Here is a 54,260-nt window from a genome sequence, read left to right as displayed (position 1 = left end):
GGCGCTTCCAGGCCAGTCAACGCTCTTAGGAATAAAGCCCGTGAAGGTCATCGCCAGTTCCCTACGCAAAGGCAATGTCGTCGAAAAGGACGGCAAGCTCTATGTGATCCTCTTTGCTGAAAACATCCATCCCGGCAAGGGCACGCCGGTGACCCAGCTCGACATGCGCCGCATCTCCGACGGAGTGAAAGTCTCGGAGCGCTACCGCACCACCGAGCAGGTCGAACGCGCCTATGTCGAGGAGCGCGAGCACACCTTTCTCTACCGAGACGGCGAAGGCTTCCATTTCATGAACCCGGAAAGCTACGACCAGGTCGCGGTGTCGGAAAGCGTGGTCGGCGAGATGGCGCCCTATCTCACTGAAGGCATGGCAGTGCAGATCTCGCAGTACAATGGCATCGCCATCTCGCTTGTGCTGCCGCAGCGCGCCACTTTCGAGGTCGTCGAGACCGAGCCGGTGACCAAGGGCCAGACGGCATCGTCCTCTTACAAGCCGGCAACGCTGTCCAACGGGGTGCGCACGCTAGTGCCGCCGCATATCAGCGCTGGCACCCGAGTGGTGGTGATGACGGCCGATGGGGCGTATGTGGAGCGGGCGAAGGATTGAGGCCGGGCAGTCGCTTTTTGTCTCGCTCGTGGCATTCAGCCAAGGATAAGACCCGCTACCAGAACTGTAAGGATAAGCGACAGCGGAACGGCAAGCAGGCAGCACGCCTCCAAAGTGTTGATTTGCCAAGAGTTCATCGAGCGCTTTCCCATGTTGATTTCCTATCTAAACGGGCAAACCGGGACGGCAGTTCCACGGAAAATGTCCGGGCGTCATCCAAGCTATCGTGGCGACCGGCGCGAAGCCGCATTGCGAGTTATCCAGCGTGCACGTGCCAGATGCGTCGCCCAGGCCCGGAATGCGCGTTCTGGCTCCTGTTCCGGGTCGATGTGCAGAACGGTGTGGGCGACCTCACGCCAATCGGCCCCGTCCGCCGACGCATCGAGCAGCCGGATATAAGTAAGCATGTGGTCCTCGTCATAGCCGGTCAGCGCCGAAGACGTCGGCGCGTCGTCTGCGAAATGCGGGTCTAGCTGCGGCTTTAACATTGCGATCTACCAGCAATGGCGCACCGTAACAGGCCATGGGGAAACCTGCGCCCTTCAATTGGAGGACGTGGGCCGATCGAGGCTCGCTGCGCGCCCGAGAATCACGCCGCCTCCCCCGTAATAGCCACGACCGAACCAGACGGATGATGTTGAAGGCGGCAGCCACGACTTGCATCTATAGTCGAAGGAAACGGCAGCTACATTCGCTTCTGGAACTTCAGATGGGCCCATAGCACTGCGGCGGCAAACAAGAGCGCGATGACAAGGGAGACGTTAAAAATCGGATGGGCGCTGGCCACAGCCGCCGTTGCCGCAACAATGCCGACGATCACAACGATTGTCCCCAAAACAACGCCCATGAGACGCATTGCCAGCCCTCGCATCTCTTGGTCAGGTAGGCGGCCTCTGGCGGCATGACAAGTTCATTGTTCCCACCCCGCTCGCGCCCCCTCACCGCGGCCGCCGCATCAGCATCATCCCGTAATGCACAGCCAACAGATCCAGCCCGATCTTGAGCAGTTTAGACACGGCATCGCGCGGCTCGCCGGCCTGTTCGGCCAGGCTCTTCACCGTCTCGCCGTGGCAGCAGACTTTTTGCACCACGCCCGATATCTCCCAATGCGAAAGCGCCCTGGTGGCGTCGGCATAGGCGCGGCCGGCGGACAGGATGCGGTCGGCAACGCCGCCGCCGATGCGTCCGCCGTCGACCCGCTCGGTCAGCGCCGTCGGCTTGACGCCGTCCTGCTGCGAGACGCGAAAATCCTCGCGGTAGCGCATGCCCGCCTCGCGCTGCTGGCGCGACAGCGAGGTGATGCCGCTCAGCGGGTCGACATTGCGCACCCGCACGACGCCGCCGGTCGCGGTGTGGCCGTCATTGGAAACCTCGTAGACGCGCCGAGCCTCCAGCGTGCCCGCCGCCAGCCGTTTGCGGCCGAAGGCGTCGTCCTTCAGCGCGAAATCATGGCCGATCTCCTTGCGAATGCGCACCTGCTCGGCCTCGCCGCTGGCTAGTTTCGGCGGTTTGGATTTGGCCTTCTGGGCGGTCTTCCTGCTCATGCGCAGTCTCCTCGTTTTATTTGCTGCCTTCGCAGAACCCAAGATTGCCGTCCGTTAGGCGATCAGCTCACCCCGCATCCGCCAGAGCCGCACGGCGATGATCGCAGAGGCTCGCCGCGTGATAGGCGCAGTAGCTTTTCAGCGGCCGCGTGCGCAGGCCGCAGCACAGCATGTCCAGTCCCGGCCGGCTGCCGGGCGCGTCGTTTTCGGGGTCTTCCTCCAGCGTCAGATCGAGCGGCGCGCGGCAGCGGTTGAACAGGCAGTCGATGAAGCGCATGGCCGCCACATGCGGCTGGGGCCCGACGGCTGCAACGGGGCGCGGCACCGGCACTTTGAGCGCCTCGCTGTCGGGTCCGTGGATCTCATGCACGAACTGGCGCTGCGGCAGCCAGACCGGCGGCGCCAGCCTGGCCGGCGTGACATGCCTTGCAGGCCCGCTTTGCTTTACCGGCTTCGCTTGCACGGGCAGCTTCGCTTGCCCCGGCAGCTTTGCTTGTCTCGGCAGCTTTGCTTGTTCCGGCGGCTCGGCCGGCCTCGCGGATCTGACGAGCTTCGCTGGGTTTTTTCTGGGCCGGCCGCCGGACCTGCCCTGGGGATTGGCAAAGCCGATGGCGCGCAAGTCGGCGTTGCGGTGGACGACCCCGATGACCGCGTTGCGCGAGGCCGGACCACCGCGCAGTGCGCTCAGCCGGTCGGCGATCCTGGCGGCGGACAATCCGTCCTTTAGCCAGCGGGCGATGCTTTGCAATTCTGTGACGGTATAGGCGGGCATGGTGTCGATCCATCGAAAGGTTGCGTAGATGCCGAAGCTGCGTCCCTCTCCCCGTTCACGGGAAAAGGAGATCACCCACCTCGGCCGAGCTTCGCCGCGGCCGCCTCGCGGGTGGCGCCGGAGACCGCCCTGCCCGTTTGGCGGTCGAAGACGATGATCGTGCCGTCTTCGGTGCGGATGCACGAAAGGCCCGCATGACACGCGCCGAAATTCGTGGCCGGAGCCGTGAGGGGAACGGCTCCGGCCGTTCCGGTCGCCACCGGTGTCGGCAGGACGACCGGATCCGAGGCGTGAGCCTCGGGCTTCGTCCCGGCCGGGGAGGAGGACAGCCGGGACGGATGGGAAAGCGAGATGAGGCGACATGGCTTGTGCATGGGTTGTATATAAGCATAACTCAAAAAATAATGCAAGCCATTCTTCCATGGACGAAACCGATTCTTATGTTTCAGATGGCGCCATGGCGAAAACCGCATTGTCGATCAAGGTCGGGGCAGCGATCCGCAAGGCGCGCAAGCAGCGTGGCCTGGTGATGCGCCACATTGCCGAGCACAACGACACCGATGTCGCCGCCGTCGGCAATTGGGAAACCGGCCGCAACCTGCCCAAGACCGAGAACCTTTTGAAGACCGCCGCCTTCCTGCGCGTCGACCCGGTGGCGCTCGGCAAGGGCGAGGTCGTCTTCCTCGACGACGCCGACAATGTCGCCGACGCCGAGATCGTCACCGACGCCGCTCCCCTGCCCGCCGGCCCGATGGACATCGAGCTTCTGGGTGCTGCGGTCGGCGGCGACGACGGCGACTTCACCTTCAACGGCGAGGTCGCCGGCTATGTCCAGCGCCCGCCCGGCATCGCCCATTTGCGCAAGGTGTTCGCGCTGCATGTGCTCTCCGATTCGATGGTGCCGCGCTACGAGCCCGGCGAGATGCTCTATTGCGGCGGCCGCGACGCCGTGCCCGGCGACCACGTGGTGATCGAGATGTTTCCCGAGGAAAACGAGCGCAACGGCAAGGCGTTCATCAAAAAGCTGGTCAAGCGCACCGCCGCCGAGCTGGTCGTCGAGCAGTACAATCCGCCGAAGACGCTGACCTTCAACCGCTACGCGATCAAGGCCGTCTTCCGCGTCATCCCGCTCAAGGAATTGCTGGGGTATTGAGGGGGCGGCGGATCTCCCCCGTTGCGGGGGAGATATTGCTAGTCCCTCAAGCCCGCCTGGATCCCTCCAGGGGAATCTCGCGCTCATTAAGCATCCGCGCCTCGGCGCGGCGCTGCTGCTGCTCGTCGATGAACGCCGCCTGGATCGCGATCGCCGTGCCCGGCAACCCATCGGCGCGACAGGCCTTGCAAATGAGGCGCCCCGAAAGAGCTGCCAGCGGCGTCTGCGCGCTCACGCCGTAACGCCTGAGCTCAGCTGGCTTCCACCATCTGTTGCGGCCGCAATCCATACACTCGACCGCGATCGAGACAACCTCGGCGATCGTCGCTTCCTTGCCCGGCAATACCATCGCCCCTAGTGCCTCGGTTCCTGTTTTGTTCACATTCTTATGGGTTTTTCCCAAGGAGTCGAGTCGGTTCCGCTCAAACCGATGAAAAAGTTTAACTTGTATCAATTTTTGAGTTATGCTTATATTCAATAGCGGCGGATAATAGCACCGCGGACGAACGGATGGGCCGAGTATCCGTCGCGGCCGCCGCCCAGCCAAGGAAACGAGCATGGACGCCCTCTCCGCTCAATTCTCCCGCGATTGCGGCTATACCGGCGACAGCCCGGCCATGCTGGCGGCCTTGGCGGCCATCCGCCTCGACGGCATAGGCAAAGCGCGGCTAGGCCATGGCCAGCGCAAAGCGATCGTCGACCGGCTGAAGCACGGCGAGGCCCTGTTCCTGGCGGCGATCCGCCCGGCGCAGTCGGCCGAGGAGGCGCTGGAGGACGCCGCCCGCTTCATCGCCTCTTATCGCAACATGCCGCGCTGGCGCCAGGAAAGGCGCGGCGCCGATCTCGCCCGTGCCAGGCAGCAGCGGCTCCTGGCGCGCTTCTTCCGCCGTTTTGGTCACCGCCTCTGGGCACAGCAGGCGGCGTAAGCCGGCGGTCGTCGACGCCATCCGCCGCAGATGGCTGGACCGCACTTGCCGTCGCCGACGCCGCGCCGTAAATCTCCCCTCGATGAGCGAGATTGAATTCCGTCGCGCGCAAGCGCCCGATCTGCCGGCGATTGTCGCGCTGCTTGCCGACGATGCGCTTGGCGCCGGCCGTGAAGACCCGTCAACGCCGCTCGCGCCGTCCTATCTCGAAGCCTTCAGCGCGATCGAAGCCGATCCCAACCAGCTGCTGGCCGTAGCTGTCGAAGCCGGGCAAGTGATCGCAACCCTGCAGCTCAGCTTCATCCCAGGCATTTCGAGGAAAGGCGTCTGGCGCGGCCAGATCGAAGGCGTTCGCGTCGCCCGCCACCGGCGGTCCGGCGGCGTCGGCAAGCAGATGATCGAATGGGCGATTGAAACGTGCCGCTCGCGCAACTGCAGCTTCGTCCAGCTCACCACGGACAAGAGCCGAGGCGAGGCGCACGCCTTCTACGAGCGCCTCGGCTTCACCGCCAGCCATCTCGGCTACAAGATGGCGTTGTAGGTCGCGGCACCTCTCACGGGTTTCAGCGCGAACGCCACGATGACGGAGAAAAGGAGGAGCTAAAATGGCTGACAGCTTTCCCAGCTTCCACGACGGCTATCTGACCGGCATCCAGGTCGCCGAGGGGCAGGCGACGATCAGTCTTAGACAATGGAAGGGCGCCTGCTACGAGCTGCGGCTTGACGGGGTGGAATTGCTCCAGATCGAAGATTTCCGCCAGGGCAATATAATCGACCGTCTGGAGATCATTACCGGACGAGAGCCTGACGGCAGCTGGTACATGGAACGGCTCTCTCCGGTCCCTCATCCATCGGCTGCAGCCCGCTATCACGATGCTCACGCCAAAAACTTGGCCGCCCTGGTCGCAGGAATCGTCTCCGGGGAGACCACGCTCATCGCTATCACGCCATCCTATGGGGCCGACCTCGTCGCTCTCTGCCGTGAGGCAACACTTCAAGCCACACCGACAGCCAGCTAGTGGCCCGCCATCTGTTCATTCGTCGCGTTGAAATGACTGAGCCACGCGCATGATGCGCAGCGGCGTTGATCGGCCGGGCGGAAGCGCCCGCGCTCCTTGACAATCCGCCCCATTTGTTCTCTTTATGTTCCGTAGGAAACCCACCCTCAAGACAGTGCGGCGTTCGAACCGCCGCGGGCGAACGGGCCGGATGGAAGCCAACATCCTCCACGCTGATCTCGACGCCTTCTATGCCTCGGTCGAACAGCTGCTCGACCCGGCCCTGCGCGGCAAGCCGATCGCCGTCGGCGGCGGGGTCGTGCTGGCCGCGTCTTACGAGGCCAAGGCGTTTGGCGTGCGTGGCGGCATGCCGGGGCGGCGCGCGCGCGAACTCTGCCCCGGGCTGATTTTCGTCGGCGGCCATTTCAAGGACTACCAGCGGCTGGGCGACGCGGCCATCAAAGTGCTCGGCGATTTCACGCCCCTGATCGAGCGGATTTCCATCGACGAGGCCTTTGCCGACGTTGCCGGCTGCACCCATCTGTTCGGTCCGCCGGCCGAGATCGCCGACACGATCCGCCGCCGCGTGCGGGCAGAGCTTGGCCTGCCGATCTCGGTCGGCGTGGCGCGCACCAAGCATCTGGCCAAGATCGCCTCGCAAGTGGCCAAGCCCGACGGGCTGGTGGTCGTCGATCCCTGCCACGAGCTGGAATTCCTGCACGATCTGCCGGTCGAGCTGATGTGGGGCGTCGGCCCGGTCACCAGGGAGAGGCTGGCCGGCATCGGCGTCAACACCATCGGCGAGCTGGCGAAGACGCCGGGCTGGTCTCTGGAGCGCCTGCTCGGGCCGGCAGCGGGCGAAAAGCTCAACGCGCTGGCCTGGAACCGCGATCCGCGCAAACTCGAGACGCAGCGCCGGGCGCGATCGGCCGGCGCGCAATCGGCGCTCGGCAGGAAGCCGGCCGAGGAGCAGGTCTTCGTGCCGGCGCTGCTGCATCTGGCCGACAGGGTGGCCACCAGGCTGCGGGCGAAATCGCGACCCGGCCGCACGGTGACGGTCCGTGTCCGCTTTGCCGACCTGCGCTCGGTGACGCGCTCGATCACGCTCGACCAGCCGATTTCGGCAACCGCCATGCTGGCCGAGATCGCCGAGGCGCTGGTGCGCAAGGTGCTTGTCGATCATCCGCACGAAAAGACCATCTCGCTCTTGGCGATCGCCGTCTCGCATCTGGAGAAGCAATCGGCCCTGCAACTGGAACTGCCGCTTGACCTCGACGATGACCGCCGCCGCCCCGGCACCAGAAAGGGTGCCGCGCGCTGGACCGCCGACCGCGCCATCGACAAGATCCGCGACCGTTTCGGCTGGGAGGCAGTCGGTTATGCCTCGGTCGCGCTCGGACTGTCGCGGTCGGTTCCCGACGCGTTTCGCGAACTGGCCGAAAAGGAATTGTGAGGCGGCTTGGCCGGTGCAGGGAAATAGGGAAGCAGGGGAGTAAGGGAGTACGGAAATTGGCCTTACTGCCTCCCCTACTCCCCTACTCAAGCGAAGCCAACGGCGACACCGCAGGTCCGTTCAAAGCCGTGCCGTCGATAGCGAAATGCGAACCATGGCAAGGGCAGTCCCAGCAGCGTTCGAGCGAGTTCCAGTGGACATGGCAGCCGACATGCGTGCATGCGGCCGAGCGCTTGTGGAGCGTGCCGTCGTCATCGCGAAACGCGGCGATTTTGCTGAGCCCTTCGCGAACGATGGCACCTTCTCCCGGTCGCAGTCTGTCGGCGGAATCAATTTCGCCGGGCGCGACATACTCGGCAAAACTCTTGATCGCAGTCGCATTCTCCGCCAGGTAATCGCCGATCGCGCCTGCCGTCTTGCGCGACGGCTCGTAAAGCTCGCGCCAGCGGCTTTCGCCCTTCAGAATCAGGTCGGAGATCAACAGGCCGGCGACGACGCCATGGGTGATGCCCTGGCCGGAATCCCCAGTCGCCACAAAGACGCGGCTGTTGCCAGGATTGCGGCCGATGAACCCCGCATAATCGACGGTCTCCATCACCTGCCCGGACCACCGGTTCGTTTCCACGCCGATATCGGGCACCAGCCTTCTGGTCCAGGCTGCCAGGGCCGCGAAGCGGTCGCCGGCATCGTCGGCCTGCCCTGTTTTGTGGTCTTCTCCTCCGACGATCAGGAAGTCGGTACGGCCTTCGCCAGGCTGAAGCCGAACGTAGTGATAAGGGTCCTCAGTATCCCAATACAACGCATCCGGTAGGGTATCGCGCGCGATCTCGAACGACATCGCGTAGGTCCGATAGGGCGCTTGCTTGGTATGGAGGGCGACCCGGTCGTTGATCGGCGAGTTGGTGGCGACAACGGCCGATTTGGCAGACACGGTAAAGCCCGAAGCCGTGGTTACGCGCACGCCGCCGTCAGTCTCCTCGACCTTTTCAACGATGGTATCGGCATAAAGCGCGCCGCCGCGCGCGCGGATGCCTGCGACCAGCCCGCCGAGATATTTGAGCGGGTGGAAGGTCGCCTGATTGGCGTATCGAAGGGCCTGCGCATCTGAAAAGCCCGTAAACGGCACGCCCCTGATCTTCTCGACGTCGACCCCGATTTTCAGAGCCGCGTCCAGCTCGCGCTCGATATCGGATTCTCGGCCGCCGGAAGCCGGAAAAAGAAAGCCGTAGAGGCGCCGGAAATCGCACGCGATACTCTCCGTCTCCTGGATTGACTGGATACGGTCGATAGCCGCCGATTGGCTTTGATAAAAAATCCGCGCCAGGTCCTCACCGCGCAATTTGATCAGTTCCGAAAAATAGTCGTCGCAGACGGATGACAGGTGCGCAGTGGTGCGGGCCGTCATGCCGCTGCCGATCCGCCCGCGATCGATGACAGCTACCTTTTGTCCGGCGGCAGCCAGTTCGTACGCGACCGACAGTCCGGCAATTCCAGACCCGACGACGACGACATCGACCTGTTCGCTCTGCCCGAGCGGGACCGTATCAGGCGCTACTTCGGTCGGCGCCCAGAGGGATACGGTCCTTTCGTCGCTCACATTCATCGGCGGAACCTCCCATCCCCAACATTCGGGTAAACGAATGCGAGGTTTCAAAGTTCCTCCACGCGTTTGAGAGCCGCATAGGCGGCCGCTGGTCGTCAGACCAAAAGCGTTGCGCTACCCCAGGCGATCAGGGCGATGCCGGCTGCGCGGCCGACCCACTGGCCGGCAGGAAACACTTTTTCAGCCAGCACCAGAATGGCGAGCGCGGCAACCCACACCAGGTTCATTACGCCACCCACGAACAACAACGCCATCAGCATCCAGCAGCATCCGACACAGAACACCCCGTGCAGGGCGCCCAAACGCAGCGCGCCAAACGTGTGGGGGCGCCAGTGTCGGGAAAGGAACGCTGTCGGCGTCCGGCAATGCGACAGGCAGGCATTCTTGAGCGGCGAGAGCTGATACAGGCCCGCGGCGATCAGGACGATGCCTGAAAGCCAGCGGCTCTGCGAACTCATCATCGCTGCTGAAACGAATGCCTCGCGTTCGAGCAGCCAGTGCAGCGCGGCTGCCGCGATGGAGAACCCCAGCCAGACCAGGAGATAGCCTGCCATGAAAACGCCGGTGGGCGCGAGCTTGTCCTGGATCTGACCCTGTGCGAGCGAATGGCGATGCACGCGCGCATAGAGCAGGATCGTCGGCGCCGCACTCGGGGACATCATGGCGACCATCATGACCCACCACATCGCAATCATCAGCGCCCAGATCGCGGCCCCCCAGACCCGCGGTTCCGTAGCCATGGCCATACCGCTCATGTCCATGCCAGACATATCCATGCCGGACATCTCGGAGGTCACTTCGGCGGCTTGCTGGTGGGGGAAGAGCGCGAGCCTCGTCATCTCCCACGCATTCATGCCAAGCCCTGCACCGGCGACGATATAAAGCCAGGCCAGCAGGCACAACGCCACCACGCCCGCAATCGTGATGACGCGGTCGCGTCTAAGCAGGCGTTCCAGTGGCGACGCGCCGTCCATGCGGCGCGTCAGGCTCGTACCACCCCGTGATTGTTGAGATGCAGCCGCGCGAACTGGCCGTAACTGTCCTTCGTATTCACTTGAACCGGGCCGCTGGTTGTGCTCGAGGCACTACCGATCTCGGCGACCGCATATTCGAAGCCGTCCGGCAACACGATCTGAGCGCGCGACTCCGCGCCCGTCACCTTATTGCGGATCGGCTCGCCGACGGTTTCGATGTAGTCCTTGACGAAGATGCGGCCCCTGCGGCCGTCGATATCGAGGTCGAGATCGATCTTCGTGAAAACCGGATCATTCATTTTTGTCACGGTTGAGGCGTAGACGGCGAACATCGTCGCGAACGGGTCGGTGTCCTGGCCGGTCATGATGCGCAGCAGCGCGTCGCGCTGCCGGTCGGTTGCATTCTCGTCGACGAAAGCGATGCATTCGCCATTGCCTTCGTGGACCGCGCCAGGCCATTTGAAGATCGCAGCGATCCGCAGGCCGTCGAGAGCGGTTTCGCCATGATGGCCTTCATCGATCTGGATGCCGGCCACCGCATGGCAATGGCCCTTGTCGGGCAGCGCATTGAATTGACAGCCACAGCCATATTCGCAAGTGCAATTGACGAGTTCGCGTCCCTTGATTTCCCAAGACGTCATGCTGTCCTCCCTCATCTCGAAATATTAGACCACCATCATACACCTGCGCCGGCCGCGCCGCCATCCTGTGGCGCCAAGGCTGATCGCGACAAGAGACGGCAGGCCAACGCGGTTTCTTGCCTGATTTGGGGTGAACATCCGCCATGGAGATGGCGAGGCCGATATCGGAACGGCAGCAATTCGGTCGTAACGGGCCTTTGCGACCGCACCCCGCGAAGGTCCGGAAGTGAGCCAGAAGCGGGCGTCCGTTAGCGGTCCGAGCAGCAACGATTTTGGCAGGAAATCGGCCTGAGATGCTGCAATCATCACCATGTCCCGCCCAGGTTGTGGACACTTCCTTCTCAAAGGCGCACTCTTTGCGTGCGAAACGCGAGCTAGTGTTTCGCCCAATGCTTCACATGCTTGACTTGCGTCGGTGATTGCCTGACCTATCCGGATACTTCCGGGTGGGCAGACCTCACATTTTGTCGCCTATCCGTGATCAGGCTACGGCCTAAGGCACGCTGCAGCCCGTTCCGGATCAACCGGGAGGTAAACAACATGCCTGATTTTCAGCGCAGAGAACTTCTTGTTCAAGGAAGCGCGGCTCTTGCCGCAATTGCTGCTCTCTATACCTTGCGTTCGGCTTACGCTTTTCCAACACGGCCAAGCGAGGAAGTTGTTCCGTGGCTGGATCAGCCGACCGAAAGTCCCGATCCGGTAGGTATCCAGAACCAGCTTGTCTGGGAGGATCTGGATAGCTGGATAACGCCAAACGACAAGTTTTTCAGCATCTCGCATTTCAATCGACCAACGATCGACGAGAAGACATGGTCCATGGAGATCGGCGGCCTGGTCAAGAAGCCTTTGAAATTGTCACTCGCCGACGTCAAGGCGCGGCCGCGGCAGGAGGTCGTTTTCACAGTGGAATGCTCGGGCAATCACGGGTTTCCCTTTTTCACCGGCGGCATCGGCAATGCCCGCTGGGCAGGGACGCCGCTCGCCCCGATCCTCGAGGAAGCCGGCGTTATGGAGAAGGGCATCGAGGTCGTCTTTTTCGGTACTGACACAGGCGAGGTCGCGATACGCGACCTCAAGATGCAGCAGAACTTCGCTCGCAGCATGTCGCTCGCCGACGCGATGAACTCCGACAATCTCCTCTGCTATGAAATGAACGGAGCCGCCTTGCCGCCGGCCAATGGTTTTCCGCTGCGGCTCATTGCTCCAGGCTGGTACGGGATCGCCAACGTCAAGTGGCTGGAGCGCATCGAGGTTCGCGACACCCGCTTCATGAGCCTTCTGATGGCCCGTGACTATGTCACCATCCGGGAGGAAGAGCACAACGGCGAGACCGTGTGGACCGAGAACTCAGTCGGCCGGGCGCTGATAAAGTCCGCGCCTGCGAAGGTCACCCGGAAAGGTTCGGACTACCGCGTCATCGGGGCAGCCTGGGGGGCGCCGATCGACCGGGTCGAAGTGCAAATCGATCAAGGGCCATGGGCACCAGCGACCATCGACCACAGTGAGGAGGCCGAGCACGCCTGGAAGATCTGGTCCCTGGATTGGGCAAGTCCCGCTCCTGGAGAACACACGGTGACCTCGCGCGCGGTCAGCACCACAGGACAAATTCAACCGGCAATGGACGATCCCTTGATTGCGAGGAAACACACATACTGGGAAAGCAATGGCCAGGTGACGCGCCGCGTGCGTGTCGACTAATAACTTGCTGCCATGTGGCAATTGCGTTTGGATCTGCCTGATCCGAAAGCTTGCGGAGAGGGCTGGCGCCCCCTTCGCAAGCTCAATCAAAGGGCTGCGGCGGGCACACCGCCGGCCGACTTTGACCACGGCTTCGCTTCCCTTCTACTTCGACACCAATTACGACGCGCTTCTGCCGCCGAGCTGCAGCGGCGAAAATCGGCGGCCATCCTCTAGTTATAGCCACAACACGGTCGCGCACACTCGCGTCCGAAGCAGGACTAGAATAGGCTGAAGGCAAAGCCGCTTCGACCGACCAGGGAAGGCGCACGGCACGTATGGAGCGACGGCTTACGGCAATACTTGCTGCCGACGTGGTTGGCTACAGCCGCCTCATGGGCGAGGACGAGGTAGGCACGCTCGAGGGACTGAAGAGCTGCCGTCGCGAACTGATCGACCCCGAGATCAAGAAGCACCACGGCCGCATGATCAAGCTCATGGGCGACGGCGCGCTTGTCGAGTTCGCCAGCGTCGTCGATGCCGTCCAGTGTGCTGCTGAGATCCAGCGCCGGATGGCCGACCGCAACAAAGGCACCGCCGAAGCCCGACAAATCCGGTTTCGCATTGGTGTCAATCTCGGTGATATCATCGTTGAGGGTGACGATATCTACGGCGACGGTGTAAACATCGCCGCCCGTCTGCAGGCGATCGCAGAGCCCGGCGGAATTTGCATCTCCGGCACGGCGTTCGATCACGCAGCGCACAAAGTGGATGTAGGCTTTGCCGGTCTGGGAGAGCAGCGCCTCAAGAACATCGCCGATCCGATTCGCGTCTATCGGGTCCTGCTAGATCCCGGACAATCGGGGAAGATCGTGGCCGCGCCACACCGGCCCGGCTCCTGGATCATGATTTTGGCAGGAATCGCGACGGTCCTGTTGATCGCCTTGGTTGTAGGCATCTTTGCCTGGCAGAGGCCCTCCGCGCTTCAACGACCATCCATTGCGGTACTGCCGTTTACGAACCTGAGCGGCGATTCCGGCCAGGACTATTTTGCGGACGGCATCACCGAGGACCTCATCACCGACCTTGCGAAGCTTTCCGGTCTCGATGTGATCGCCCGTAACTCCGTCTTTGCCTACAAAGGAAAACCCCTCGTTTTGGCAGATGTTGGGCGTGACCTTGGCGTGCAATTTGTCGTTGACGGCAGCGTGAGACGGACCGGCGATCAAATCCGTCTCAACGCGCAGCTCATCGATATCGCCACTGGCGACAATCTATGGGCTAATCGGTTCGATCGCGGCATCGCGGACGTGTTTGCAGTCCAGGACGAGATGAGCCGGGAAATCGCCAGGGCGCTCGGCGTCCAAGCTTCGGCAGCCGAGAGCGAGCGAATGGCACGCCCGCCGACTGCAAATCTCGAAGCCTATGATACCTACCTGCGTGCGGAGCGGGAGGCGCGCACCGGTCGAGGCGACGGATTGCGCGAGGCGCTTGCGCTGTATGAGAAGGCACAGAAGCTCGACCCCACCTTCGCCGAGGCCTTCGCCGCCGACGCACGGCTGAGTGTCTATCTTTGGCGCACTGCCTCCGATGATATCATTCAGAGCGCGCTTGCGCGAAAGAGAGCATATGAGAAGGCAAGCCGTGCTTTGGAGCTCGATTCGAAGTTTTCATCGCCCTACGCCGTTCTCGGGATTATGCAGGTCATGGATCGCCGCTATGAAGATGCGGTCACCTCGGCGGAGCGTGCTGTCGCATTAGGCTCCGGAGACGCTGCGACGCAAATTGCCGTTAGTTATATCCAGCTGTTAGCCGGCAATCATAACAAAGCGGCATTAGCCGTCGAGACGGCATTGAAGCTTGATCCCAATCTGGCTCCGATAGACCGGGAGGTTGTCGGGGTTGTCTTGCTTTTGCTCGGGGACACCAGGAAAGCCGTCGAGACTCTCGAGCGCGCTCGCGACGATGCTCCAGAGGCGGGCAGCCTTAGGATTCTGCTCGCAGCGGCCTATGCCCGCGCCGGCCGCTTAGAGGACGCAAAAGCGGCGATTGCGGACGGCCTCCGGCTGGTGGCGAGGACCGAATCCTTGGCTCGACTGCGGTCGTTGGAAGCGTTTCGGAATCACTATGCCCATCTTCGCAACGCTGAAGATTTGGCACCGATCATCGACGCCCTACGCCAGGCAGGACTGCCCAAATGGCCGTTCGGCTTCACCGCGGATGAACAGGACCGGTTGAACGGCGCGGAAATCGCATCTCTTGTTGTTGGCAAGACCTTGAAAGGCAACCTCGAACCCGACGGGTTTCCAGCTATTATGCAGATCGAACAGGACGGCACGGCAGTCTTCCGCACGATGACACGAATGATCACGGTGAGGGTCTACGTCGATCGCGACCTGTTATGTGAGCAGAGCGAAAATATGTTTGGGCGCCCCATCTGTGGTCCCGTCTACAGACGAAGGGACGCTGCCGGCAACGGGTATTCTTATGTCAATGTAGGTATGGTGTTTCACTTCGTGACAGTGAATTGAGCTCGCAAGTCTCAGGGGTTATTGATCAAGTTCCAATCCGGCTCATCAACTGCCAACTTTGCTTCGACGACCGGCCATTTGGCATCGCCCTTCGGAACTAGATCATCGGCATTCTCCGCAAAAGCGGCCGCGTTCCCTTCGTCGTAGACCAGGTAGAGCTTGCCATCGATGATCTTGAACGCCTCCGGATCAACATTGACGGTGACAGATTCGTTGTTGGCGACTTCACCCGCGCAATACCCACCATATTGAGGAGCGTATTTGGCCGGCTCGCTCATGAACATTTCCTTGTGTTCCTTGCTGGCGAAATGCCACGGCGTGCCAAGCCACTCATAGGAAAAATCTTCGGAACCCTTCACGGCCTTGCCATCGGTGAAATAAGCGACCGTGTCGTAGCCCATGATCGCCACGCCGCCGAAGTAGCCGGTATTCACCGATTCGGCGAAGGCAGAGCCTGCACCGGCCATCAAGGTGAGCGCACATGCGACTGCCGACGCCGAATTGCGAACCAGTCTGATCGATATGTTCATCTGCGTTCTCCGTTCAATCGTGGATAGCTTCGCACTTCGCAGCGTTCGCTTCGCCAAGGACTTTCGCCTGGCACGTCGCGCCATGCCGTTTGAATAGTTTTATGATGTTGGTATTGCCCTTCCAGAACGCGCGGGTGGTCGGCCAGTAGCCGTGAGCTTCGGGATGGTTCACATCCGCGCCTTTGCCGATGAGGAACTCTGCCAGTTCAACGTGGTTTTCCTCACCCGCTACTATCAACGGCGTGACGCCAGACTTGTTGGCCGAGTCTTCCAGCACCGCCCCCTTCTCGAGCAACAGCTTGGCGATCGGTAGGCTTCCAGAAAAGGCAGCCGCATGGAGGGGGGTAAACCCACCGGAATTGCGTGCCATGACGTCGGCGCCCTTGCTAAGCAGGAATTCCGCAATGGCAAGCTGATCGTCGAGAGCAGCAGCGATGAGGGGGGTGGCCTGGTCGCGCGCCCGGCTGTCGACGTCGGCACCGCCTGCCAAGGCTTGCTCCACGGCACTCTTGTCGCCGGCAGCGATGGAGTCGAACAACGGCTCACCTGCGACTACTCTTGTAGCCGCCAATACCAGCATAGTAAGTGCCAGCAGTCCGCGCATCGTGTAAAATAGCATATTAGCTTCGAGTCATACAAGCTGCATTGGGCTCATCGGGCAGATGCCGGCGGACAGCGCGGCCGGATATCCGCTTTTGGGATGCAGCTATGGTCTGCTCAACGGCCGATATTGGACGCAAAGCAGCCATGCCGCCGTCGCGTGTGAGACTCTGCTTCGGGTCACAAGCAGAACAGCAGCCCCCTACGGCTCGTCCCTCTCATCGCGCAAATTAGACACAACGCGGCGGTTCTGCGACCTGCAGGCGGTATCGGGGCAGTCGCGGACGAGCCTGTCCTTGCCGTAGCCCTTGGCCCACATGCGGTTGCGGTCTATGCCGCCGGCGGCGAGGTAGTCCATCACCGCATCGGCGCGCTGCTGCGACAGCGCCGTTTCACTTGCGCCGGGATCGTCGGCGAAACCCTGCAGCTTGAGCAGCCAGCGCGGATGCTTTGCTAACCAGGCGATCTGGGTGTCGAGGGTGGCCTTGGCGACAGAATCGAGCGCGGCCGAACCTTGCGTGAAATAGGTGCGGCGGCCGACATTGAGGATAAAGTCCTCCTCGCTGCCCGGCTGCACGTTCTGGAAGCCGGCAATCTCGGCGTTGGTGACGTCGGGCGTGGAAGGGGCCAGCGTGTTGCTGGTCGAGCAGGATGCGACCAGCACCAGCAGGCCGGCGGCGAGCAGCCGGCGCGTGTTTTCAATCATGCAGTTCATGATGCGCCAATCATTCAACAGTGGTGGAAGCGGGCGCCTGGTCGGCGATGTGCGGCAGGACCTCAACCGCGGTGCCGATCGGGCAGCGCTGGTAGAGGTCGATGATGTCTTCCGGGAACATGCGGATGCAGCCGCTGGAAGCGTCGGTGCCGATGCTCCATGGCTCCAGCGTGCCATGCAGGCGGTAGCCGGTGTCGGCGCCGTTGCGGTGCAGATAGAGCGCGCGCGGCCCGAGCGGATTGTTGGACGCGCCGCCTGCGACCATGTGCGGTAGGTCCCGCTTGCGCTTACGCATTTCGGGGGGCGGGACCCATTGCGGCCACAGCGCGCGGCGATCGATCGTCGCGCGTCCGTACCATTTGAAGCCGTCCTTGCCGACGCCGACGCCGTAGCGGATGGCGGTCTTGTTTTCCATGATGACGTAGAGGAAGTGGTGGCGGGTATCGACCACGACGGTGCCGACCGGCTCGCTGCTGAAATACTTGACGATCTGGCGATGCCATCTCTTGTCGATCTTGACGAAGTTGGTCTTGCGATAGACAAAATTGTTGTCGCTGGCGGTACCGGCGAAAAAGGATTTTGTCGCCGCGGCTTGGGCAATATTGCTGGTTGCACCCACCGCGACCAGCGCCAGGCCGCCGAGCACGACACCCCTGCGTGATAAAACCATCGGCAATATTCCCCCCATGCCAAAAGCCTGGCGGACCATAGTTGAGAATTACTTCGCCTCAAAGTGGAAAATGCTGCGTTGCTTCAGTCCGCGGTGTCCGGACACTCGGCACTGGTGGCGAGTGACCGAATTGTGACAATCTTGCCGAGGACGAACGTCTAGCTTAACCCCATCCAAGACCTTAACCAAATTGGCGCGACTGTTTGGGACCGTAGCGTAGTTGCGACATTTGCCCTATCCGGACGTGTGAGCAATGCCGTGGGCAAACCGTGATGCATGCTTTTTTCGTTCGGTTGCTGCGATTATTGTGGTGTCCGGCGTGACAGGTTGCACCAGCATTTCCTACTTGCGGCCCCGTCCTTGGTGAAATAGGGCGGCAAGCACGTCGCCACCGTATTCGGCAAATGCTTTATAGCCCGATCCGAAATTAAGTTAAGTTTGGTATCAGCAGCTCCCCGAGAGCCCACCGGTAGAGATCTCGACTGTTCATCGAGCGGCCGTTGGTTCGAATTCGCTCTTCCGGCGGGATCATGCCGGCGGATAGCCGCCAATCCATTGGATTGCACAGTTGCCTCGAGCCCATCACAACGACTGAGCGAACGGCGGCATTCGGGATCGAGCTGAGCGTCGACAAACGGCCGACATGCGGGCGCAAAGCGGTCATTCGAAGCTCCACCAGGGAAGTCGCCTCCGGGTCACGGCGGAAGGTTCCACCCGCGACCGCAGGCTGTGCCAGATGCCACCTCAACAAATAACGAAGCCGGTGGCGCAACCTTGGCCGCGTCGCTTTCGTGCGCCATCTCCGTACCATTTCCAGCCCTCCCCTCACCGCTCCATCGCGCTGATCTTCGCGTCGGCCAGGCACCAAGACGCGTAGCGGAAGTCGCGGATCCGGACGATCTGCTCATCCCACCATTCGACCAGCATGAAACCGCGCACGGCGCCGTCCGGCTCCCCAGGGTTGCGGATCAGGATCGCCGGCCTACCGTCGACGAAGCCCAGCGACAGCGCCCAGTCGGTCGCGCGGTCGTAATTGCCGAAATAGGTCGACACTTCGGCCTTGCCGCGCAGGCGGAGGCGGTTGACGACTTCGAGCTGGATATCCTCGGCGATCAGCGCCCTGACCGCGTCGAAGTCACGCGCGTTGAACAGGTCGACGTAACGGCGCAGCCGCCGTTCGTCATCGACGTCGAGCCTGGGCGTGGCGACCTGCTCCGGCTCCGCTGCCAGCAGGCGCAGTTGCGCCCGCCCGCGATGCAGCGCCGCCTTGGTCGCGGCCAGTGTCGCGCCGGTCACCTCGCAGGTCTCGTGCAGCGAAAGGCCAAGCACGTCGACCAGGATCACGGCGCCGCGCTGCGCCATCGAAAGCTGCATGAAGCTGCGCAGGCCGGCCGCCGTGGCGACCCGCGCGTCGGCGCTGCCGGAGGGATCCTCGATCGTGGTCATGTCGGTCTCGGCCATGCGCGACCTTTCCCGATGGCGCCGGCGCAGATGGTCCTGCGCAGCATTATGGGCGATGCGAAACAGCCATTGCTCGGGCCGTTCAACCGTCATGCTGCCATCGACCGCCTGCAGCGCCTTCACCAGCGTGTCTTGCACGATGTCCTCGCCGTCGATCACCGAGCCGGCCATGCGGGCGCAGTAGCGGTGCAGCCTCGGGCGAAGCTCGGAGAGCATCGCCTCCAGCGCCGGCCGGTCGAGTTTCCGTGGGATCATGGCGTCCATTCTATCCGGCTTTGCCGTCCTCAAGCACATGATAGTTGCCGATGATCTTGGCAGGCGATCGCTTGACCGGGGTCGAACGCCGCTCCGCATGGTTTTGCGTGAACGTCTCGAAGGCCGCAAGCCCGGTCAGCGCGGATGTGTCATTTTCCTCGCCGACGACATGGATGAATTCGCCGTCGTCGAGTTCGAGCACGAGATAGCGCACGCTCTGCGGCGCCGTCTCATCCAGCGCTTCGAACACCTTTGCCACCAGCGCACGGTTCTCTTCCAGCCCGGTGTCTTTCACGCTGTAGCGAATGAGTTTGTAGCCCACGGTTCGTCTCCTGAATGATTGACCTGAGCAGAAGACGTTTCGCGTTCCCGAAAAGATTCTCGGCACGCCCGAAAAGATTCTCGGCACGCTATGAATCTTTTCGGCCGCCCGGATCGTCTTCCACCTGTGGGCGGCCGCGCGGCAGCCATCAAGGAGAGGAGAACGACCATGCACATCCAGTTTGCCGAGCTGCCGGTGTTCGACCAGGACCGCGCCAAGGCGTTCTACGCCAGGCATTTCGCCTGCCAGGTCGCTGCCGACGAGAAGATGGGCGATAGCGGCTGGCGCTGGATCGAGCTGACATTTCCCGGCGCCATCACCAACCTGCATTTCGTGAAGCGGGCCGACGACACGCCGGGCGCGGAGCCGGTGCTGGTGCTGGTCGACGAGAATGTCGAGGCCACGATCGCCGCTCTGAAGGCGGGCGGCGTCGAGATCATCACCGAACCGCAGGATGCGCCCTGGCAGCCGGGCCGCACGGTGGCGGAATTTCGCGACAGCGAGGGCAACCGCATGGTGATCGCCAGCCAATGAGCGGGGCCAGCCGGAGAGCGACCCTCTGAATTCTGACGCGCCCGTTTGACGGCTGGAGAGGTGGTGAGCAGACGATGGTTGTCATTCTGCAGCAATCTGACCAGAGCGATGTCCTTCGTGATATTCGCGCCACGCCTGTCGCAGGATTTGCACTGAAGACGTAAGGAAGATGCCTGCCATCAGCGCCGCCACCGCCAGATCGGGCCATGCCGTCGATGTGCCCCACACACCCAATGCCGCTGCCATAACCACAACGTTTCCGATCGCATCATTGCGGGAGCAAAGCCAGACCGATCGCACATTCGCGTCGCCGTCCTTGTAGGGTCGGAGCAGGAGCACGGAGCCAACGTTTGCCGCCAGCGCAAGAAAGCCGATTACGCCCATTATTTCAGCGCTCGGAAGTCCAAGGAAAAGGGTCTGATAGACGGTCGAACCAAAGACCCAGAGAGCCATAACGGAAAGCGACAGGCCCTTGAACAGGGCGGCCGTCGCTCGTGTGCGCAGGCTGGCCCCGATCACGGCGAGGCTCAACCCGTAGGTGACGGTATCGGCGAAAAAATCTAATGCATCCGCCTTCAAGGCCTGCGAACCCGCAAGCTGACCGGCCACCATCTCCGTCAGGAACATCGCCCCATTGATGCCGATGACTGTCCAGAGCATGCGCTTGTAGCGCGGGTCCATGCCGTCAAAGATTGGCACGCCCCCAGGGCAGCAAGCCTCTTCGACCTCGTTGCGAGCGGCCGTCGTGCTCACTGGAAAGACCAACGGCGTCGGGGCGCAGGAAGCGTTCGCTTCGTGATTGCAGCAATGGTCAGCCATGCGGTGCCTCCTTTTGCGCAGGCACCGTAGTCCCTATAGTGACTAGAGGTTCAAGAGGCTTTTTCATGGATTTTTCGATTGGCGAACTCGCGCGACGCACCGAAGTGAAGGTGCCGACCATACGCTACTATGAACAGATCGGCCTGTTGCCGCCGCCGCCTCGCACCGAGGGGCAGCAAAGGCGCTATGACAAAAACGCCGCGGCGCGACTTGGCTTCATCAAGCATGCGCGTGAACTTGGCTTCGATATCGAGGCAATCCGCGCGCTTCTTTCGCTGCAGGACAACCCAGATCAATCTTGCGGCGTTGCCGACAGGATCGCAAAAGCACGCCTTGGTGAAGTCGAGGAACGCATTGCCAGCCTCAACGCTCTACGAACGGAATTGCAGCGGATGGTCAAGGAATGCGCCTCTGGCCGGGTGGCTGAATGCCGCGTTATCGAGACCTTGGCCGACAGTAGTCACGGGCATGGCCGCTTAGTTGAGACCTGATAGTGCAGTCCGCAATGGGTCGATTCCGGCCGGTGGATACGGGCCGCTTGTAGCGTCACTTTGGCCCCTGCCCGCAATGCCCCAGCCAGGGCGGCGAGGTGGCGTCAGATCGAACGGATTATGCCACCGTCGACGCGAATGTTCTGGCCGGTGATGTATCCGGCCCCTTCGGAGGCGAGGAAGGCAATCGTCGCGGCGATTTCATCGCTGGTGCCATAACGCTGCATCGGCACGCTGTCGCGGCGCTCCTCGGTGGCGGGAAGGCTGTCGATCCAGCCGGGAAGGACGTTGTTCATGCGAACATTGTCGGCGGCGTATGTGTTGGCGAAGATCTTGGTGTAGGCGGCAAGCCCCGCCCGGAACACGGCCGAGGTCGGGAACATCGGGCTCGGTTCGACAACCCATGCCGTCGAGATGTTGATGATGGCGCCGGCTTTCTGCTTGACCATGTGCGGCGCGACGATGCGCGTCGGCCGGATGACGTTCATCAGGTAGATGTCGAGGCCGGTGTGCCATTGGTCGTCGGTGATTTCGAGGATCGGCGCGCGTGGCCCATGACCTCCGCTATTAACCAGGACATCGATGCGACCCCAGCGATCGAGCGTGAGATCCGCAAGACGTTGCAGATCGTCGTTCGACTGGTTGGAGCCGGTCACGCCAAGCCCGCCAAGCTCCGTGGCCAACGCCTCGCCCTTACCGGATGAGGACAGGATGGCGACCTTGAAGCCATCCCCCGCCAGGCGCTTTGCAGCCGCAGCGCCCATGCCGCTGCCACCGGCAACGACTACAGCTACTTTTTCTACACTCATCATATCTTCCTTCTCGGGTGACAGGAATCTGAACGCGATGTCTTCGAGGCTGAAGTAGTGATATAATCGGTATTCCCGGCTGGTTCGAACCAGAAAGTCTGAAATCAACCTGTAGAAAAACTCCTGGATGCCCGAAGCCTTCTATAGCTTGCCGGCGCTCAATGCGCTTCGCGCCTTCGAAGCGTCCGCGCGCCATCTCAACTTCCGCATCGCAGCCGAAGAACGTGACGCAGGGTGCTGTGGCGCAGCATATCCGCGGGCTGGAGGCCGACCTGGGGATAAAGCTGTTCGAGCGGCTGCCGCGCGGCCTCGCGCTCACGAGTGAGGGTCGCGCCTATGTGCCGAACATTCGCCGTGCCTTCGACCTGATCTCGGAGGCAACCCTGCTGCTGCGTCCCGAGCCGGCCCGGCTGACGATCAGCGTAACCCCGAGCTTTGCCACCAAATGGCTGATCCCGAAACTGCCGGAGTTCGTGGCGCACAACCCGCTTGTCGACCTGCGAATTCTGGCCAGCGAAAGCCTGTCGAGCTTCCAGGCCGACGGCGTCGACATCGCGGTCAGGCAAGGTCGCCCGCCCTTCGGCGCCGGCCTTCTCGTCGATCTCTTGTTTCCGCAACAGATCATCGCCGTGTGCTGCCCCTCCTTGCTGGCTGCTGGCGCGAGCGAAATCGCGCCGGCAGAAATCAAGGATCATGTGCTGCTCCACGATGCGCACAATCTGTGGCCGGAATTCATGGAAAAGGCCGTTGGTCTCAAGATGACGACGGAGCTAAGACGCATTCGCTTCAATCAGACCGCGCTTGCGATAGAGGCGGCCGTCGCGGGCCAGGGCATCGCACTTGCCAGCCGCTTTCTTGTCGCGGCTGACCTCGCCGCCGGCCGGCTGGTCCAGTCTCTTGGCGTGGAGATGCGCGGCACGCAGGACTTCTACGTCGTGGTTCCACGCAAGCAGCGGCACCCCGAGCCGACGCAGGCCGTTCGGCAATGGCTGTTGAACGAGGGGGATAAGGCACCGCTGAACGTCAGGCGGGGCTAACGGAAAGGAGCCGATCGGAGCCACCGTTAGTGCCTGTGTTCTCGGTGGCTATGTTCGTGGGGATGATCCGTATCCGCGCTCGTGTAATGCGCAAGATCAGATGGCATCAGCCGCCTAATCCTGGGAAAAGCTGATAATTGCCGGGAAGAGCCGCCAGAAGCCCGGGAAACAAGGCATTGAGCGGAAACGGGCGAGGACAGAAAGCCCGGTAGCCAGAAGGCGACCGCGCAACTTCACTTGGCACCAAAAGGGCATCGGCCCGGGACGCGCACGCAAGTTCAAATGGCATCAAAGGGGGGCAGTCTAATACCACGAGGCGATAGTCGTCGCCCAAGCGGACTGCTAAGCTGCGGAACCCCGGAATAGATGCGGAGTTGTAGGACATGGAAGAGAGCCAAATGCAGGACATTGCCAACACTCTCATGCACGTCGTCGAGCCGGACATGAGCCCCAAACAACTGATCAAGGCCGTCAAGAGCCGGCACCCTAAGGCGTCCAAAAAGGATATCGCGCGGGCAGCCTTCTTTTCGATCATAGCGAATGCTGAAGAGGATTACGGCAAGACAAGAAACCTCCAGGCATTCGCTATCGCGGAGCGCGTCGACGACACCCAGTAATCTGCCAGTTCCGAAAGTCACCTGTTCCTTCGCTGGAACAGTTGCTTCAGACGATAGTTTGGACTTTGCAGCATTCTCTTAGGCAAATCCTGTCCGATCGGATTGCCGATCAGCCAGCGTCCTTCCTCGCCGGGGGCCGCTGGCTTTTTCGTTCATGGAACCGAAACGACCAAGGCTCTTCGGACGTCCCGTCCCTGCTCGTTGGCGCCAAGCAGGGGTGTTCAGCCCCGGCGGCATCGGGCATCGGCGCTCTAAATTCACGATGATGATGCAACCACCGCCATGTCTTCGCGTTTACCGCCTTCGATCCTGGCGAGCGACAAAAATGACGGCGTTTATTCCTATTACAATCTACCTGAATCACAGGCCGATGGTGGTCGCCTCGATAGCAGCCGCTGCCAAGGCGCTTCAGCAACCATGGCCATCCATGGACAAACCGTCCCGACTTGAAGCAATCCGAATGATCGAGGAATGCCTGGCCGGACATTGCAGTCACCAAGCTGCCTACGCCGCCTTCGAGGCAGCCGCATCTGAACAGGGCCTCCTTGAAAGAAAGCCGCCTAGCGTGGGTCTCAAGAGACTTGACCGGGTAGCTGAAGATCTGATGTGAGGTCATTCCCATTCTCCCATCATCCGAACCAAGGCGAGCGCTCGGCGAGGCGGAGTTGGGAGAGTGCGAATCGCATAGCTTGCTCGGCCTCGGTGGCGTCGGGCAATGGGCTTTGGATTCGCCGGGATGCGCGTTCATAGCGGCACCTCTTGAAAGGAATTTGTGTCGGGCACAAATTTTTCCGCGGCCGCGTAGCGGTCATTCATAGAAACCCAGGCCGGAGTGCCGGCCCAAGAGCCAAGGAGGTCACTATGCTTGCGAAGCCGTTCGAAAAGCCTGTCCGTGTGTGGGTCGGACTTGGTTTTCCTCGGCAACTCAACACAGTCGTTGATGCCTATCAGTTCGCAGTGGAATGGTGCGGAAACAGCCCAGAACAGAAAGCCGCAATTCGCGCCTGTAAGGCCGCGCTGACCGGCGATATCGATGCCGAGACCGCGCGCAGCGAGTTCGTCGCCTTCGCGCGAAAGAAAGACATCCTGTTCGAGGATGGAGACATCCCGCCCGTCGGCATCAAGGCGCACCCGAGTCACGTCTGATTGGGTGTACGGTGAGGAGGCCGTGGTCATTCTGCGGCCTCCCTGAACTCCACCTCGTCCGGAGACCTGCGCTTCGGGGCGGCGTCCGCCATCAAGGCGTCGCCGTAGTCAGCGGCGTTCAACTTCCGCCATTCAGGATCGAAGCCGGGTCAACGGATCGTCTCAATCCAAGCATGGAAATACTCGCCCTTGCGCGATTTGATCGGCTGCCCGTGCGATGGTCGACCGGACCCCAGCCGACGAACTCCCACACGTTTTCGATGATGATGCGCTTCACCCGAAGCTCGGTCAGCCATGTGATGATGTGCCAGGGATCGGAACGCTGCTGATCCGACGTCGGCTTGCCACCGCGCGCAACACTGTGGTGCGTGCACGTCGGCGAGCCATCAGGAGGTCAAGGTCCCTCCGGCACCAGAAGATGCGGGCGAACAGTGGCGATGTCTCGCACAAAGTGCCGGGCTTCGGGGTGATTGAGGGTGTGTGTTTCAATGGCCGTCGGCCACTGATTGACGCAGACGAGTTCCATCTTGAGACCGAGTTCGGCTAGGGCGCGCTGGCACCCGGTCGACGACCCGCCCGCTCCACACAAGAGGTCGGCCACCAACAATTTGCGCTTCATGCCGCCCTCCCCTTGGAAAGCCCGAGTGTGCTAGACTTTCCTGAGGGGTGGAGGGCTCCAAAACGGTCGATTGGTGCAACGAGAGATGCGATCTGGTCGAACTGGCGTCGTTCGGGCTTGCTGCATTGTCCCTTTTTGTTTTGTGGCAAACCCTGCGACACATGCGGATCTCGTCTGAGAAGCAGAGCCGGGCCTATGTTGCTATCAAACGTGGTCGCATTGTCAGATTTACCCCGCCACAAGCGGGATCCGATACTTCGGTCCTGGTTTTCCTGATCGAGCTCGAAAATGTTGGCCAGACACCCGCTCATCGATTGACTGCTGACGCGATGATCTTCGTGGCAGTGGAACCGAATGCCAAAGCTTGGCGGATTATCACAATTGATTTCGCCGAGGAATCTCTCGGCCCGTCGCACATGCGCGAACTCGAAAATGAGGTGACGCCTAGGACTTGGCAGAGACTGCAGGACGAATTGAAGGCAATGCCTGAAGGCAAGCTTTTCTTCTTCGGCCGATGCGAATATCTCGACGTCTTCGGCAAGCGGCACTTCACTGACTTCTGCCTTCAGCCTCCTGAGAGTTGGAAATCCGGCGAGTGTGAGTTGCTGATGTCGAACAGTGGAAATAGTGCCGATTGAACATGGCATGGTTGCCATCATGCTGCCCTCGCCCTCGTCATTTAGAACCGCTGACAGGCCTCGCCTGGGCTGACTTGAGCAGCTGATTTCCGCCGGGAGCGCAGTAGAGGCAGACCAAATCCTTCAGCGTTTTGACCGACTGAGTTAATGCCAAGTGAAGTTGCGCGGAGGTGCCAAGTGATTTTGCGCGCTACAGCTCGCCAATCTTATATTCGCCGCCGCAAGCGCCCCACGATGAGAAGGCTCAAGCGGCAGCGCGCAGCAGCGTGACGATACGCTCGACCGCGGCTGTCAGCAATGTCGTGCCACGCCAGTCTTCGGAACCAGCCAGTTCCACGATGCGCCCAGTTCTGGGACATGAGCCGGGCGGCTGCGCGCCCGAAATCGTGACGCGGCGACATCGCATGGTCCGGAATAGTTCAATCAAACAAGGAGATAGAGACCTATCTTGATTCTATTTGTGCGGATCAGGCGCTTGACACTTGAGCACGATCAGGAACCGGACATGATCTGCCAGACGGCCACGCCCGCAAGCGCCAGCCCAGCAGCGCCTTCGATAGTTCGGGAAATGGTTTCGAGTGGCTTGCCGGCGAAGAAATCCATCAGGCGTTCCCGAAACAGGATCGACAACACCGCGACGCAGGACAGCGTCAGCGCCACACCGACCATCATGGTGATCGCGAAGAGAATACCGGCGCCGGGAATGCCCCTGGACATCGCGAAGGTCATCACGAAGAGCGTCAGCGGGCACGGGACCAGACCTGCCATAACGCCGACCGCCTCGCCCTCATGCTTGTGGTGATGGCCGCGGATCAAAGCGCGCCAGAGCATCCAGACACCGATCAGGCCGAGCAGCCCACGACTGATATCCTCCAAAAGCGGAGCGCGGCCAACGCTGCCCAAGGCTATGGAGACCAGCGGCAGCGAGAGAACCGCAATCAGAACGGCAATCATCACATGCGTGAACGACAGCGTGATCGATACGAGAAGGCCGCGCGGAACCTTTGCATCCGAACCGGCAAGATATGTCGCCAGCACGGCCTTGCTATGACCCGGCGTCAGCGCATGGGCGGCGCCGAAGACGATGCCCATCGGCAGGAAAGTCATGAACGCCAGCCAGTCGCCTCCCACCGAGAGCAGTTTGATCTGCTCGCCGACCGCCAGATAGATCGTTCGTTGGAACTCGACAAGGATTTGGAACATCAGCCAAGGGTAACAGAAACGAGCCGGTCGGAGCGACCGTTAGTGCCTGTGTCCGCTGTGACCATGTTCATGGGGATGATCCGCATCCGCTCTCGCCAATGTTATGTTTGCCGCCGCAAGCGCCGGCATGTGATCGAACAGCTCGGCTTCCAACGCTGCCGTGATCTTTTTCGCTTCGGACACCGGCAGATTTTCCTCGACGGCAATAGCAATGTCGGCGTGCAGCTTGTGGCCGATCCACCGCGCCCTGGCGTCGACGATGCGCGCTTCCGGCACATGCGCGGCAGCATGGTGGATTTCGCCGATGACATCAGGCTCCACGCCGTCGAGCATGCGGGTCAGCACCGAGCGGGCCGACTGCCAGACGATGCCGAAGATCGCAAGTGTGATCAGCAGGCCGACGATTGGGTCGGCCAGCGGAAAACCGAGCCAGACCCCGAGCGCCCCGATGACCACGGCAAGGCTGGTCAGGCCGTCGGTGCGGGCATGATAGCCGTCGGCGATCAGCGCGGCGCTGTTGATTTCCCGGCCGACGCGGATGCGGAACACCGCGACCGCTTCATTGCCGAGAAAGCCGACAATACCTGCTGCAGTCAGCCAACCAAGATGCGTCACCACGCGTGGATTTATCAAACGATCGATGGCCTGGTAGCCGGCGACGATGGCGCTGAACAGGATGATCCCGACGATGATGATCCCGGCCAGGTCCTCGACCCGGCCAAGGCCGTAGGTGAAGGTCGGCGATGGCTTGCGCCGGGCCAGTATGAACGCGATCCACAGCGGAATGGCGGTGGTGGCGTCGCCGATATTGTGGATCGTGTCGGCCAGCAGCGCCACGCTGCCCGACAGCACCACCACGACCATTTGCAATGCCGCGGTGATTGCCAGGATGACGAACGACCATTTTATCGCCCAGATGCCCCGGTCGGTCGTCGCGATGGTCGCATCGATGACCCCGTGGGTGTGACCGTGCGAGCCATGGCCGCCATGGCCATGCGCCGTGTGATCGTGTGAGCCGAACCCGAACCAGTCGAGAATGCGCGCGCCAAGGCTGCTCACAGGTGTTTGACTGCTCACAGGTATTTCGCCAGTTGCTTGAGTTCCGCCAGCGAATTGCCGCCCGCTTCCGCGGTGCCCGTTTCCGCAGTATCGGTCAGGCAATGCTCGATATGATCGTGGATCAATTCGCGTTTTGCGCTGCTGATGGCGCTTTCCACGGCGTGGAGCTGCTGCGCCAGATCAACACAGGGACGATGCGCCTCGAACATGGCCAGCACCGCCGCAAGGTGGCCTTGGGCACGCTTCAGACGCTTCACGATAGCAGGATGCGAATGGTGGATGCCTTCGGACATGTCGTGACCGTATCCTCCCCCGGGGGATACGGTCAACCTTTTTTGAACTCACCTTGCCGGTGAGGTTTCCCACGGCAGCAGCAGGGTACTGGCCCAGGTGGCTGGTTGCGAACATGATCTCACGATGAGAAGGTTCAAGTGTCAGCGCGCAGCTGCTTGACGATACGCTCGACCGCGGCTGTCAGCGATGTCGTGCCACGCCAGTGCTCGGTGCCGGCCTGGCGCGCGAAGCGGCCGTTTGCAATGCCCTCGTACATGCCGAGCAGGGCGGCGGTAACCTCCGTGGAGAGCCCCGCCTCGGCCAGGACCGCTTCGCGCTGTTCCGGCGGCACCAGCACCGGCTCGACTGGACGGCCGAGCACTTTCGCAAAGGCAGCCGCCACATCGCTGGCGCTCCAGTCCTCGGGCCCGGCCAGTTCTACGATGCGCGTTCCAGCCCAGTTCTGGGACATGAGCCGGGCGGCGGCGCGCCCGACATCGGCCGTGCTCACCATGGGAATTTTCCGGTCGGGTTCCAGAAACGATGGGAGCACGCCTTCCGAGACGCAGACCCCAGCGACTTCCGACCAGGTTTCGACAAAATAGCCCGAGCGCAGAAAGGCCGTGGCGGGCGCGGTGCCGGCTAGCATCGCCTCGATCTGATGCAGGGTGGCGATGACCCCGGTGTCCGTCTCATGCTGCGCGCCGATCGACGACAGGATAACGCTCCTGGACAGATCGGCACGACGGACCGCCTGGGCAAGTGCCGCGCCGATCTCCGCTGTCCGCCCAAACGGATCGCCGGCGACCGGCGGAGGGTTGAGGAGAAACGCCGCCGTTGCGCCTTTCAAAGCGGCGGCAACCTGCTCTGCGTTGTCGAGGCTGGCGACGGCGACTTCGGTGCCGAGCGCCGCCCACGCTTTGCCCTGCTCCGGACGGCGCACGACCACGCGCACGGGCTCGCCGCCCGACATCAGCGCACGCGCCGTTTCCCCGCCGGCCCGCCCATTTGCTCCAAAAACCACATGCATGATCTGTTCTCCTTGATGTTCGCAATTGATGAGAGCCCGAAACTACGGAATGGCTAGGTATGCGACAAATGCATGTGCTATATAGTCGGCATGCACCAAGTGAATTTACGTCGTGTCGATCTGAACCTGCTGGTGGTGCTCGAGGCGCTGCTTGACGAAAGAAGCGTTACTCGGGCCGCCGTCCGTCTGAATATGAGCCAGCCGGCGGTGAGCCGTGCGCTGTCGCGGCTACGAAAGCTGTTCGGGGACGCTCTTCTGGCGGAAGGGCGCACAGGTTACATGCTCACTGCCCGCGCCGAAGGGATTCGGCCAGCGTTGCGCAGCACACTGGCCGACATCGCTACGATGCTCGGGGCGAACCCCTTCGACCCGGCAACTGCAACCGGTCATGTGCGGCTGCTGATGATGGATCTTGAGACTGCCGCGTTGGCGCCTCATCTGCTTGCTCGTCTCGCCGTCGAAGCACCGGCGCTCGACCTGGACGTTCTGCCGCCCAGCGCAACGGCGATCGAAGCACTGGAGGAGAATGCCGTGGATGCGCTCGTCGGCGTCTTCGACGATGCGCCCGCGGGCATCCGCCGGCGCGGTCTCTATCAAGACCGATTTGTCACGCTGATGCGCGCCGGGCACCCTGCAGCGGCCCAAGAGCTGACGCTCGACCGATATCTCGAATTGGGTCATATCGTGGTGCGCGTCACCGGCGTCGGACCAGGGCTCGTCGACGTGGCGCTCGCTGGTGTGGGCCGCCGCGGACGGGTGAGCGTGCGCGTGCCGAGCTTCCTTGCGGCAGTGGAAATCGCTGCCCGCTCCGATCTGATCATGACGCTGCCGTCGAGCCTGGCGCAGATGGTGGGGGGCCGTTTTGTCTCGCTGCCCCCGCCGCTCGATCTCGGCAGCTTCACGATGAGCCTTCTCTGGCACGCGCGCCACCAGGACGAGCCTCGGCACGTCTGGTTGCGGCATGCCATCGCCGCCGCCGCAACGGCGCTGAGCGCGCCCGGCGCGTCCACCGTCAAAGGCAGCGTCCGTTCGCAGCCTGCTCCTTGAAGAGGAGGGGCGTGCGCATGTTGCGCGGGCAGCATTTCGAGATGGCCCGCCTGCCTGCCGGTTAGACCCCGCCGTATTATTTCGTGACCGCGTTGCGCTGGAACCTTCCCTCGCACCACGCGTTCGGGGCGCTGTATTCGCCATGCCTCATATTTAGGCAAAAAACGGGCAACGGGCGAATGCCGGTGGGAGGCAAAAAAGTGGGTTGGGGAGGAGCAGTTGTTATGTCGAACCGTGAAATCGGAACGTCCCACACATTGAACCGACGCGTCGCTGACCTCAGGGCCAGGATGCAGAACGCCCGGATTTCCGGGCATGAGATAAAAACCTTTCAGAAGGTCGCTGCCGCCATGGGAGGAGGCGAAGGCGCCCTGCGGCTCGACGCAGACGACCTGATTGCCGCATCTTTCGTTGTCGAGATGCTGGACGATTCCAGGTCGAATTGACGATCGTAGACCTTGGTAATCAGCCGGGCACCATGTCGGAGGCCACAGAGACGGCGCGTCCAAGGCCGGCGACCGCTTTCCTGACGCGCTGCAAATGCGCCTGGCGCTCGGCTACGGAGACTGTGTCCATCCGGTAGAGCGCCAGGAATTTGGTCGAGCACAGCGGATGGCAGACGGAGCGGAAGCCGCGCAGCAAGGTGCGCCGGCCGGGCTGGCCCATGATCCACGACATCAGCGGCGTCGCGCCGCATGTCGTCATCACCAGCACCCGGCGTATGTGCCGCAATTTGGGACGCGGACCGCGCTGCGCCGTCGGCATCTCGAAGGCGAAACCCGGCACCAGCACCCGCTCCAGCCAGCCCTTCAGCATCGCCGGCAGGCCATACCACCAGGTCGGATAGATGAAGATCACCGCCTGCGCCCAGCGCAGTTCCTGCGCCCGGTCGTGCACCGGTTCGAGATTGGCGGCATTGTCGTGATACCCGCGCCATTCGTCGGCACGCATGACCGGATCGAATCCGGTCGCGTAAAGGTCGAGGAGATGAACCTCATGGCCGTGGTCGGCAAGTGTCTCCAGCACTGTGTCGCGTACAGCCCCGTTGAAGCTGTCGGCGCAGGGGTGGCAATAGACGACGAGGACTTTCATGCTGTTCTCTGGGGGCTGTGGTGATCCTCCACGGCGCTTGCCGTGTCGAAATATTCGCGCCACGACAGGATGCGCCTGTCGCCGTCGAGATCGATGAGTATGGCATCCTCGGTCAAGCTGCGGGCGCCGTCGCGCCGCCGCGTCACTTCCCACAGCCATTCCAGCGCCACCCGCCTGCCGTCGGCGGAGGCAAAGGCCGAGGTGACGGTCACGGAGAGATCGCCATAGTCGCGATGGAAGTCGGCGATAGTGCGCGCCAACCTCTCGTAGGGAATCCGGTTGCCTGGCGCCGTCAACACCCCGTCGGGATGCCAGTCGGCGGCAGCGGCCGAAAAGTCGCCGGATTTCCACGCATCCGCCTGGCGTTCGAGCATGCCAAGCGTGGCGGCATCGCAATCGACCTTGGCATCGGGAGCCAATATGGTCACAGCACAGAACCTCCCAGTCCAAAGACGAGTCGGCCGGCCAGTGCCCCGCAAAACACGGCGAAGCAGGCGCCGATCGCCAGGATTTCGCCGACCGACAGCTTTTCACGCGCCGGGTGCAAGCTGGTGCGGTCGGCCGAGCCGTTGAAGGCTTTCGCCTGCAGCGCGATTTCCATGAGTTGCGCCTTGGTCAGCGAGATCATGATCAGCGGCACCAGCATGCGGCCGAGCGCGATCAGCTTGCGCAGCATGCCGATGCTGTCGATGTCGATGCCGCGCAGCCGCTGCGCCTCCTTGATGCCCTCCAGCTCCTGGAACAGCAGCGGCACGAAGCGGAACGTCGTCGAAAACAGGAACGCTATGCGATAGGGAACGCCGACGCGCACCAGCCCGAGCACGATGTCGTTGGGCTCGCTGGTCATGAACACCAACTGAAATGCCAGCATCGGGATCAGCACGCGGCAGCAGACCACCAGTCCGAACAGCAGGCCCTCGACGTAGAAGATGTTGAGCGAGCCGAGCAGCGGCACGCCAGGCGGCACGGTGAAAACCGGCGTCTTGCCGAACGGGCTCCACAGGCCCTGGATCACGGTGATCAGCACCAGTGCCGGCAACACGATCAGAACCAGCTTGCGAATGGTGGCGATGGTCACGCCGGCGGCAAACATCAGCCCGATAATGACGGTAAGGAATGCCGCCTGCAGCACGACACTGTTCCAGACGAAGATCAGCGTGCTTGCCAGGAGAAGCAGTGCGAACTTCACCCGCATATCGGCTCGGGCGATCGTGGTTTCGGCGGACAGATGCTGGACGGCGTAGCTAACCATTATGCGATCTCCACGCAGGCGCCGAGCATCGCCGTTAGATCGTCCGGGCCAAGCGGACGCGCAGCGCGCAGCGCCGGCACGTGCTGGCCGAAGCGCACCGTCTGCGGCGGCACGAGACCAGCGGCTTCCATCGCGTCGCCGTCGTAAAAGACATCGCGCAACGCGCCGTCGCGGACGATTTTGCCACCATCCATCACGACGAGGCGGTCGACGAAGCCTGGCAGCAGATAGAGATGATGGGTGATGAGCACGACCGTCTTGCCCATCCCGTTCAAGGCCTGCAGCATTTCGAGGATGGCCAGCGATCCGCGCCAATCCTGGCCGGTCGTCGGTTCGTCGAAGATCAGTATCTCAGGCTCGAGCGCCAGCACGGCGGCGATGACGACGCGCAGCCGGTCGCCGCGGCTGAGCGACATCGGATGCTGGTCGGCGGCGTGGGCGAGGTCCATCGCCGTCAGCGAGCGGCTGACGGCGACATCGATATCGCTCTTGGGCCGCTTCATCATCGACAGCGCGAAGCCGACTTCCTTGGCCACCGTATCGCAGAAGACCTGGGCATGTGCATTCTGCGAGACATAGCCGATGCGCTGCGCGAGATCGCTGACCTTGAGCGCAGCAATGTCGTCGCCGGCGACGCGCACGGTGCCCGACGACGGCGACAGCAGATGCAGGAAATGCCGCACCAGCGTGGATTTGCCGCTGCCATTGCGGCCGACAATGCCGAGGAATTCGCCATGGGCAACCGTCAGGTCGACGCCGCGCAGCGCCTGCGTGCCATCGGGATAGATATGGGTCAGGCCCTCCACCGCCAGCGCAGTCCCGACCTTGGAGACATCGCGCCGCGTCTCCACCGGAACGGCGGAAAGTGAGATCGTCAACGGATTCGCCTTGATCGCCGCCTTGGCCGCGGCCAGCGTCACCGGCCGCGCCGCGGGTGGGTTACGGCCATGCGCGGGCGCATTGCGGGCAAGCACCTCGAAGCTGCGCACGATGTCCGGCGGGCGCACGCGATGTTCGGCAAGCATCCCGATGGCGGCAAAGACGGTCTCAGGCGGTCCCTCGGCCGCGATCCTGCCCGCGGAAATGAGCAGGATACGATCGGCGATTTCTGCTAGTTCCTCGCTGGCGTGGCTGGTGATGACGACGGTCAGGCCGTTCTCGCGGTTCAATCGCCGCAGTATGGCGAAGACTTCCGCCGCGGCGATCGGATCAAGCTGCGAGGTCGGTTCGTCGAGCACGATGATGTCGGATGACAGTGCCAGCGCCGCGGCAATCGACAGCCGCTGCTTTTGGCCGCCCGACAGGTTCGCTGGATGCCTGGTCTCCTGCCCGGTGAGACCTACTGCTTTCAGCGCCTCGCCGACGCGGCGGGCGATTTCCGGCGTCGGTACTTTGAGGTTCTCCAGCGCGAACGCCACCTCGCCTTCAACTGTCGTTGCGGTGATCTGCGTTTCGGGATCCTCGAACACCATGCCGACCAATTGCGCCAGCCGGCTGGTCGGCGTCTCGATCGCATCGAGGCCGGCGATGTGGACGCTGCCAAAGAATTCGCCGCCGAAGAACTGCGGCACGATCCCGTTCAGCGCCAGGCAGAACGTCGTCTTGCCGGCGCCGGTCGGGCCGATCACGCCGACGATCTCGCCGCGGCCGATCGTCAGGTTGATCTTGTCCAGCGCCGGGCGATTGGCGCCAGGATAGCTGTAGCTGACAGTGTTGAAGCGGATGAGCGGACCATCGGTCCGCTCATCCTCACCTGATGAACCGATCCGTGGCATCAGTAACCTGCCAGCTTCGCCTTTGCGATGGGAGACCGGCGAATGGCGGCGATGAGCGCGAAGGCGACCACCGCTCCAACGGCGGTGAAGACGACGCGTTCCGCGAAGATGATGAAGATCAGCGGCGGCCACACTTCGGCCGGCCACGGATTGGTGGCGAAGGACGGCACCCAGTTGAGCTGGATACCTGCCGTCGAACCGAAGAAGAACACGACGAAATAGGCGCAATAGAGCGACAGGCTCGCCGTGCCGTTGCGGATCTGGTCGATTGCCCAGTTCCTGATCTGCGGAATGGCGATCAGGATCAGCGCCACGTCGACCGTGAAGACGTTGCTCAGCCACAGCCAGAAGCCGATGCCGAAGGACAGCGACTGATAGAGGTAGATCAGGTTTGCGGCGAGCGTGATGATCCAGGGCACATACCAGAGCGAGCGGTTTGGATACATGACCATGCCGACGGCAAAGGCGCTCATGGCGCCCATCAGCGGGCTCCAGGGTCCGAGGTTGGTGTAAGGCGCGATGACATTGCCGACGACGATACCGATGACAGAAGCGATCGGTCCAGCGATCGGGCCGAGCAGCAGGCCGAGCAGCGGATGGATGACGTCGTGCAGCGGCCACCCTCCCCCCATGCCGCCGACCACGATTGAGGCCGGAATGAAGGCAAGCACGGCGACAAGTGCCGCCAGGATGGCCGTATAGGATACGGGCGCGCCTCCGATCGAGACGCCTCCTGTCGTTACCAGACTGCGCGGTTGCGGTGCGTCGGCTGTCATTGTTGTTCCCCTTGTTGAGCAGCGTTTTCGCTGGCTAAGTTCCCAAAGAGAATGTGGCCGAAAAGTCCGGTGCGTCAAAGCATCAAAGAACGCGCACCCCGTTGCCTTTCGGGCAACGGGGTCCCCCGCCGCTCGACGCTGGCCGTCACCGTCAATGACGGGACGCTACCTCTAACCCACAGCACCTTTCACCCTCACGATCCGCTCTGGCTGGCGATCAGGCTGCTCAGCCGTTCGAGCAGGTGGCTGGGCAGCGGCGCCAATCGACCGCGAGCGCGATGCACGACGCTGAGCCGCTGGCTGAAGCGGGCAAGTTCGGCGATCGGGATGAAGGTGACCGCCCGAGAAAGATGGCTGTGCAGCACGTCGATCCGGTTGAGAATGGCGATGCCCTGATCGAGCATGGCGAAATGCTTGAGCAGCTCAAAACTGTTGGATTCCAGCACCGGCTCGAGCGACAGGCCGGCAGAGGCGCAGGCATGGTCGAAGTGATCGCGCAGCGTGACGCCAACCTGCGGCATGATCAGCGGAAACCGCCTGAGGTCGCCAAGGCGCAGCACGGCTTTCGAGGCAAGTTCGTGGTCGGGCAGCACGACGGCGCCGCAATTGCTCCACATCGACTCGGCAACGGTCAGGTTGGGTGTGTCGGGAAGATCGAACGCAAAACCCAGATCGATCTCCCCGGCCGCGACCTGCCGGGCGATGTCGTCGGCCGCCAGAACGCTGACCGAAAACCGTGTGAAGGGCCGTTCGCGGCGATACTCGGCCAACGCATAGGACAGCATGTCGTTGGCGAGCCCGCCCACCGTGGCGATCGACGCGCTGGCGAAACGGCCGTCCTTCAGCGTCTCGATCCGTTCGATCGCCCTTTTGTGATGCTTCAACGTTTCCCTGGCGTGGGTGATCAGCACCTCGCCGGCGGCGGTCGGCCGCATCTGGCCTGGCAGGCGCTCGAAAATCGGCGTCCCCAGCTGTTGTTCCAGCGCGATGATTTGCCGGTTGATAGCCGACGCCGCGACATTGAGCGTCACCGCCGCCTTGCGGATCGAGCCGCAGCGAGCCACTTCGTCGAGATAGCGAAGCAAACGGGAGTGGATCAAGGGATCTCCGGCTGGTGTTACGCTGCTTGGGCCGCAGTGCATCAAGACGGAACACCGTCAGCCGCGTCAAGGCCCGCGCGTTTCGCCCAAGGCTGGTTGCTGATGCTCTACGGCGCCCCCTCTGTCCCGCCCGACCTCTACCTCTCACACAGGAAGACAGAACTCCTTTTTTCTCAAAGAGATACAAGCCAGACGTGAATCTATGCGAGAGGCATTCTCGCCGTATCGACGGCGCATTGGCAAATTCCCCAGCCGGGAAAGCGGTCCGGGCGCAGCCATGGCTGCGCCGGGTTGCCGTCGCCCGAAAGCACCGCGTCCACCAGCCAGCGCGCCGTGGCTGGTGCTGCACGCATGCCGATCGAGCCCATGCCGCCATGCACGAACAGGCCTTCGATATCAGTCTTGCCGGCGACCGGCAGACCGTCGGAGAGCATCGGCCGGTTGCCGGGATAGACGTTGCTCACCCGCGGCGAGCCAAGGCCGGGCAGCATGCGCAGCGTGCGGCTGGCGATCCGGCTCGCCATATCGGTATTGCGAACCAAGTCGCGAAAAGCCGGCTGGACCGATGCGCCGAGCCGCGCATCGCCGCCACGCATCGGATTGAGGCAAATGGCCTCGACGGCCGGCTGGTCGTCCCGCTGCTCGGCGACGTCGGCAAGGCCGGCGAGGCTCATCCGCTTTCCCAGCTCCTCCTGGTCCGGCCATGTCAGCTCCTCGACGATCCACGGCAGCTCGAAGTCGAGCTTGCCCAACTGGATCAGCCAGCCGCGGCCGGCGGTGAACGGCAGGCCGGGCAGCGGCCCGTCGCCGACGGTTCGCCGCAGCAGGTCCGACATCCACAGCCCGTTGGCGATGAAGACGAGATCGGCCGATATGATCCCCTGATCGGTCAGCACGCCCTGGACCTTGCCGCCCTTCGAAAAAATCTGGGCGACGCGAAGCCCTGTCCGGATCACCGCACCGGCCTCGCGGGCGGCGTGGGCGAAGGCATGCGTCGCGCCCATCGGCTCCAACGTCCAGGCGCGGCCGACGTGATAGCCGCCCGCCACCTTGAAGCCGATGCGCGGATGATCCCGCGCGAGTTCCGCGCCGGTGATCTTCTCCATGGCGACGCCGGCGGCCCGGTAGCGATCGGCGACCACTCCGGCCGCCTCGAAGCTTGCCTCGTCCTCCGAGATGAGCAGGTGGCCGATCTTGCCGAACTCGAACGGCACCGCTCCTTGCGAAAGCTCCTCATAGATAGCCGCGCAGGCGTCGAGCATTTCGACCACTTCTGTCTGCGGGCCGCTGAGCAAGGTGCCGGTGTTGCGCCCTGAAGATTCGGCGGCGATCACCGTCTGTTCGAGAACGACCGTTTTGACGCCCCTCGACGCCAGCTCGTAAGCCAGCGTGCAGCCGGCGATTCCACCACCGATGATGACGGCGTCGACCGGTCCGCTGTTGGAGCCCGGTTTCTTGTGTGGATCCGATCCGAGCGACATGGAACTCCCCTGCCGATACGCGGCAATTCTGGATACCGGTATACGAGAATACAGATATCCGCACAAGCCGCTTTCTGTTAGGCAAGCTCCAGGTGATAGGAGAATCGATTGCGCGAATTTGGCGAAGGCTTGATGCAGAAACCGCTGACCGTGGCGGAGCAGGTGGCCAACGTGCTGCGCGAATCGATCGCCGACGGCAGCCTGGCGGCCGGCACGCCGCTGCGCCAGGACGACTTGGCCGAGCGCTTCGGCTTCAGCCGCATGCCGGTCCGCGACGCGCTTCGCCAGCTCGAGGCCGAAGGCATCGTTTCGATCCATCCGACCAAGGGCGCGCACGTCGCCAGGATGGATGTTACCGAGATCAGGGAGATCTTTGCGGTCCGCGCACTGCTCGAAAGCGAGGCGCTGCGGCTCTCGGTGCCGAACCTCGGCATCGAGAAGCTCGACGAGGCAGGCCATGTGCTCAACCAGATCGATGCCGAGCCGAATGTCGGCCGCTGGGGAACGCTGAACCGTGCCTTTCACCTGGCCCTTTACAGCGCCTGCGGCAACGCCCGGCTCCTCGGCCTCATCGAAGCCCACCACAATGCGGCCGACCGCTACGTTCGCGTTCTCCTGTCCAACCTCAACTATCGCAGCCAATCGCAGGAGGAGCACCGCGACCTGTTGACGACCTGCCGGCACCGTGATGCCGCGGCGGCCGTCCGCATCCTGCGAAAGCACCTCAGCGAGGGGATGGAAACGCTGGCCCAGGCTGGAGACGGGCCGGCGGGAAAGCCCTGACCCTTGCCGCAACGACCACGCAAGACGATGACGCCACGACCGAATGCCGGCCGGCACCGCGCCGCGCCTAATGCCGGGGCCAGCACTCCCCGAGCAAATCCCCCCGGAGTCAGCCTTTGCCGCGCGCTGTCGAAACTCGGCCTGTGCTCGCGCAAGCAGGCCGAAGTTCTGGTCGCCGAAGGGCGCGTTCGGGTCGCCGGCAAAATCGTGCGCAACGGCTCGATGCGCGTCGATCCCGGCCGCGACCGCATCGAGGTCGATGGCAGCCGCGTCATTGCCGAGCGCAAGGTCTATCTGATGATCAACAAGCCACGCGGCCTGGTCACCACCCGCGACGACCCGCAGGACCGCGGCACTGTCTATGACTGCCTGGCAGAACTCGACCTGCCTTTCGTGTCGCCGGTCGGCCGCCTCGACAAGGCCAGCGAAGGCCTGCTTTTGATGACCAACGACACGCGTTTCGCGCAGCGCCTGCTCGATCCCGCCTCGCACGTCGCCAAGATTTATCACGTGCAGATCGGCGCCCTGCCCGACGAGGCCATGCTGGCGCGGCTGCGTGCCGGCGCCACGGTCGATGGCGAGGATTTGACGGCGCGGTCGATCGACATCCTGCGCAGCGGAACCAGCACCGCCTGGCTGGAAATCACCCTCGACGAGGGCCGCAACCGCCATATCCGCCGGCTGCTCGGCGCCTATGACGTGGAAGTGCTTCGTCTTGTGCGGGTGGCGGTCGGCCCCTTGCAGCTCGGCGACCTTGCCAAAGGTAAGGCCCGCCACCTCACGGCCGAAGAGCTGGCGTTGTTCGCGGCCTCGGCCTGAGCGAAGGCGCATCGCTCCCTTCTCCCATGTTGCGGGAGAAGGGAAAGGGGCAGCTCCCGCCGCCCGGCCCTGACCGTTACTCGGCCGGAACCGGGCTGAGGCCGGTATCGCCCATCGACTGCGGTCTGGTTTCCTTGCGTGCCGAGGCACGGGCGAGAACGCTCTGCCGGTTGACGGATTTGCGCTCGGCGTCGATGCGGCGGATCAGGATTTCCGCGCGCTCGATCGACCCGAGCAGGGCCAGGATCGTGCCGCGTTCGGCTGCGCCCGCATTCGGTCCGAGCGCCAGCGTGCGGGCACGCAGTTCCTCGACCTCCGGCAGATTGACATGGCCGGCCGGCATCTGTGGGTGGGAGATGCCGTAGGTCGGCAAGATTTCCCGCAGCGAAATATCGAGCTTGCTCAAGGCCACGTCAACGATGGCCTGCGCTGGGCCGCTGAACTTCTCGCGCCTGACACGGCGTGCCACCTGATGCATCGATTCCGTCAGGGCAGCCGTGAAGTCGGCTTCCTCGATCAGGCTGGCGATCAGGTCGAGCTGGTCGTAGGGCAGATCCTCCTTCATCAGTTCGGCGGTGTAGGCGCGGATATCGCGGCTGAGAATGTCGGTTGCAAGATAGTGCTCGCCCGGATCCGACGGCGCCTTCTTGGCCGAGCGTGCGATGTCGAGGAACATGGCGCCGGCCTCGAGATGACGGGCCGTCTCCTGCTGAACGGCGGGAACGGCTTTGGCAAAATCGCCGGCCAGCTTGCGGTCGAGGAATTTCGGCGTCGAGAAATCCTCCGTGTCCTCGGCATCCGTGTGGCCGACACGCGACAGAACCCGCTCGAACACGCCGATGAACGGGAACAGCAACAACGTGTTGAAGATGTTGAAGAAGGTCGAGTAAAGGCCGACCGCGACCGGCACCAGGGGGAAGGTCTCCTTGCCGTCGACGATCACCGGAATGGCGGGATCGCCGCCGAAGAACTGCATGGCCCATCCCAGGACCTGCATGGAGACGAAGAACAGCGGGATGGTGATGCACACGCCGATAATGTTGAACGAGATGTGCGCGTAAGCAGTCCGTTTGGCATTCTTCGAAAGATTGAGCGAAGCCATCCAAGAGGTGATCGTGGTGCCGAGATCCGCGCCAAGCGAGAAGGCGACGGCCGTGGTCCAGTCGAGAATGCCGGCGGCACCAAGGCCCATCACAATGCCGATCGTCGCCGAGGACGAATGGATCATGGCGGTCACGCCGGCGGCGATGAACACGCATTTGAGAAGGTTGATATAGGAATCGGCCGTGAGGCTTTGCAGCAGGGCCATGACTTCGGGCAGGTTGCGAAGCGGACGCAGGCCGCCGGTCATCAGGTTGAGGCCGTAGAAGATGAGCGCGAAGCCCATGCCGGCGAGCGCTATGTTCTTGACCTTTTCACTTTTGGCGAAGCAGTAGATCAGCGAGAACACCCCGGCCAGGATCAATCCGAGCGGACCGAGCGGCAGGGCGATCAGCCCGTTGCCAAGCGTGGTGCCGATATTGGCGCCCATGATCACGCTGATCGCCGGTCGAAGCGCGATGACGCCGGCGTTGACCAGGCCGACGACCATGACGCTCATCGCCGTCGACGACTGGATGACGCCGGTGATCAGTGTTCCTGCCAGCACGCCCTTGATCGGCGTTCCGGCTGCCTTGGCGAGAAAGGCGCGCATCCGGTTGACCGAAAGCGCCTGGATGCCGTTTGCCATGAAGTCCAGGCCGAGCATGAAGATGCCCAACCCGCCGATCACCGGCACGAGGATGTCCTTGAAGATATCTATGTCCATGTGACGCAGTCCCCAACAAGCCGTTACCACGGCGCGATATGACGTTAAGTTCAGATGCTGCGCGAGGCAGCCTGGCTCTTCCGCTCAGTTTCCGACGGGCGCTTGCCTTGCCCAGTATTGTTCGACCTGGTCGACGAGCGCTTTCGGCAGCGGCACATAGCCGAGCGCGGTGGCGTCGCCGGCGCCTTGCGCGAAGGCGAGCCGGAAAAGGTCGTGCACCCGGCGATAGCGATGTTCCGAACGGCCCGAGACCTGAACGACCGCGAACACCGCCGTGCTGATCGGATAGGCGGCGTCTCCGTCCCGATCGGTCAGCGAGGCGAAGAAGTCGGTCGTTTTCGCCCAGTCGACGGACGTCGCCGCAGCCTGAACGCCGTCTGGCTCCGGCTTGACGAATTTGCCGGATTTGTTCTCGATCAATGCGTAGGAAAGGCTGGCGCGCTGGGCCTGGCCGGATTCGGCATAGGCGATCGCGCCCTTCGTATCGTGCACGGCTCGAATGAGGTTTTGAGTGCCTTCCGCATCGGTGCCAAGCGGCCACGAGATCAGCGTATCGGCGCCGTATTTGGCCTTCCACTCCTCGCTGACCGCCGACAGATACTCCGTGAAGACAAAGGTCGAGCCGGAACCATCCTTGCGATGAAGCACGCTGATCCTGAGATCGGGCAGCGTCAGATCCGGATTCGCCGCCTTGATCGCGGGATCGGACCATGACTGGATCTTGCCGAGATAGATGTCGGCCAGAAGCGGCCCCGTCAGGCGAAGGCTTCCCGGGCCAATGCCGTCGAGATTGACGACGACGGCGATGGCGCCCATCACGATCGGGAACTGCTGGCGGCCGGTTTTCCTAAGCTCGGCGGCGTTGATCGGTGCATCCGTCGCCGCAAAGTCCATGTCCGGCTGATCGAGACGCAGGACGCCGGCGAGCGAGCCGACGATTTCATAGTCGACCTTCCAATCGGGCGAAACATAGTCGCCGCCATCGGCGCGGGCGCTCTCGTAGGCGGCTGCCCATTTGCCGATGATCGGGGCGGCCAGCGTCGATCCGGCGCCGCGAATAGGTTCAGCCTGTGCAGCGTCGCCGATCGTCAAAGCAACGGCAAGCGCGATGGCGCCACGTCCGGTTATTTTGGCCCATTTGCGCCGCAGTGACAAAAAGCCTGCTGAAAACATCTCGCGACCCCCAACTATACTGCGCAAACAACTGGCTAATTCTCAGTCCTGGCAGATATCAACAGTCGTCCGTCCAGCGAATGAACGCCGGTCGAGAAACAACATCGCTCATCGTATGAACCTTGGTTAACGATTGGATGACAGAGATCTTGGTGGGCGAAACTTTTTTATTCGCGTTTCCGCGATCGCTTGTCCCGCCGTCCCTCGGACTCCCATGAAGAATTGGGGGTCCGAAGGACTGGACTCCAACGTTGCGCCTAGCGCGCACCCTTCTCCCCCTTGTGGGAGAAGGTGTCGCCGAAGGCGACGGATGAGGGGTGTTCCAGCTTGGCACCGACGGCGCTCCGTCCAACACCCCTCAACCGTCTTGGCGCTGCGCGCCAATCCACCTTCTCCCACAGGGGGAGAAGGGAGAAGGAAGTCTAAGACCTCACTTCGCGTCGTGAAAGATGATGCCGACGGTGTGGCGCGTGCCGGAGCGAAGCCGGCTGACGCCGTGCCTGAGATTGACCCGGTAACTACCCTTGCTGCCTTGCACCGGACGATTGTGGACCGCGAAGGCGACCGCGTCGCCTTGGCGCAGCGGCACCACCTCGGCCCGGCTCTGCATGCGCGGGCGCTGCTCGGTCAGCACGAACTCGCCGCCGGTGAAATCCTTGCCAGGTTCGGACAGCAGGATCGCCACCTGCAGCGGGAAGGCAAGATCGCCGTAGAGATCCTGATGCAGGCAGTTGAAGTCGCCGGGACCATATTGCAGCAGCAGCGGCGTCGGCCGCGTCTGGCCCTGCTCGTGGCATTGCTCGAGGAACGCGGCGTGTTCGTCCGGGTAGCGCTGGGCGATGCCCATGCGCTCGTTCCACTCGTTGGCGACTGCGGCAAGACGCGGATAGAGCGCGGTGCGCAAGCCGCCGATCAGCTCGGGCAAGGGATAGCGGAAATAGCGGTACTCGCCCTTGCCGAAGCCGTGCCGCGCCATATGAACATGGCTGCGGAAATGGCTTTCGTCAGGATAAAACCCGGCGATCTCCCGGCATTCTTGCGGTGTCAGCAGCTTTTCCATCACCGCGCAGCCATAGCCGCTCATCTCCTCGGCCAATGCCTGCCAATCATATCCAGCGACGCGCGTCTCCGCCGATCGGACCGCTGCCTTCGAACCTATCGAATGAATGGTCATGGCTTTGCCTCCTGTGGCTTTGTCCTGCCATCAGAGATGGGTGAAATGGCGCGCCGAGACCACCCGTTTCATGCCGATGGGCATAGTGAGGTGTGTCGCGTCTCACAATCTCAAGCACCGGTGGCGCCGTTTTCGGGCGCCGGCCTGATCGCTCCGTCCCCCGAAGTGGCGAGGTAAAGGGCGGCGCCGAGCATGATCGTCGCCCCAAGCATGCCGACGAACGATGTCCGCTCGCCCAGGAAAAGTGCCGCGCCCAGGGCGCCGAACACGCTTTCGGCGCTGACGATTACCGCTGCGTGGCTGGCCGAGGTGAAACGCTGGGCAATCGTCTGGATGCCGAAGCAGACGGCTGTAGAGAATACGCCGAGCACAAGCAGTTGCGGCCAGGCATCGAACGCATTGGCAGGCGACAGATTGCCGTGGAAGAAGCCGAGCGGCAGGCTGATCACCGCCGCGCCAAGGAACTGCGTCGCCATGGCGGTGAACGGGCGTCCATAGGTCTGCGCATGACGACCGAGCTCGACCATCCAGAGCGCGTAGCAGCCCGCTGACAGCATGATCGCCACATCGCCCTGGTTGAAGCTGGCGATGCCGCCGGACAAGAGCAGCGCGCCGACCAGCGTCAGGCCGGCGGCGAAGCCGACAGCCGCTGTCAGCCGCTCGCCGATCAGCAGCCACGCCGCGAAGGGCGTCATCACAGTCGCCGTGCTGACCAGAAAGCTGGCATTCGTCACCGACGTGCCGAGATAGCCGATCTGCTGCAGGACGATCGCGATTGCAAACAGCACGCTGACCCTTGCCAAGCTCGCGCGATAGAGACCGCCCGGCGGTCGCCGGGCTTCGGTGGCGATCAGCGGCAGCACCAGGATCCAGCCGATCAGGCAGCGCATGCCGACCGCGCTCATCGGGTCGAGATAGTCCAGAATGGTCTTCTGCGGAACATTGCCGAGGCCCCACAGTGCCGCAGCGACCAGCAGAAGAAGATTGGCGTGCAGCTTCGACATCGTTTCCCCTCGCTTTGACGCGGGGAAGGTGGCCGAAGCCAGCTTACGGATCGCCTACGCTGAAAAATGACCGCCGGCACAAGGCCTCTTTGCTTCGCTCCCGAGCGAAAACCCTGCCTTGACAGTAACATTGAGGTTTCATATTTTGTTTTCGTGAAACGCATTTGCGCATAGTCTCACAAGAAGAGCCTTGGAAAAGATGAGCATGGCGTTGCGGGCAGTCCCAAGATTTCTCGACGAATTGAGCACTCTTGGTGGCCTCAGGGGGACCGATATTGCAAACATCACCGAGGTGTCGAAAGCCACGGTTTCCCGATGGAAGGCCGGAGACATCAAGCCGCAGCCGCGAAGCGAGCTTATCCTGTCGGACCTGCATTACATCGTTGGCCGTTTGCAGGAATTCTACGAGCCAAGCGAAATAAGGACATGGCTTTATGCCCGGCACCCCCAATTGAACGGGGAAAGAGCGATCGACCTCATTCACGATGACCGCAGCATCGACGTCCTGAAGGTCATCGATCGGCTTGAGAACGAGGCCTTCCTTTAATTGGCCGTCGGGCGGAAGCGACGTGACAGCCAGCTCATTGACGCCATCGAGGCGATCGCTCCGGTCGAATACTCCGGAACGGTCTGGCGCGTGGTGCGCCAGGGCCGCGATCCGATCCAGTGCTCGAGCTCCGGTGGCCGTTGGGATGATGGAACATTTGATGTGCTCTACACCTCCGAAAGGCGGGAGGGCGCACTAAGCGAAATGAGATTCCACCTTACGCGCGGGCAACCGGTGATCCCCTCACGCGTCAAGTACAATCTTTTTGAGATTGATCTGGCGTTGGGACGAGCTCTCAGACTGCTCGACCTGGCTGCATTGCAGGCACTCGGTTTGGATACTTCGCGATACGGGCAACTTTCCTATCAAGAGAAGAACGCTGAATATCCCAGGTCGCAAGATATCGGCGAGGTTGCGCATTTCCTCGACTATGACGGCCTGATCGTCCCGAGCGCTCGATATGATTGCCTGAATGTCATTGCCTTTTGCGATCGGCTGCCGCCTGAAGCGATGACAACCAAAGCCGATCATGGAGAAATCGACTGGACATAGCGCTTGGCGCCGGCTCGCACATGTCGCAGCAGAATCAGTTGCGCGATTGACGGTTGTCGTCGTCGCCGATCTCCCGTTGTTGGGAGATCGGCGGTCGCCCCTAAATCAGCTTCTCCAGCGTGATCGGCAGATCCCGAACTCTTTTGCCAGTGGCGTGGAACACCGCGTTGGCGATCGCCGGAGCAACGCCGACGATGCCCAGCTCGCCAACGCCCTTGCCGCCGAGCACCGAGGAATGCAGGTCGGGGATGCCGACCGAGATCACCTCGATGTCGGGAATGTCGGCATTGGTGGCGATGAGGTAGTCGGCCAGGTTGTTGTTGACGATGCGGCCATGGCGGCGGTCGACGATGCCTTCCTCGAGCAGCGCCTGGCCGATGCCCATGATGATGCCGCCCTTCCATTGGCTTTCGGCGAGCTTGGGATTGTAGAGCCGGCCCGAATCCAGCGCCGACACCACGCGCGACACGCGGACCGTGCCGAAATCCTCGTCGACGCGCACCTCGATGAAATGCGCGCACCAGCTGTGGCGGGAATAGTCGCCCTCGGTATGCGGCAGCGCCATCGTTATGGTCGTATTGTTCTTGTAGCGATCCTCCGCCGTCCAATTGGCCGGCGTAGTGTCGCCCATCGCCTCGATATGGCTGCGTCCGACGCTGCCGAGCAGCTCGGCGATGGAGACCTCAGGGCCATCGCCGCGCGGCGACTTTATGCGGCCATTGGCGACCACCAGCGTGTTGGCCTGCAGGGCATGGAACGGTGAATTTGGATCGCTGATCGCCAACCCGACCAGTTGGTCGAGCGCGGCGGTCGCCGCCTTGTGCACGGCGCCGGTCATCACGCCGGCCAGCCGAGACCCGCCGGTGACGCCGGCGCGGGCATAGCGCGAGTCACCCAGCTTCACCACGACGTTCTCAGCCGGCACGCCCAACGTTTCGGCGGCGGTCTGCGCCAGGATCGTATAGGTGCCCTGCCCCATGTCGATGCTCGAGCTTTCGACCTCGACCGAGCCGTCGGCGAGGATGCGCACCATCGCCTCGCCATAGGCGCGCCGCACCGGATAAGTGCCGGCGGCAACACCCCAGCCGATCAGCTGGTTGCCGTCGCGCATCGAGCGCGGCTCACGTGGGCGCTTCGACCAGCCGAAGGCTTCCGCGCCAACCGCGAAGGCCTCGCGCAGCTGCCGTGTCGACCATTGCTTTTTCGCCTCTGGATCCTGCTCGGCATAGTTCCTGAGCCGGATTTCCAGCGGGTCGATGCCAACCTCATAGGCGAGCTCGTCGATGGCGCTTTCGATGCCGAAGGCACTCGGGTTCTCGCCTGGCGCGCGCAAAGCGCCCGGCACCACGGTGTTGACCCGCACGACATTCTGCCGCGACGAGAAATTCGGCGTTTGATACATGATCGAGGTGACCGAACCGAGCGGCTCGACCCACATGCCGTCCACCGAAGTCTCGTTGACGCCGCGGTGCACGATCGACTGGATCCGTCCCTCGGCGTCGGCGCCGAGCGCCACCGTCTGGCGCGTCGCCGCGCGTCCGCCATAGGCGGTGAAGGTCTGCGGCCTGGTGACCGCCAGCTTCACCGGCCGTCCGAGCATCTTGGCGGCCATCGCCGCCACAGCTCCGTAGCCGTAGGCGAACGCCTTGGAACCGAAGCCGCCACCGATATAGGGCGAGACCAGCCGCACATTGTCGAACGGCACGCCGAACCATTCGGCATAGGTCCGCGCCATGCCGTCGAGCCATTGGCTGGGCTCCCACACGGTCAGCCGGTCGCCCTGCCAGTGCGCGATCAGGCCGTGCGGCTCCATCGGCGCCTGGTATTCGCGCGGCGTGTTGTAAGCCGCACAGATCCGCACCGGAGCAGCGGCGAAAGCCGCTTGCGCGTCGCCCCATTCCTTGGTCATCGTGTCGACCGGAATGCCGTCGCCGGCCTTTGGGTCATCGAGGTCGACGATGGCCGGCGTCTCGTCATAGCTGATTTTGACAAGTGCTGCGGCCGCGACCGCCTGCTCGAAACTTTCGGCAACCACCGCCGCGACATGCTGGCCGCTGAAGGTGATGTCGCGCGCCAGCGGGCAATAGGGAGCATCTGGCGGCGGCGTGCCCAGCCAGTCCGTCGCGGTGTTGAGGCGCAGCACATTGTCCGGCGTCAGCACCAGAAGCACGCCCTGTGCGCTTTCAGCCGCTGCCGTGTCGATCGAACGCACCTTGCCGGCGGCGATCGTGCTCTCGACGAGAACGGCATGGCTCAGCCCTTCGAGCTGCTGCTCGACGGCGTATTTTGCGGCACCGGTGATCTTGGCCGGGCCATCGACGCGCGACAGCCGCCCGCCCACTGCTTCCGCCAAAACGGCGCCGTCCGATGCGTCGCCCCTCTTTGAATCACCCTGTCTGGTTCTGATCTCGTGAACGGTCATGCCGTTTCTCCAACTTTAAGGATGGCGCGAGCGACGACGCGCGGCGCCAGTTCGATCTTGTAATGGTTGGCGCCGTGGTCGACGGCGCCCTCGATGGCGAGCAGGCTGGCTTGCTTGACGATATCAGCCTCCAGCAGCTTGCCTTTCAGCGCCTCTTCCACGGCGCGAGCCCGCCATGGTTTGGTGGCGACGCCGCCGAGCGCCACACGCAGGTCACGGATCGTTCTTCCGTCGGCTTCGAATTCGATGCCGACAGCAGCGCTCGCGGCGGCAAACTCATAGGATTGCCGGTCGCGGACCTTCAGATAGGTCGAACGCCCTGCGGCGGCCGAAGCAGGAATGCTGATCGCGGTGATCACCTCGCCCGGTCCGATCGCATGTTCCCTGTCGGGCGTGGTGCCCGGCAGCAGAAAAAAGTCGTCGACCGCGACCTGACGGTCGCCGAGATGGACCACCGCGTCGAAGGCGACCAGCGCCGTCGCCAAATCGCCCGGATAGGTGGCGATGCAGGCTTCGCTGGTGCCGAGCACGGCATGGCCACGGGTGACGCCGCCGATCGCCGAACAGCCGCTGCCGGGCGAGCGCTTGTTGCAGGCGGGAAAGTTCGCGAGATCGCGGAAATACGGGCAACGTGTGCGCTGCATCAGATTGCCGCCGATGGTCGCCATATTGCGCAGCTGCGCCGACGCCGCCTGCCACAGCGCTTCCGAAATGGCGGGGAACCGGCTCTTGATGCCGGCGTGGTCGGCGACGCTGCTCATCCTTGCCAGCGCGCCTATGGTGGCGCCCCGGTCGTCGACCGTGATCGCATCCAGCCCCTTGAGATGGGTGATGTCGACCACGGTGTCGGGTTCGGCGACGCCGCATTTGGCGAGATCGACAAGCGTCGTGCCGCCGGCCAGCAGCATGGCGCCGGGCAGCGCCGCCGCCTGGCGTGCCGCATCGACGGAATTGGCGCGCAGATAAGAAAAGTCCCTCATGACGCGACCTCCAGTGCAGCCTGGCGCACGGCGGCGACAATGTGCGGATAGGCGCCGCAGCGGCAGAGATTGCCGGCCATATATTCGCGGATCTCGTCATCCGAACCGGCATGGCCTTCGCGGATGCAGGCGACAGCCGACATGATCTGGCCCGGCGTGCAGTAACCGCACTGGAAGGCATCCTGTTCGAGGAAGGCGGCCTGCACCGCGTGCAGCGTGCCGTCGTCCTGGGCAAGCCCTTCGATTGATGTGACCGCCCTGCCCTCGGCCTGGCAGGCAAGCGTCAGGCAGGCCAGCACGCGCTGGCCGTCGATATGGACGGTGCAGGCGCCGCATTGGCCCTGGTCGCAGCCTTTCTTGGTGCCGGTCAGGCCGAGATGGTCGCGCAAGGCGTCGAGCAGCGTGACGCGCGGCTCGACCTCCAGTTCATGGCGATGTCCGTTGATGTGAAGTTGGATGGGAGTTTTGCTTGTCATGGGGCGTCTGGCTCCAGTTGCTTGACGCGGAGGGTTAGGGGCGAAAGCGGCGGAGTAATCTCCCCCCTTGAGGGGGAGATGGCGGGCAGGCCAGAGGGGGTCGCCTCGCATGGAGCGCCAACCTCCACTGTCGCAGGAGGTCGCGCCCGGTCGAACCGACCCCCTCTGTCGCCTTTGGCGACATCTCCCCCTCGAGGGGGGAGATCACGCTTTCGCCGGCTTGCAGGCTTTCAACACGTGACATACCGGTTCCCCTGATTATATGATAAGGGTGCTCCACTAAAGCGGAGGCGCCTCCGTTTATTACGTGGGGGCTGAACCCGTCGGGTTCAAGCCCCGTATTGCAGTGGAGAAAAAATTGGCTTCGCAGCCGCCCGCAACCGCCAGAGAAAAGCCCGACGCGACAGCGGCAAAACCGTTGCGCGCCGATGCGCAGCGCAATCGCGACGCGCTGGTCGAGGTCGCGGCAGTGGCCTTCGCCGCGCATGGCGTCGATGCCTCGCTGGAGGAGATCGCGCGTCAGGCCGGCGTCGGCATCGGCACGCTCTACCGGCACTTTCCGACGCGCGAGCATCTGGTCGAGGTGGTCTACCGGCGCGAAGTCGAAAGCCTGTGCGCGGCCGCAGACGAGCTTGCCCTTCACCATCCGCCTGATATCGCGCTGGAACAATGGATGCAGCGCTTCGTCGATTACATCGCCACCAAGCGCGGCCTGGCGACGAGCCTGCGCATCCTGCTCAACACCAATTCAACCCTGTTCTCCGACATGTCCGGCCGGGTGTCACTCGCTCTGCGGCAGCTGATCGATGCGGCGGCGGCCGACGGCTCGATCCGCAGCGATGTCGACTCCTCCGACGTGTTGCACGCGCTGGGCGGCATCTATTCGGCGCCCGACACCGACGACTGGCGCGACCGCTCGCGCCGGCTGGTGTCGCTGTTGATGGATGGGCTGCGGTTTGGGGCGGGCAGGCCGGCGAAGGACAGCCGGTAAAGGCTGGCCACCGAAAACATGGCGCTGGGGTTATAAATACTCGCGGACAAACATGCCGGCGCTGCGAAGAGCGCGCCAACCGGCATTCAACCCCGCATTCCAAACCGGCCAAGCGTGAATCATATGTGGCCAGATTTCGAGGCGGACCTTGACGTCAGCCCCGCCAGCGGCTTCCGCAAGCCGAGTTGCGTCCGCCAGCAGCGTCTCGGCCGAACCGACCTGTATCAGCATTGGGGGATATCCGCTCGGATCGGCGAACAACGGCGAGATCAGGGGATCGCGCCGACCAACGCCATGGGGAACATAGGCGGTTGCCAGCTCCTCCAAATACGCCCGGTGGATGATAGGGTCGATCGCGTCCTTGGTTGATAGTGTCGCGCCGGACATCGAAAGATCCGTCCAGGGCGAAATCAGCCAGAGACACCGCGGCAACCGCTCCCCTGCCGCGGACAATATACTGACCAAGCACAGGGTGAGGTTGCCGCCCGCACTGTCTCCGCCAACCACGATGCGATCCGGCGCGATCCCTTGCCGGCTTAGAAAGCGCCATGCGGTGAGTGCGTCTTCATGTTGCGCAGGGAAAGGATATTCCGGTGCGCGTCGATAATCGATCGCGAGCGTGCGCATTCCCATTGCCCGACCTGCTTCGGTCACCATTCGACGATGGCTTTTGAGAGAGCCGGAGCAGTAGCCACCACCGTGAAAAAAGAGCAGAACCTTGTCCTTGTCACTCTCAGGCGCCAGGGACCACTCCCCCTCGAGGCCATCGAAAGCCGCATCCTCGCATCGGATGTCGTCCGCAATCGGCCACGCCGAACCAACCTCGTCGAGCCGCGCCCGGCGTTCGTCCCAGCCCACCGGTCGCGGCTTTGACGTCAACAAACTGCGGACGGCGTTGATCTCCGTCAGATCGAGGTCTTCGTCCACATAGCTCATTTGCTTCCCTAGCCTCAAACCGGCGGACAGCAGCAGCCACACGTCATCAACCGCCGATGCCGGCGCCATGGCGAATACACGGGACGACAGGTCGCCCGTAAACCCGCTCGTCATCTTTTAGCACTGCCCCCGCAAATGGTCGAACCTCGGGAACATCGTGTTCGGGTCTTCCAAGACATTGCCTTACGAACATGTAGGTGTTGAAGCTGAATGGTATTAGTCTGCGCGATCTGAGGCTTCGGGGACGCGGCAAAGGATGGATTTCAACTCAGGCCAAGGCTACTTCCTCATCGGCAGCCTCATTTTGGTCGGCGCCGGGCTGCTGATCCTTTCGCTGATCGTCAATGTTCGTGTGGCGCACAATGTGCGCCACGACATACGCCATCGTGAAAAGCTGTTGGAATATTATCGCAACATCTTTTCCCAGCTCGGCGTGATCCTGATCGGCATCGGCGTTTCCCTGTTCATCTTCTTTTTTCAGCAGAATTATCAGGACCAGCGCAAACGCGAAACGGAGCTCCAGCTGGTTCTCGCCAAACTGGCCGCGCGCATTGCTCGCGGCGCCGCCGTGGTCGAATACCTCGGCGAATTCGATGCGCTGCTGGATGATGGCGGGCCTTATATCAGCCCGGAACTCGGCGGAACGAACGCCGCGATCAGTGCACACGGGGCGGAACTCGGCAAGCAGGTCGCCAGTATCCTTTTGGTTGAACGCGACGTTGAGGTTCAAGCGTTCGAGATCCTGAACCTGTCGCGCGATTTCGAAGCATCGTTCGTCGTCAACGAACTCAATCCCGCGCTGTGGTTCAACATCGTCCGGGACGAGAGCGAGATCAAATATTCCACCACGCAGCTCGCCCTCGACTACAAGGACCTGCAGGATGCGATCGGCGGAGAACCGATCGCGGTTGCGATCGCAAATCCTGAAAAGGAGGCAAAGATCAAGCAGGAGGTGCTCGACATCTTCTATGACGCCGACCTCTTGCGCCAGCGCAGCAGGAGACTTCTCGGCCGTGCGTGCTGGCTTTTCAGCCAGGGGCGCAGCTTCGTCAATCTTGGACCGGTCAACGAGATCGAAGCCGATGCCAGGTCGCACCAGGAATGGATCGACCGGTCGAAACCTTTCCTGACGCAGTTGAAGTCGGGAGGCGGAGATTGCTTCAAATTGCTCCAGTTCGGCCCGGCCGTCTTGAACCGGCAAAGGTGAGCCGATGAGCGCGGGCTAATCACCCACGCGCCGCAGCGTGCCAAGATGATTGCCGTCGAGAAATTCCACCGTTATGGCCGACGCCTTGCCGTCGGGGCCGACGACAAAGCTTACGCCAGACGGCGCATCCGGCGTCTCGGCGTCCGGATAGGTCAGGAACATGTCCCGGTCGAAATGCTCCAGCGAATAGGATCGGGCGCCGTCCGGCCCGACCTTGAGCACAAGGCCGTCGCCCTCGCTCGACACAACAACGTCGCCGATGAAGTCGTTGAAATAGCGGCCCTTATAGGCGCTGGCCGGTCCGGCCGCGCTTGCCGGAGACGGCGGCGCGGCATAGGTGGCCTTGGCGGCAGCGACTGCCGGGCCGAACAGACCCGCATAGGTGTCGTCCCACGCCTTGACCCAGTCCTTCTCGATTTTGCCGTCAAAGGCCATATCGGCGAAGCTGTCGGACAGCCCTTCCGGCACGCCTGTCGAAAAGGCGTTGGCGACGATGACGATGCCAAGCTTCTCCTCCGGGAAAAGCGTCACCAGGGTGCGGGCGCCGACGCTGAAGGCGCCGGCATGGCCCCAGCTCAGGCCGTGACGGCCGAATTCGATATTCCAGCCGAGGCCGTAGAAGGACTCGCCGCCGGAGACGGGGTTCTTGCCGCGCGTCATCAGGGGAACATGCGTCTCAGCCAGCGCATCGGCGGCAATCAGTGGCTTGCCGTCATAGACGCCATTGCCGAGCACGAGGCGCACCCATTGCGAGAGATCGCGTGCCGTGGAGCTGACGCCGCCTGCGGGCGCCTGCGCATCGGGATCGCGCTTTACCTTCGCGGCCCAGGCGCCGTCGATCTTGACGTGGAGCGCGGCGCGATTGGCGTGCTTGATGAAGTCCGCATGACGGGAACTGGTCGAAGCCATTCCAAGCGGACGGTAGAGCTTCTCCTCGGCGATCTCCTCCCAAGGCTTGCCCGTCGGCTTCGCGGCCGCGACGGCACCCTCGGTCAGGCCGAAATTGCTGTAGGAGTAGCCGGCACGAAAGCTCGACATGGACGGCACGAAACGCAGCCGATGCAGGATCTCCGCGCGGTCGTAGCCAATGCCCTCGAGGTCGTCGCCGGCCGTGCCGGGAAGTCCGCTGCGGTGGGCGAACAGGTCGCGGACCGTGAGT

58 protein-coding genes and 3 pseudogenes (1 of these 61 cut by a window edge) are annotated in these 54,260 nt (G+C 62.7%); 22 read left to right on the top strand and 39 right to left on the bottom strand.

From position 1 onward, the window contains the following. Positions 1–40 precede the first annotated feature (40 nt). On the top strand, positions 41–607 hold the full coding sequence (gene efp, locus ABID19_RS02700; protein WP_354487799.1) for an elongation factor P: 567 nt from the start codon (positions 41–43) through the stop codon (positions 605–607). 221 nt (positions 608–828) lie between these two features. Here efp and ABID19_RS02695 read toward each other — a convergent pair whose 3' ends face one another. The 5 genes from ABID19_RS02695 to ABID19_RS02675 form a co-directional block, all read right to left on the bottom strand. After that, positions 829–1,095, bottom strand: a complete 267-nt coding sequence (locus tag ABID19_RS02695) for a hypothetical protein (protein ID WP_354487798.1) — start codon at positions 1,093–1,095, stop codon at positions 829–831. A gap of 197 nt (positions 1,096–1,292) precedes the next feature. Beyond that, the gene (locus ABID19_RS02690) at positions 1,293–1,454 is read right to left on the bottom strand and encodes a hypothetical protein (RefSeq protein WP_354487796.1); all 162 of its coding nucleotides are present in this window, start codon (positions 1,452–1,454) and stop codon (positions 1,293–1,295) included. 91 nt (positions 1,455–1,545) lie between these two features. Then, positions 1,546–2,151 carry a DUF6456 domain-containing protein gene (locus ABID19_RS02685; RefSeq protein WP_354487795.1) on the bottom strand — a complete coding sequence of 202 codons (606 nt, stop codon included), beginning with the start codon at positions 2,149–2,151 and terminating at the stop codon, positions 1,546–1,548. A gap of 67 nt (positions 2,152–2,218) precedes the next feature. Next, on the bottom strand, positions 2,219–2,923 hold the full coding sequence (locus tag ABID19_RS02680) for a GcrA cell cycle regulator (RefSeq protein ID WP_354487793.1): 705 nt from the start codon (positions 2,921–2,923) through the stop codon (positions 2,219–2,221). A 71-nt stretch (positions 2,924–2,994) separates the two neighbouring features. Beyond that, positions 2,995–3,333: a hypothetical protein gene (locus ABID19_RS02675; protein ID WP_354487791.1), complete on the bottom strand. Its 339-nt coding sequence runs from the start codon at positions 3,331–3,333 to the stop codon at positions 2,995–2,997. A gap of 47 nt (positions 3,334–3,380) precedes the next feature. Between ABID19_RS02675 and ABID19_RS02670 the strand changes: the two genes are divergently transcribed. Then, complete coding sequence (locus tag ABID19_RS02670) at positions 3,381–4,076, top strand: XRE family transcriptional regulator (RefSeq protein WP_352937533.1); 696 nt, start codon at positions 3,381–3,383, stop codon at positions 4,074–4,076. Between the two features lie 46 nt (positions 4,077–4,122). Here ABID19_RS02670 and ABID19_RS02665 read toward each other — a convergent pair whose 3' ends face one another. Beyond that, positions 4,123–4,635 (bottom strand): hypothetical protein, encoded by a 513-nt coding sequence (locus tag ABID19_RS02665; RefSeq protein ID WP_354487790.1) that lies wholly within the window; start codon positions 4,633–4,635, stop codon positions 4,123–4,125. Between ABID19_RS02665 and ABID19_RS02660 the strand changes: the two genes are divergently transcribed. The 4 genes from ABID19_RS02660 to dinB all read left to right on the top strand — a co-directional run bounded on the left by ABID19_RS02660 (position 4,634) and on the right by dinB (position 7,453). Then, positions 4,634–5,002, top strand: a complete 369-nt coding sequence (locus ABID19_RS02660) for a hypothetical protein (protein ID WP_354487788.1) — start codon at positions 4,634–4,636, stop codon at positions 5,000–5,002. The two genes, ABID19_RS02665 and ABID19_RS02660, sit on opposite strands and share 2 nt — an antisense overlap. 82 nt (positions 5,003–5,084) lie before the next feature. Continuing rightward, entirely contained in the window at positions 5,085–5,543 is a 459-nt protein-coding gene (locus ABID19_RS02655; protein WP_354487787.1) for a GNAT family N-acetyltransferase, read from the top strand. A gap of 64 nt (positions 5,544–5,607) precedes the next feature. After that, a complete protein-coding gene (locus ABID19_RS02650) occupies positions 5,608–6,021 on the top strand; it encodes a hypothetical protein (RefSeq protein WP_354487786.1) in 414 nt (137 codons plus the stop codon). A gap of 190 nt (positions 6,022–6,211) precedes the next feature. Continuing rightward, positions 6,212–7,453 (top strand): DNA polymerase IV, encoded by a 1,242-nt coding sequence (gene dinB, locus ABID19_RS02645; RefSeq protein ID WP_354487784.1) that lies wholly within the window; start codon positions 6,212–6,214, stop codon positions 7,451–7,453. Positions 7,454–7,535: 82 nt separating this feature from the next. Here dinB and ABID19_RS02640 read toward each other — a convergent pair whose 3' ends face one another. The 3 genes from ABID19_RS02640 to ABID19_RS02630 all read right to left on the bottom strand — a co-directional run bounded on the left by ABID19_RS02640 (position 7,536) and on the right by ABID19_RS02630 (position 10,671). Then, on the bottom strand, positions 7,536–9,056 hold the full coding sequence (locus ABID19_RS02640) for an FAD-dependent oxidoreductase (RefSeq protein WP_354487783.1): 1,521 nt from the start codon (positions 9,054–9,056) through the stop codon (positions 7,536–7,538). A gap of 95 nt (positions 9,057–9,151) precedes the next feature. Beyond that, positions 9,152–10,030 carry a DUF2182 domain-containing protein gene (locus ABID19_RS02635; RefSeq protein WP_354487781.1) on the bottom strand — a complete coding sequence of 293 codons (879 nt, stop codon included), beginning with the start codon at positions 10,028–10,030 and terminating at the stop codon, positions 9,152–9,154. A gap of 8 nt (positions 10,031–10,038) precedes the next feature. Further along, a complete protein-coding gene (locus tag ABID19_RS02630; RefSeq protein ID WP_354487779.1) occupies positions 10,039–10,671 on the bottom strand; it encodes a DUF1326 domain-containing protein in 633 nt (210 codons plus the stop codon). A 540-nt stretch (positions 10,672–11,211) separates the two neighbouring features. On the opposite strand from ABID19_RS02630, the gene ABID19_RS02625 reads away from it, so the two are divergent. Beyond that, positions 11,212–12,369, top strand: a complete 1,158-nt coding sequence (locus ABID19_RS02625) for a sulfite oxidase (protein ID WP_354487778.1) — start codon at positions 11,212–11,214, stop codon at positions 12,367–12,369. Positions 12,370–12,686: 317 nt separating this feature from the next. Then, entirely contained in the window at positions 12,687–14,879 is a 2,193-nt protein-coding gene (locus tag ABID19_RS02620; RefSeq protein WP_354487776.1) for an adenylate/guanylate cyclase domain-containing protein, read from the top strand. A gap of 11 nt (positions 14,880–14,890) precedes the next feature. On the opposite strand, the gene ABID19_RS02615 is transcribed toward ABID19_RS02620, so the two are convergent. The 6 genes from ABID19_RS02615 to ABID19_RS02590 all read right to left on the bottom strand — a co-directional run bounded on the left by ABID19_RS02615 (position 14,891) and on the right by ABID19_RS02590 (position 19,432). Continuing rightward, positions 14,891–15,409 carry a YHS domain-containing (seleno)protein gene (locus tag ABID19_RS02615; protein ID WP_435528677.1) on the bottom strand — a complete coding sequence of 173 codons (519 nt, stop codon included), beginning with the start codon at positions 15,407–15,409 and terminating at the stop codon, positions 14,891–14,893. A gap of 13 nt (positions 15,410–15,422) precedes the next feature. After that, positions 15,423–16,013, bottom strand: a complete 591-nt coding sequence (locus ABID19_RS02610; protein ID WP_354488280.1) for an ankyrin repeat domain-containing protein — start codon at positions 16,011–16,013, stop codon at positions 15,423–15,425. Positions 16,014–16,211: 198 nt separating this feature from the next. After that, a complete protein-coding gene (locus ABID19_RS02605) occupies positions 16,212–16,724 on the bottom strand; it encodes an OmpA family protein (RefSeq protein ID WP_354487774.1) in 513 nt (170 codons plus the stop codon). 10 nt (positions 16,725–16,734) lie between these two features. Further along, a complete protein-coding gene (locus ABID19_RS02600) occupies positions 16,735–17,394 on the bottom strand; it encodes a L,D-transpeptidase (protein ID WP_354487772.1) in 660 nt (219 codons plus the stop codon). A gap of 825 nt (positions 17,395–18,219) precedes the next feature. Then, positions 18,220–19,110: a sigma-70 family RNA polymerase sigma factor gene (locus ABID19_RS02595; protein WP_354487770.1), complete on the bottom strand. Its 891-nt coding sequence runs from the start codon at positions 19,108–19,110 to the stop codon at positions 18,220–18,222. 10 nt (positions 19,111–19,120) lie between these two features. After that, entirely contained in the window at positions 19,121–19,432 is a 312-nt protein-coding gene (locus ABID19_RS02590; RefSeq protein ID WP_354487768.1) for a hypothetical protein, read from the bottom strand. Between the two features lie 168 nt (positions 19,433–19,600). Here ABID19_RS02590 and ABID19_RS02585 point away from each other — a divergent pair, with 168 nt between their 5' ends. Beyond that, complete coding sequence (locus tag ABID19_RS02585) at positions 19,601–19,966, top strand: VOC family protein (protein ID WP_354487767.1); 366 nt, start codon at positions 19,601–19,603, stop codon at positions 19,964–19,966. Between the two features lie 81 nt (positions 19,967–20,047). Here ABID19_RS02585 and ABID19_RS02580 read toward each other — a convergent pair whose 3' ends face one another. After that, complete coding sequence (locus tag ABID19_RS02580) at positions 20,048–20,785, bottom strand: cation transporter (RefSeq protein ID WP_354487765.1); 738 nt, start codon at positions 20,783–20,785, stop codon at positions 20,048–20,050. A gap of 65 nt (positions 20,786–20,850) precedes the next feature. Between ABID19_RS02580 and ABID19_RS02575 the strand changes: the two genes are divergently transcribed. Then, positions 20,851–21,276, top strand: coding sequence for a MerR family transcriptional regulator (locus tag ABID19_RS02575; protein ID WP_354487763.1), 426 nt, complete (start codon positions 20,851–20,853; stop codon positions 21,274–21,276). 104 nt (positions 21,277–21,380) lie between these two features. On the opposite strand, the gene ABID19_RS02570 is transcribed toward ABID19_RS02575, so the two are convergent. Continuing rightward, complete coding sequence (locus ABID19_RS02570) at positions 21,381–22,085, bottom strand: SDR family oxidoreductase (RefSeq protein WP_354487761.1); 705 nt, start codon at positions 22,083–22,085, stop codon at positions 21,381–21,383. Positions 22,086–22,212: 127 nt separating this feature from the next. Between ABID19_RS02570 and ABID19_RS02565 the strand changes: the two are divergent. The 3 genes and pseudogenes from ABID19_RS02565 (at position 22,213) to ABID19_RS02555 (ending at position 24,349) form a co-directional block, all read left to right on the top strand. Further along, positions 22,213–23,122: pseudogene (locus ABID19_RS02565) on the top strand (LysR substrate-binding domain-containing protein). Between the two features lie 383 nt (positions 23,123–23,505). Beyond that, entirely contained in the window at positions 23,506–23,739 is a 234-nt protein-coding gene (locus tag ABID19_RS02560; RefSeq protein WP_354487759.1) for a hypothetical protein, read from the top strand. Positions 23,740–23,893: 154 nt separating this feature from the next. After that, the gene (locus ABID19_RS02555; RefSeq protein ID WP_354487757.1) at positions 23,894–24,349 is read left to right on the top strand and encodes a DUF982 domain-containing protein; all 456 of its coding nucleotides are present in this window, start codon (positions 23,894–23,896) and stop codon (positions 24,347–24,349) included. Positions 24,350–24,483: 134 nt separating this feature from the next. Here ABID19_RS02555 and ABID19_RS34325 read toward each other — a convergent pair whose 3' ends face one another. Together ABID19_RS34325 and ABID19_RS02545 are read right to left on the bottom strand one after the other, a co-directional pair. Beyond that, positions 24,484–24,915 carry a hypothetical protein gene (locus ABID19_RS34325; protein ID WP_435528676.1) on the bottom strand — a complete coding sequence of 144 codons (432 nt, stop codon included), beginning with the start codon at positions 24,913–24,915 and terminating at the stop codon, positions 24,484–24,486. Positions 24,916–25,037: 122 nt separating this feature from the next. Beyond that, positions 25,038–25,504, bottom strand: a pseudogene (locus tag ABID19_RS02545) (DNA cytosine methyltransferase); the annotation flags it as partial. A 47-nt stretch (positions 25,505–25,551) separates the two neighbouring features. Here ABID19_RS02545 and ABID19_RS02540 point away from each other — a divergent pair. Beyond that, a complete protein-coding gene (locus ABID19_RS02540) occupies positions 25,552–26,142 on the top strand; it encodes a hypothetical protein (RefSeq protein WP_354487754.1) in 591 nt (196 codons plus the stop codon). A gap of 492 nt (positions 26,143–26,634) precedes the next feature. On the opposite strand, the gene ABID19_RS02535 is transcribed toward ABID19_RS02540, so the two are convergent. The 4 genes and pseudogenes from ABID19_RS02535 to ABID19_RS02520 all read right to left on the bottom strand — a co-directional run bounded on the left by ABID19_RS02535 (position 26,635) and on the right by ABID19_RS02520 (position 29,707). After that, entirely contained in the window at positions 26,635–27,345 is a 711-nt protein-coding gene (locus ABID19_RS02535; RefSeq protein WP_354487752.1) for a HoxN/HupN/NixA family nickel/cobalt transporter, read from the bottom strand. Between the two features lie 42 nt (positions 27,346–27,387). Further along, a pseudogene (locus tag ABID19_RS02530) lies at positions 27,388–28,404 on the bottom strand (cation diffusion facilitator family transporter); the annotation flags it as partial. A gap of 14 nt (positions 28,405–28,418) precedes the next feature. After that, a complete protein-coding gene (locus tag ABID19_RS02525; RefSeq protein ID WP_354487748.1) occupies positions 28,419–28,697 on the bottom strand; it encodes a metal-sensing transcriptional repressor in 279 nt (92 codons plus the stop codon). A 134-nt stretch (positions 28,698–28,831) separates the two neighbouring features. Further along, a complete protein-coding gene (locus ABID19_RS02520; protein ID WP_354487747.1) occupies positions 28,832–29,707 on the bottom strand; it encodes an NmrA family NAD(P)-binding protein in 876 nt (291 codons plus the stop codon). Between the two features lie 90 nt (positions 29,708–29,797). Between ABID19_RS02520 and ABID19_RS02515 the strand changes: the two genes are divergently transcribed. Continuing rightward, the gene (locus ABID19_RS02515; RefSeq protein WP_354488279.1) at positions 29,798–30,754 is read left to right on the top strand and encodes a LysR family transcriptional regulator; all 957 of its coding nucleotides are present in this window, start codon (positions 29,798–29,800) and stop codon (positions 30,752–30,754) included. Positions 30,755–30,978: 224 nt separating this feature from the next. Further along, positions 30,979–31,200 carry a hypothetical protein gene (locus ABID19_RS02510; protein WP_354487745.1) on the top strand — a complete coding sequence of 74 codons (222 nt, stop codon included), beginning with the start codon at positions 30,979–30,981 and terminating at the stop codon, positions 31,198–31,200. 19 nt (positions 31,201–31,219) lie between these two features. On the opposite strand, the gene ABID19_RS02505 is transcribed toward ABID19_RS02510, so the two are convergent. The 7 genes from ABID19_RS02505 to ABID19_RS02475 all read right to left on the bottom strand — a co-directional run bounded on the left by ABID19_RS02505 (position 31,220) and on the right by ABID19_RS02475 (position 38,230). Next, a complete protein-coding gene (locus tag ABID19_RS02505) occupies positions 31,220–31,846 on the bottom strand; it encodes an NAD(P)H-dependent oxidoreductase (RefSeq protein ID WP_354487743.1) in 627 nt (208 codons plus the stop codon). Beyond that, positions 31,843–32,274, bottom strand: a complete 432-nt coding sequence (locus ABID19_RS02500; RefSeq protein ID WP_354487741.1) for a nuclear transport factor 2 family protein — start codon at positions 32,272–32,274, stop codon at positions 31,843–31,845. Before ABID19_RS02500 ends, ABID19_RS02505 begins: the two co-directional genes overlap by 4 nt. Next, positions 32,271–33,098: an energy-coupling factor transporter transmembrane component T family protein gene (locus tag ABID19_RS02495; RefSeq protein ID WP_354487739.1), complete on the bottom strand. Its 828-nt coding sequence runs from the start codon at positions 33,096–33,098 to the stop codon at positions 32,271–32,273. The genes ABID19_RS02500 and ABID19_RS02495 overlap by 4 nt, the downstream gene beginning before the upstream one ends. Beyond that, complete coding sequence (locus ABID19_RS02490) at positions 33,098–34,873, bottom strand: ABC transporter ATP-binding protein (RefSeq protein WP_354487737.1); 1,776 nt, start codon at positions 34,871–34,873, stop codon at positions 33,098–33,100. Before ABID19_RS02490 ends, ABID19_RS02495 begins: the two co-directional genes overlap by 1 nt. Further along, entirely contained in the window at positions 34,873–35,649 is a 777-nt protein-coding gene (locus ABID19_RS02485; RefSeq protein WP_354487735.1) for an ECF transporter S component, read from the bottom strand. The genes ABID19_RS02490 and ABID19_RS02485 overlap by 1 nt, the downstream gene beginning before the upstream one ends. Before the next feature lie 194 nt (positions 35,650–35,843). After that, positions 35,844–36,749 carry a LysR family transcriptional regulator gene (locus ABID19_RS02480; RefSeq protein WP_354487733.1) on the bottom strand — a complete coding sequence of 302 codons (906 nt, stop codon included), beginning with the start codon at positions 36,747–36,749 and terminating at the stop codon, positions 35,844–35,846. A 200-nt stretch (positions 36,750–36,949) separates the two neighbouring features. Continuing rightward, the gene (locus ABID19_RS02475) at positions 36,950–38,230 is read right to left on the bottom strand and encodes an NAD(P)/FAD-dependent oxidoreductase (protein WP_354487731.1); all 1,281 of its coding nucleotides are present in this window, start codon (positions 38,228–38,230) and stop codon (positions 36,950–36,952) included. Between the two features lie 108 nt (positions 38,231–38,338). Between ABID19_RS02475 and ABID19_RS02470 the strand changes: the two genes are divergently transcribed. Further along, positions 38,339–39,013, top strand: a complete 675-nt coding sequence (locus ABID19_RS02470; protein ID WP_354487729.1) for a GntR family transcriptional regulator — start codon at positions 38,339–38,341, stop codon at positions 39,011–39,013. Between the two features lie 27 nt (positions 39,014–39,040). Beyond that, positions 39,041–39,832 carry a pseudouridine synthase gene (locus tag ABID19_RS02465; RefSeq protein ID WP_435528686.1) on the top strand — a complete coding sequence of 264 codons (792 nt, stop codon included), beginning with the start codon at positions 39,041–39,043 and terminating at the stop codon, positions 39,830–39,832. A 76-nt stretch (positions 39,833–39,908) separates the two neighbouring features. Here the strand turns inward: ABID19_RS02465 and ABID19_RS02460 are convergent, their stop codons facing one another. From ABID19_RS02460 to ABID19_RS02445, 4 genes are all read right to left on the bottom strand, one after another. Then, positions 39,909–41,639, bottom strand: coding sequence for a Na/Pi cotransporter family protein (locus ABID19_RS02460; RefSeq protein ID WP_354487726.1), 1,731 nt, complete (start codon positions 41,637–41,639; stop codon positions 39,909–39,911). 84 nt (positions 41,640–41,723) lie between these two features. Next, positions 41,724–42,812 carry a phosphate ABC transporter substrate-binding protein PstS gene (gene pstS / locus ABID19_RS02455; RefSeq protein ID WP_354487724.1) on the bottom strand — a complete coding sequence of 363 codons (1,089 nt, stop codon included), beginning with the start codon at positions 42,810–42,812 and terminating at the stop codon, positions 41,724–41,726. 430 nt (positions 42,813–43,242) lie between these two features. Then, positions 43,243–43,986 (bottom strand): 2OG-Fe(II) oxygenase, encoded by a 744-nt coding sequence (locus ABID19_RS02450; protein WP_354487722.1) that lies wholly within the window; start codon positions 43,984–43,986, stop codon positions 43,243–43,245. A gap of 110 nt (positions 43,987–44,096) precedes the next feature. Then, on the bottom strand, positions 44,097–44,990 hold the full coding sequence (locus ABID19_RS02445; RefSeq protein ID WP_354487720.1) for a DMT family transporter: 894 nt from the start codon (positions 44,988–44,990) through the stop codon (positions 44,097–44,099). A 205-nt stretch (positions 44,991–45,195) separates the two neighbouring features. Here ABID19_RS02445 and ABID19_RS02440 point away from each other — a divergent pair, with 205 nt between their 5' ends. Next, positions 45,196–45,537 (top strand): hypothetical protein, encoded by a 342-nt coding sequence (locus ABID19_RS02440; protein WP_354487718.1) that lies wholly within the window; start codon positions 45,196–45,198, stop codon positions 45,535–45,537. Beyond that, on the top strand, positions 45,538–46,089 hold the full coding sequence (locus tag ABID19_RS02435) for an RES family NAD+ phosphorylase (RefSeq protein ID WP_354487716.1): 552 nt from the start codon (positions 45,538–45,540) through the stop codon (positions 46,087–46,089). 100 nt (positions 46,090–46,189) lie between these two features. Here the strand turns inward: ABID19_RS02435 and ABID19_RS02430 are convergent, their stop codons facing one another. The 3 genes from ABID19_RS02430 to ABID19_RS02420 are packed head-to-tail and all read right to left on the bottom strand — an operon-like array spanning position 46,190 to position 49,967. After that, complete coding sequence (locus ABID19_RS02430; protein ID WP_354487714.1) at positions 46,190–48,511, bottom strand: xanthine dehydrogenase family protein molybdopterin-binding subunit; 2,322 nt, start codon at positions 48,509–48,511, stop codon at positions 46,190–46,192. Next, positions 48,508–49,491: an FAD binding domain-containing protein gene (locus ABID19_RS02425; RefSeq protein WP_354487712.1), complete on the bottom strand. Its 984-nt coding sequence runs from the start codon at positions 49,489–49,491 to the stop codon at positions 48,508–48,510. The genes ABID19_RS02430 and ABID19_RS02425 overlap by 4 nt, the downstream gene beginning before the upstream one ends. Then, entirely contained in the window at positions 49,488–49,967 is a 480-nt protein-coding gene (locus ABID19_RS02420) for a (2Fe-2S)-binding protein (protein WP_352937875.1), read from the bottom strand. The genes ABID19_RS02425 and ABID19_RS02420 overlap by 4 nt, the downstream gene beginning before the upstream one ends. 358 nt (positions 49,968–50,325) lie before the next feature. Between ABID19_RS02420 and ABID19_RS02415 the strand changes: the two genes are divergently transcribed. Beyond that, a complete protein-coding gene (locus tag ABID19_RS02415; protein ID WP_354487711.1) occupies positions 50,326–50,958 on the top strand; it encodes a TetR/AcrR family transcriptional regulator in 633 nt (210 codons plus the stop codon). A 30-nt stretch (positions 50,959–50,988) separates the two neighbouring features. Here ABID19_RS02415 and ABID19_RS02410 read toward each other — a convergent pair whose 3' ends face one another. After that, positions 50,989–51,894 (bottom strand): alpha/beta hydrolase, encoded by a 906-nt coding sequence (locus tag ABID19_RS02410; RefSeq protein ID WP_354488277.1) that lies wholly within the window; start codon positions 51,892–51,894, stop codon positions 50,989–50,991. Between the two features lie 256 nt (positions 51,895–52,150). On the opposite strand from ABID19_RS02410, the gene ABID19_RS02405 reads away from it, so the two are divergent. Then, positions 52,151–53,101 (top strand): hypothetical protein, encoded by a 951-nt coding sequence (locus ABID19_RS02405; protein WP_354487710.1) that lies wholly within the window; start codon positions 52,151–52,153, stop codon positions 53,099–53,101. A gap of 15 nt (positions 53,102–53,116) precedes the next feature. Here ABID19_RS02405 and ABID19_RS02400 read toward each other — a convergent pair whose 3' ends face one another. Next, a protein-coding gene (locus ABID19_RS02400) for a serine hydrolase (protein WP_354487708.1) crosses the window boundary here: on the bottom strand, positions 53,117–54,260 show its 3' portion. The gene runs 413 nt beyond the window's last position; the window shows 1,144 of its 1,557 coding nt (coding positions 414–1,557); its start codon lies beyond the right edge, outside the window; it ends in the stop codon at positions 53,117–53,119.

It is taken from the genome of Mesorhizobium robiniae (assembly GCF_040545535.1).
GTDB lineage: Bacteria > Pseudomonadota > Alphaproteobacteria > Rhizobiales > Rhizobiaceae > Mesorhizobium > Mesorhizobium robiniae.
The sequence above is the reverse complement of the archived record's forward strand: the minus strand, read 5'-3'. Positions and strand labels throughout refer to the sequence as shown.

Excerpts from the sequence above, each read along its gene's own strand:
- ABID19_RS02695 (WP_354487798.1), bottom strand. The coding sequence starts at position 1,095 with ATGTTAAAGCCGCAGCTAGACCCGCATTTCGCAGACGACGCGCCGACG.
- ABID19_RS02690 (WP_354487796.1), bottom strand. The coding sequence starts at position 1,454 with ATGGGCGTTGTTTTGGGGACAATCGTTGTGATCGTCGGCATTGTTGCG.
- ABID19_RS02685 (WP_354487795.1), bottom strand. The coding sequence starts at position 2,151 with ATGAGCAGGAAGACCGCCCAGAAGGCCAAATCCAAACCGCCGAAACTA.
- ABID19_RS02680 (WP_354487793.1), bottom strand. The coding sequence starts at position 2,923 with ATGCCCGCCTATACCGTCACAGAATTGCAAAGCATCGCCCGCTGGCTA.
- ABID19_RS02670 (WP_352937533.1), top strand. The coding sequence starts at position 3,381 with ATGGCGAAAACCGCATTGTCGATCAAGGTCGGGGCAGCGATCCGCAAG.
- ABID19_RS02660 (WP_354487788.1), top strand. The coding sequence starts at position 4,634 with ATGGACGCCCTCTCCGCTCAATTCTCCCGCGATTGCGGCTATACCGGC.
- ABID19_RS02665 (WP_354487790.1), bottom strand. The coding sequence starts at position 4,635 with ATGCTCGTTTCCTTGGCTGGGCGGCGGCCGCGACGGATACTCGGCCCA.
- ABID19_RS02655 (WP_354487787.1), top strand. The coding sequence starts at position 5,085 with ATGAGCGAGATTGAATTCCGTCGCGCGCAAGCGCCCGATCTGCCGGCG.
- ABID19_RS02650 (WP_354487786.1), top strand. The coding sequence starts at position 5,608 with ATGGCTGACAGCTTTCCCAGCTTCCACGACGGCTATCTGACCGGCATC.
- dinB (WP_354487784.1), top strand. The coding sequence starts at position 6,212 with ATGGAAGCCAACATCCTCCACGCTGATCTCGACGCCTTCTATGCCTCG.
- ABID19_RS02640 (WP_354487783.1), bottom strand. The coding sequence starts at position 9,056 with ATGAATGTGAGCGACGAAAGGACCGTATCCCTCTGGGCGCCGACCGAA.
- ABID19_RS02635 (WP_354487781.1), bottom strand. The coding sequence starts at position 10,030 with ATGGACGGCGCGTCGCCACTGGAACGCCTGCTTAGACGCGACCGCGTC.
- ABID19_RS02630 (WP_354487779.1), bottom strand. The coding sequence starts at position 10,671 with ATGACGTCTTGGGAAATCAAGGGACGCGAACTCGTCAATTGCACTTGC.
- ABID19_RS02625 (WP_354487778.1), top strand. The coding sequence starts at position 11,212 with ATGCCTGATTTTCAGCGCAGAGAACTTCTTGTTCAAGGAAGCGCGGCT.
- ABID19_RS02620 (WP_354487776.1), top strand. The coding sequence starts at position 12,687 with ATGGAGCGACGGCTTACGGCAATACTTGCTGCCGACGTGGTTGGCTAC.
- ABID19_RS02615 (WP_435528677.1), bottom strand. The coding sequence starts at position 15,409 with ATGAACATATCGATCAGACTGGTTCGCAATTCGGCGTCGGCAGTCGCA.
- ABID19_RS02610 (WP_354488280.1), bottom strand. The coding sequence starts at position 16,013 with ATGCGCGGACTGCTGGCACTTACTATGCTGGTATTGGCGGCTACAAGA.
- ABID19_RS02605 (WP_354487774.1), bottom strand. The coding sequence starts at position 16,724 with ATGAACTGCATGATTGAAAACACGCGCCGGCTGCTCGCCGCCGGCCTG.
- ABID19_RS02600 (WP_354487772.1), bottom strand. The coding sequence starts at position 17,394 with ATGGTTTTATCACGCAGGGGTGTCGTGCTCGGCGGCCTGGCGCTGGTC.
- ABID19_RS02595 (WP_354487770.1), bottom strand. The coding sequence starts at position 19,110 with ATGATCCCACGGAAACTCGACCGGCCGGCGCTGGAGGCGATGCTCTCC.
- ABID19_RS02585 (WP_354487767.1), top strand. The coding sequence starts at position 19,601 with ATGCACATCCAGTTTGCCGAGCTGCCGGTGTTCGACCAGGACCGCGCC.
- ABID19_RS02580 (WP_354487765.1), bottom strand. The coding sequence starts at position 20,785 with ATGGCTGACCATTGCTGCAATCACGAAGCGAACGCTTCCTGCGCCCCG.
- ABID19_RS02575 (WP_354487763.1), top strand. The coding sequence starts at position 20,851 with ATGGATTTTTCGATTGGCGAACTCGCGCGACGCACCGAAGTGAAGGTG.
- ABID19_RS02570 (WP_354487761.1), bottom strand. The coding sequence starts at position 22,085 with ATGAGTGTAGAAAAAGTAGCTGTAGTCGTTGCCGGTGGCAGCGGCATG.
- ABID19_RS02560 (WP_354487759.1), top strand. The coding sequence starts at position 23,506 with ATGGAAGAGAGCCAAATGCAGGACATTGCCAACACTCTCATGCACGTC.
- ABID19_RS02555 (WP_354487757.1), top strand. The coding sequence starts at position 23,894 with ATGGAACCGAAACGACCAAGGCTCTTCGGACGTCCCGTCCCTGCTCGT.
- ABID19_RS34325 (WP_435528676.1), bottom strand. The coding sequence starts at position 24,915 with ATGACCACGGCCTCCTCACCGTACACCCAATCAGACGTGACTCGGGTG.
- ABID19_RS02535 (WP_354487752.1), bottom strand. The coding sequence starts at position 27,345 with ATGTTCCAAATCCTTGTCGAGTTCCAACGAACGATCTATCTGGCGGTC.
- ABID19_RS02525 (WP_354487748.1), bottom strand. The coding sequence starts at position 28,697 with ATGTCCGAAGGCATCCACCATTCGCATCCTGCTATCGTGAAGCGTCTG.
- ABID19_RS02520 (WP_354487747.1), bottom strand. The coding sequence starts at position 29,707 with ATGCATGTGGTTTTTGGAGCAAATGGGCGGGCCGGCGGGGAAACGGCG.
- ABID19_RS02515 (WP_354488279.1), top strand. The coding sequence starts at position 29,798 with ATGCACCAAGTGAATTTACGTCGTGTCGATCTGAACCTGCTGGTGGTG.
- ABID19_RS02510 (WP_354487745.1), top strand. The coding sequence starts at position 30,979 with ATGTCGAACCGTGAAATCGGAACGTCCCACACATTGAACCGACGCGTC.
- ABID19_RS02505 (WP_354487743.1), bottom strand. The coding sequence starts at position 31,846 with ATGAAAGTCCTCGTCGTCTATTGCCACCCCTGCGCCGACAGCTTCAAC.
- ABID19_RS02495 (WP_354487739.1), bottom strand. The coding sequence starts at position 33,098 with ATGGTTAGCTACGCCGTCCAGCATCTGTCCGCCGAAACCACGATCGCC.
- ABID19_RS02490 (WP_354487737.1), bottom strand. The coding sequence starts at position 34,873 with ATGCCACGGATCGGTTCATCAGGTGAGGATGAGCGGACCGATGGTCCG.
- ABID19_RS02485 (WP_354487735.1), bottom strand. The coding sequence starts at position 35,649 with ATGACAGCCGACGCACCGCAACCGCGCAGTCTGGTAACGACAGGAGGC.
- ABID19_RS02475 (WP_354487731.1), bottom strand. The coding sequence starts at position 38,230 with ATGTCGCTCGGATCGGATCCACACAAGAAACCGGGCTCCAACAGCGGA.
- ABID19_RS02465 (WP_435528686.1), top strand. The coding sequence starts at position 39,041 with ATGACGCCACGACCGAATGCCGGCCGGCACCGCGCCGCGCCTAATGCC.
- ABID19_RS02460 (WP_354487726.1), bottom strand. The coding sequence starts at position 41,639 with ATGGACATAGATATCTTCAAGGACATCCTCGTGCCGGTGATCGGCGGG.
- pstS (WP_354487724.1), bottom strand. The coding sequence starts at position 42,812 with ATGTTTTCAGCAGGCTTTTTGTCACTGCGGCGCAAATGGGCCAAAATA.
- ABID19_RS02450 (WP_354487722.1), bottom strand. The coding sequence starts at position 43,986 with ATGACCATTCATTCGATAGGTTCGAAGGCAGCGGTCCGATCGGCGGAG.
- ABID19_RS02445 (WP_354487720.1), bottom strand. The coding sequence starts at position 44,990 with ATGTCGAAGCTGCACGCCAATCTTCTTCTGCTGGTCGCTGCGGCACTG.
- ABID19_RS02440 (WP_354487718.1), top strand. The coding sequence starts at position 45,196 with ATGGCGTTGCGGGCAGTCCCAAGATTTCTCGACGAATTGAGCACTCTT.
- ABID19_RS02430 (WP_354487714.1), bottom strand. The coding sequence starts at position 48,511 with ATGACCGTTCACGAGATCAGAACCAGACAGGGTGATTCAAAGAGGGGC.
- ABID19_RS02425 (WP_354487712.1), bottom strand. The coding sequence starts at position 49,491 with ATGAGGGACTTTTCTTATCTGCGCGCCAATTCCGTCGATGCGGCACGC.
- ABID19_RS02420 (WP_352937875.1), bottom strand. The coding sequence starts at position 49,967 with ATGACAAGCAAAACTCCCATCCAACTTCACATCAACGGACATCGCCAT.
- ABID19_RS02410 (WP_354488277.1), bottom strand. The coding sequence starts at position 51,894 with ATGAGCTATGTGGACGAAGACCTCGATCTGACGGAGATCAACGCCGTC.
- ABID19_RS02405 (WP_354487710.1), top strand. The coding sequence starts at position 52,151 with ATGGATTTCAACTCAGGCCAAGGCTACTTCCTCATCGGCAGCCTCATT.